Origin of the sequence: Bradyrhizobium sp. Ec3.3, assembly GCF_000472925.1 — a bacterium.
Classification (GTDB): domain Bacteria; phylum Pseudomonadota; class Alphaproteobacteria; order Rhizobiales; family Xanthobacteraceae; genus Bradyrhizobium.
The window spans coordinates 1-56740 of the sequence record NZ_AXAS01000050.1; the positions used below are offsets into that span (position 1 = coordinate 1).

Genomic DNA, 56740 nt, shown 5'->3' on the forward strand with positions numbered 1-56740 from the left:
TCCTGGCCGTCGATCTTGACCTCGGTGCCCGACCATTTGCCGAACAGCACGCGGTCGCCGACCTGGACGTCGATCGGGATCAGCTTGCCGCTCTCGTCGCGGCCGCCGGGGCCAACGGCGATCACTTCGCCCTGCGAGGGCTTTTCCTTGGCCGTATCGGGAATGATGATGCCGCCAGCGGTCTTCTCTTCTGCGTCGATGCGCTTGACCACGACGCGGTCGTGAAGCGGACGGAATTTCATGCAGTCCTCCTAAGCATTTGCACGAGATGGAGATTTTTGGGTTGTTAGCAGTCGATGCCCGCGAGTGCTACGCAGGCAAAATGGAGATAGGACAGGTTTTTTACGGGAGCAAGGGCTTCTAGCAGAAAAATCAGCACTCAGAAGGCCTGTCTGCCAAAAACATTTACCATCGTTAACCGGGCCTCGCCGGCTATTAGCAGGCGCCGCGATCTGCTGCTAAAGCATTGAATTTCAACAACTTGTTAAACTTTTGGGCTTGAGATGGGGTGGCAGTGTGCGTCACATTTCTCTCATGTGAGCGCATCGTTTCCGGGTGGCTCTTTAGGGCAGTCCGAGTAAGCCACCCCTTGAATATGCGCTCCTGAAAAGGAGGCTGGCATGGGCTTGCGGGTTGGGGGCGTTTCCGACGACCTCCGGAAACAGTTGCTGGGTTACGGGCTGACGACGGCGCAAATTCTTTATCGGATGCCGGATCATCCTTCGCTGCTCCAGACCTACATCTGGCAGAACTACGATCTGTTTCCGAAATTTCCGGCGCTGACGGATTTCCTCGCCTTCTGGGAGGAGAAGCTCGACGGCCCCCTCTATTCGGTGACGGTGGCGCATTCCAAGCTGATCAAGCCGGCCGAACTGCGCGCGGTCGACGGCGTGTTCAGGCTGCATTGACGGCTTGGACGGATCTGTAGGGTGGGCAAAGCGAAGCGTGCCCACCTCTTTGGTCGCCACGGCGCAGAAGTGGTGGGCACGTCGCTTGCGCTTCTTTGCCCACCCTACGGTTTTGAGAATTCGTGCTAGCCTTTGCCTCCAGAACAAGAATGGGAGGAGGCCATGGCCAAGCGGAAGGTGACCTCGCGCAGCGCGGCGCAATCGGCGGTGAAGAAGAAGTGGCACGGCAACAAGGTCGCTACGCGATCTTCAGCCCGCAAGGCGGTGAAGGCAAAAGCTCGCACCACACCTGCGAAAACACGCGCCCGGCCCAAGCAACGCATCGCCGTCAGCCATCACCGTGAGGAGGATTTCAAAGCCGACGGCCTGCGCACCTACGCGCATTATCGCGATCTCGGCATTGCCGCGGCAACGCACGGTCTCGCGCAGGCCCACGTCATCCGCCTGCTGCCGCCCTGCAATCCGGCCGAGGTGTCAAAGCTCCACTATCACGACGTCGAATTCCAGATGGTCTACGTGCTCAAGGGCTGGGTGAAGACCTACATGGACGGCCAGGGCGAAACGCTGATGAAAGCCGGCAGTGCCTGGACGCAGCCGCCGAAGATCAAGCACATGATCCTCGACTATTCCGACGACGTGGAATTGCTGGAGATCATCCTGCCGGCCGAGTTCAAGACGGTGGAGATCACGGCGTAAGCGCGCCAGGAATTCCGCCGTCATTGCGAGCGAAGCGAAGCAATCCAGAAATGTATCCGCGGATGCACTCTGGATTGCTTCGTCGCTTCGCTCCTCGCAATGACGGGCGGAGAGAGCCTAATTCAGCACCCCCACGATCGCGCCCATCAGGCACGTCGTCAGTGTGCCCGACACGATTGACTTCAGCCCAAGCGCGTTGATCTCATCACGGCGCTCCGGAGCCATGACGCCGAGGCCGCCGATCATGATGCCGAGGCTCGCGAAATTGGCGAAGCCGCACATCGCATAGAGCATGATCAGGCGCGAGCGCGCATCGAGCGCGTCGGGGGCGAGTTTTGACAGATCGACATAGGCGATCAGCTCGTTGAGCACCGTCTTGGTGCCCATCAGGCTGCCGGCGGTGACGGCCTGGTCCCATGGCAGCCCCATCAGCCAGCACACCGGCGCCATCACGAGCCCCAGCACCCGCTGCAGCGAGATCGCGGTGCCGCCGACATTGGGCAACAGGCCGAGCACCGCATTGGCAAGATAGACCAGCGCCACCAGCACGATCAGCATGGCGACGATGTTGAGCAGCAGCTCGAGCCCCGCGGAGGTGCCCTTGACGATCGCATCCATCGTACCGGAGGCGTGCATGTCAGGGTCTTCGAGCGAGCCGCCGGTGAGCCGGTCACCGGTCTCCGGCACCATGATCAGGCTGATCAGGATTGCGCCCGGCGCGCCGAGCACGGAGGCGATGACGAAATGCGCGGCCGCATCCGGGATCAGCGGCGCAAGCAGCGTCGCATAGAGCACCAGCACGGTGCCGGCGATGCCGGCCATGCCGCCGGTCATCACCAGGAACAATTCGCTGCGCGTCATCTGCGCCAGATACGGACGCACGAACAGCGGCGCTTCCACCATGCCGAGGAAGATGTTCGCCGCGGTCGACAGCCCGACTGCGCCGCCGACCCCCAGCGTGCGCTCGAGCAGCCACGCCATGCCGCGCACGATCGGGGGCAGCACGCGCCAATAGAACAACAGCGTCGTCAGCACGCTCATGACGAGCACGATCGGCAGCGCCTGGAAGGCGAGGATGAAGTCGGCGCCGGGTGCCTTGAGGTCGAAGGGCAGGGGGCCGCCGCCGACATAGCCGAACACGAACGACGTGCCGGCGCGCGAGGCCGCCGAGATCGCCCCGACCGCGTCGTTGATGGCGCCGAAAGCATGCGCGACGAATGGCAGCTTGAGCAGGACGATCGCGGTGAGGAAGGTCACGACGAGGCCGATTCCCGCCTGGCGCAGCGATACCGCGCGACGGTTCTCCGCCAGCGCGAAGGCGATCAACAGCAATGCGAAAACGCCGAGTGCCGATTGCAGTCGCAGCATGATGTCCCCAATCCCGCAATGATTATGGCAGCCGGGCCGTCGTAAAGGCAATGCCGGGCGCGCCGGAGCCGACCGGTTGTTGACAAGACCTCCGGCCTCAGTCACGCGTCAACGTCAACACCAGCCGCGCGGGGCGCCACGGGCCTCGCTCAAGAGCAGCCAATGTCCGCGAACCCGCCGGTCAGAGCCGGCGAACTCATCAAGCACCCGCCATTCCTCTTCTTCCTGCTCTCGCGCAGTCTGTCGCGTTTTTCCAGCCAGATCGCGGCGGTTGCGATCGGCTGGCAGATCTACGATCTCACGGGTTCGGCCTTTGCGCTGGGCCTGGTCGGGCTGGTGCAGTTCCTCCCCACAGCGCTGTTGGTGTTCGTCGCCGGCCACGCCGCCGACCGCTTCGAGCGCAAGCGCGTCGTCCAGCTCTGCCAGCTCGCGGAAGCCGCCACCGCGCTCTATCTCGCCGCGAGCACATATCTCGGCGCGATCGGCGAGGTGCAGATCTTCGTCGCGACCTTCGCGCTCGGCATCGCCGGCGCGTTCGAAAGCCCGACCACCGCGGCACTGCTGCCGCTGATCGCGCCGCAGGGCTCGCTCCAGCGGGCGACTGCGATTGCCAGCGGCGCGGGGCAGGTCGCGACCATCACCGGACCGGCGCTCGGCGGCTTCGCCTATGCGGTCGCGCCGCACTTCGCCTATGCCGTGATGGTGCTGTTCTGGATTCTGGGCATGATCCTGACCGGTTTCATCCAGCCGGGCCCGCAGGCGACCGCCAGGGGCGCGGCGGACGATGACATCTTTGCCGGCGTGCGTTTCATCCGCTCCAATCCGGCGATCCTCGGCACCATCTCGCTCGATCTGTTCGCGGTGCTGTTTGGCGGCGTCACCGCGCTGTTGCCGATCTATGCCCGCGATATACTCCAGGCCGGCCCTCTCGGTCTGGGCGTCCTGCGCGCCGCGCCTGCGGTCGGCGCCCTGATGATGACCATGGTGCTGGCACGTCACGCCATTGCTCGTCACGTCGGCATCAGGATGTTTCAGGCGGTGATCGTGTTCGGCATCGGTACCGTCGTGTTCGCGCTGTCGCAGTGGATGTGGCTCTCGGTGCTGGCGCTCGCGGTGCTGGGCGCGGCCGATACGATCAGCGTCGTGATCCGTTTTTCACTGGTGCAGCTCGCAACGCCCGACGAGATGCGCGGCCGCGTCGGCGCGGTCAACTTCCTCTTCATCAACGCCTCGAACCAACTCGGCCAGTTCGAGAGCGGGCTCACCGCCGCGCTGTTCGGCGCGATGCCCGCCGCCGTGCTCGGCGGCATCGGCACCATCGCGGTCGCGCTGCTATGGATGAAGCTGTTCCCGAGCCTGCGGAAAGTGGAGCGGCTGGAGTAAAATGATACCGTCGGCGCCGCTGCGCCTACTGTGCATGGGGTTGTTTTCGGTTTTTTGAGAGCAGGGGCGACGCTCTCCCCGCAATGCGGGGAGAGCGAGAGACAGAGTTAGCCGCGTCCCACGAACGGCATCTTGGTCGCCATGACCGTCATGAACAGCACGTTGGCGTCTAACGGCAGGCCGGCCATGTAGGCGACGGCATCGCCGACCGCATTCGCGTCCATGCGCGGCTCGTGCTTCGTCGTGCCATCGGGCTGCAACACGCCGGGACCGTTGACCATGCGGTCGGTCATGGGGGTGGCGGCATTGCCGATGTCGACCTGGCCGACCGCGATGTCATAGGCGCGGCCGTCGAGGTTGGAAGCCCTGGTAAGGCCCGTGATCGCGTGCTTGGTCGAGGTATAGGCGGCCGAGAACGGCCGCGGCGCGTGCGCGGAGATCGAGCCGTTGTTGATGATGCGGCCGCCGCGCGGGTTCTGGTCCTTCATGATGCGGAAGGCGTGCTGGGTGCAGAGGAAGGGGCCGGTGAGGTTGGTGTTCACCACCGCCTGCCACTGCTCGAGGCTGAGATCCTCGAAGTTCACGGGAGGCGCGCCCATGCCGGCATTGTTGAAGAGCACGTCGAGCCGGCCATAGGTGTCCTTGACCTTGGTGAACAGCGCGGCGATCGAGCCGGGGTTGGTCATGTCGGCGGAGACGCAGAGGCTCTTGCCTGCGGGGCCGAGCTTTGCGGTCTCCTCGAGCATCTCGAGCCGGCGTCCGGTCAGCACCACGGTGAAGCCGGCGTTCATCAGCGCCAGTGCGGCTGCGCGTCCGACACCGGTGCCGGCGCCGGTCACCACTGCGATCTTTTTCGCTTCACTCATCGTTTCCTGCCTTTTCTTCTCTGTCAGGTTTTGGGTTCTTTGTCGTTCTTGTAGGGCGGCCGCGGAATGTTCTGATGCGCGGCGCGCAAGGCCGCCGACCAGCGCGAGCGCAGGTCGTGGAAATAGGGCTCGCCGGCCTCGATGCGGTGGTTGAGGTCGGCGTCGCAGGCATCGGTGCGAGCCACCAGCACGTCGATCGGAAGGCCCACGCCGAGATTGGAGCGCATGGTCGAATCCATCGAGATCAGGCCGGTCTTCAGCGCCTCATAGAGCTCGATATCGTAATGCATCGCGCGGTCGAGCACCGGCTTGCCGTATTTATGCTCGCCGATCTGAAGGTACGGCGTGTCGGTGGTGCACTCGATGAAGTTGCCAGCCGGATAGACCATGAACAATCGCATCCGCGAGCCCTTGATCTGGCCGCCGAACAGGAACGAGACGTCGAAATTGATGTCCTCGGCCTTGAGCGGCGCAGCCTCGGTGGCGTGCACGGCGCGGATCGCACGGCCGATGCGCTGTGCCGCCTGGAACATGGTCGGCGCGTTCATCAGCGTCTCGATGTCGCCCGTGTCGGGATCCTCCATACCCTCGGTCAGCGTCGACAGCACGGACTGGCTGATCGCGAGATTTCCGGCGCTGGCGACCGCCATGATGCGATCGCCGGGCTTGGAGAAGATGTGCAGCTTGCGGAAGGTCGAGACGTTGTCCAGCCCCGCATTGGTCCGGGTGTCGGCGATCATGACCAGACCTTCCCGAACCAGGATTCCGCAGCAATAGGTCATTTCTGTCCCCGAACGCGAACAAGTTGCGCAAGACTAGTAGCCAATTTCGCGTGGCCCTCCAACCAATTTCCCCGCCCGCGGCCCCGTGAAACCTTTCCTTGGCGCGCGCCGTAGCAACCCGCTAGAAGGCAGGTGAGGGACGAGGGAGCGGGCGATGAGAAAGCTGGTGATCGGCAGCCTGATTGCGGCTGTGCTGGGCATGACGGGCTCTGCGGCCATGGCCGGCCCGTGGGAGGACGGCATGGCCGCCTACAACCGCGGCGATTATGTGCCGGCGATCCACGTGTTCCGCGGCATGGCGAAGGCCGGCAATGCAAAGGCACAAGCGATGCTGGGCGCGATGTATCAGCGCGGGCAGGGTGTGACGAAAAGCTCGGCGCACGCCTTCATGTGGCTGAGCCTGGCTGCTTCCCGCGGTGATGCCACGGCCAAGGCGGAGCTCAGGACCGTCTCCGCGACGATGACGGCGGAAGACACGGCGCGCGCGAAAGAGATGATGCAGGCCTGCGAGACGTCCGACTACAGGAATTGCGAGTACTGATTTCCAGCGCCGTCATTCCGGGGCGATGCGAAGCATCGAACCCGGAATCCCGAGATTGGGGCGCGAGATTCCGGGCTCGCGCCAAGAGGCGCGCGCCGGAATGACGAGCTAGACAACTATCCCTGCCACTGCGATTGCGACTGTCCGGAACGTCCGGCCTGATCCACCTTCACCGCGACCGTCAGCGTCTCCGCGCCGCCGCCATAGCGGGTACCGCGCACCGGGGCGGCGCCGAGATAGTCGAGCCCGATCGCGACGCGGACATGGGCATCGGTCGAGCAGATGCAGTTGGCGGGATCGAAGCCGACCCAACCCAAATCAGGCACGAAGGCTTCCGCCCAGGCATGGCCGGCGTCCTGGTGGACGGTGCCGTCCGAGCGCAGGAAATGGCCGGAGACGAAGCGCGCCGGCACGCCGGCTGTGCGGGCGCAGGCGATGAAGATGTGCGCATAGTCCTGGCAGACGCCGCGCTTGAGCGTGAACGCCTCGACCGCCGAGGTGCCGCTGTTGGTCGGGTCCTCGTCGAACGTCATGTGCTCGCTGACCTCCGACATCAGCGCGTGCAGGAATCCGAGCGTGTCGCTCTCGGCTTCGCTGCGCAATTGGCGCGCGAAGCTCGCCATCGCCGGATTGACCGCGGTGAGCTCGGTCGAGCGCAGGAACAGCCCCGACGGAAAGCGCTCGTCGGCGCCGCGCAGCACGCCGCCGGTGTCGTGGGTCTCGATCAGGCCTTCGGCGCTGATCTTGATGTCGGCGACGGGGCCACAGGACAGCACATGGGTGACGTTGCCGAAGGCGTCCTCGTGCATGTCGAGCTTGGTGTCGGTAGAGACGTCGATCTGCCATTCCGCCACATATTGCCCGTCATGGCTGCCGGGCGTCATGCGCAGGATCTGGATCACGCTCGTTGCCGCCGGCTCGTAGCGATAGGTCGTGGTGTGCTGGATTCGCAGGCGCATGGTGTTTTGATTCCGTCATTCCGGGGCGGTCCGCAGGACCGAGCTATGGTGCGCAATTGCGCCCCAGAGAATCTCGAGATTCCGGGTTCGCGCTGCGCGCGCCCCGGAATGACGAGGGCTGAGGTGGGTCCCTGTTCGGCTAAATCAAATACTGCTTCGTGACGATTTCGCCCAGCCTTGAATTGTCGGCGATGAATTCCTGAATGAATTCATGCACGCCGTGCTGGAAAATGTCGTTCATGTTGGAGTGTTCCAGCCGGTTGCGGATGCCGCGGGCGTGGCGCTGGGCCGGGCCCTGGCGGCCATAGGCGACGCCGATCTGGTCGAGATTGCGCACGAGATTGCCGTAGCAGCTCGCCAGCGACCGCGGCAGCGTGTCGTTGAGGATCAAGAGGTCCGCGATCAGCCAGGGTTTCAACGTTTCGCGATAGACCCAGTGATAGGCGGTGAGCGCCGAGACCGAACGCAGGATCGAGCTCCACTGATAGAAGTCGAGCGGGCCGCCGACGTGTTCCTCCTCCGGCAGCAGCACGTGGTACTTGACGTCGAGAATGCGCGCCGTGTTGTCGGCGCGTTCCAGATGCAGGCCAAGCCGCGAGAACCAGTAGGCATCGTTGCGCAGCATGGTCCGGTAGGCCGAGCCGTCGAACCGCAGCGATGTCTCCTGCACGAAGCGCAGGAATTTTGCCAGGTCCTCGCGCGTCGAGGCGCCCTTGCTCCAGACGGCCTGGAGCTCGATCCAGGCCGAGTTGATGGTGTCCCACATCTCGCTGGTCAGCGCAGTGCGCACCGAGCGCGAGTTCAGCCGCGCCGCTTCGATGCAGTTCCTGATCGAGGACGGGTTGGTCGAAGAGAACGAGAGATAGTCGATGACGTTGTGCTCGTTGGCTTCCTCATAGTTCTGATAGAAGCTTGCGGCGACGCCGGCGGTGAGCAGCGCCGAGTCCCATTCGTTAGTCTTGCCGACATAGGTTGCCGGCAGAGCGGTGACACGCAGCGTCGCATCGATGGTGCGCGCGAGATATTCGGCGCGCTCGACATAACGGGCGAGCCAGTAGAGGTTTTCGGCGGTACGCGACAGCATTCTCTCTACTCGTCCAGTATCCAGGTGTCCTTGGTGCCGCCGCCCTGGCTCGAATTCACGACCAGGGAGCCTTCCTTCAGCGCCACGCGGGTGAGCCCGCCCGGCACGATGGTGGTGCGCTTGCTGCCCGTCAGCACGAAGGGCCGCAAATCCACATGGCGCGGCGCGAGGCCGCTTGCGGTGCAGGTCGGGCAGGTCGACAGCGCCAGTGTCGGCTGCGCGATGAAACCTTCGGGCTCGCGCTTGAGCTTCTCGCGGAAGGCTTCGATGGTCGCTTTCGTCGCGGCGGGGCCGATCAGCATGCCGTAGCCGCCGGAGCCGTGCACCTCCTTGACGACGAGCTCGCTTAAGTTGTCGAGCACATAGGCGAGGTCCTTCGGCTCGCGGCAGCGCCAGGTCGGCACGTTCTTCAGGATCGGCTCCTCGCCGAGGTAGAATTTCACGATGTCCGGCATGTAGGAGTAGATCGCCTTGTCGTCGGCAATCCCGGTGCCGACGGCGTTGGCGAGCGTGATGTTGCCGGCCGCATAGGCCGACATCAGCCCAGGCACGCCGAGCACGGAGTCGGGGCGGAAGGTGAGTGGATCGAGGAAGTCGTCGTCGACGCGGCGATAGATCACGTCGACCCGCTTCAACCCCTCCGTCGTGCGCATGAACACTTCGTTGTTCTTGACGATGAGATCTCTGCCCTCGACGAGCTCGATGCCGAGCTTGTCGGCGAGGAAAGAGTGCTCGTAATAGGCGGAGTTGTAGACGCCGGGCGTGAGCAGAGCGACCGTCGGCTCGGCCGAGGCACTGAGCGGCGCGACGGAGCGCAAGGCGGCCAGCAGCTCATCCGGATAGCGCTCGACCGGCGCCACCCTGTGGCGGGCGAACAGGTCTGGAAACAGCCGCATCATGATCTCGCGGTTTTCCAGCATGTAGGACACGCCGGACGGCGTGCGCGCATTGTCCTCCAGCACGATGAAATCGTTGGCGTCGACCCGGACGATGTCGATGCCGGCGATGTGCACGTAGACGTCGTGCGGCACCTGCTGGCCGTTCATCTCGGGCCGGAACACCGGGTTGTGGAAGATCAGGTCGTCGGGCACGACCTCGGCGCGCAGGATATCGCGACCATGATAGATGTCGCGCAGGAACATGTTCAGCGCGCGCACGCGCTGCTTGAGGCCCTTCTCCAGGAGCGCCCATTCCTTGCCCGACATGATCCTGGGAATCACGTCGAACGGGATCAGCCGCTCCGTGGACTCGGAATCCCCATAGACCGCGAAGGTGATGCCGATCCGGCGGAACAGGAGCTCCGCTTCCTGGCGGCGATATTCGAGCGCCTCGGGAGGCGTCTCCTCGAGCCAGCGTGCCAGCTCCTGATAGGCGGGGCGCAGGTCCCCGCCGGGAATGTTCATTTCGTCAAACGCGACTGCCATAGATCCCGACTGTTCTCCCCAGGCGTTGCGCCACTGGTCAGGTCGTCTAGGTCTTGGTGAAGACCGCAACGTCCTGTGGCCATGCTTGCGAGAGTGCATGACTTACCCCGGTAGTAGCAAGGGCCGGGCCAGCGCGATAAGCATGGACTGTGGGCATTTGCCTGACATGGCCGGCAAGGTGCCTGAAAAAATGGCTGAGGACTGCTTATTTCGGCGGCAAAACCGCGTGACTTCAACGCGTTACCTCGGCAAAGTCGGCGTTACAGGTGAGGGACAAGTTTATGAGCGATATCGTCACGGCGGGCATTCTGGTCATTGGGGATGAGATCCTGTCCGGCCGGACCAAGGACAAGAATATCGGCTTCATCGCCGAATACCTGACCAATATCGGCATCGACCTGAAGGAGGTCCGGGTCGTCTCCGATGACGAGCCCGACATCATCGCGGCTTTGGATGCGCTGCGGCATCGCTACACCTATGTCTTCACCACCGGCGGCATCGGGCCGACCCATGACGACATCACCGCCGACAGCGTCGCAAAGGCCTTCGGCGTCGGTATCGATCATCACCCCGAGGTGGTCGCACGCTTCCGCGAGCGCTGGAGCGAGCAGGATTTGAACGAAGCCCGCCTGCGCATGGCCCGCATCCCCGACGGCGCCGAGCTGATCCAGAGCGCGACCATTCTTGCCCCCGGTTTCAAGATCGGCAATGTCATCGTGATGGCCGGCGTGCCGTCGATCATGCAGGCGATGATGGATATCGTCTCGCCCAAGCTGAAATCCGGCGTGCGCATGCTTTCCGAATCGGTCCGCGCCAATGCGCGGGAAGGCGACATCGGCGGGCCCTTGCGGGCAATCGCGGGCGCCCATCCCGACACCATCATCGGCAGCTATCCCTTCATGGACGAGGAGCAGAAGCCGAACACCAATCTGGTGGTACGCTCGCGCGATCCGGAAAAGCTGGCGGCAGCAATGGCGGCGGTGAAGGAAATGCTGGCGGGATTGAGCATCACCCGCTAGCAGAAGACGATTGCGAGGAATGGAGACGACGATGGGTGAGGCACCGGAACTGAGTGCGCAGGAGCGGGCCGGCAAGGCCTTTCCGGTCTCGTGGGACCAGTTTCACCGGGACTGTCGGGCACTGACCTGGCGCCTCAACGAGGTCGGCCCGTTCCACGCGGTCATCGCGATCACCCGCGGCGGCCTGGTGCCGGCCGCGATCGTGGCGCGCGAGCTCGGGGTGCGCGTCATCGACACGGTCTGCATCGCCAGCTACGACCACGACAAGCAGGGTGATTTGCAGGTTCTCAAGGGCATTTCCGACGCGGCCATGAAGCTCGGCGGCGGCACCGGCAAGGGGCTTCTGATCGTCGACGACCTCGTCGACACCGGCAAGACCGGCAAGCTGGTCCGCGAAATGTTGCCGGAGGCGCATTTCGCCACCGTCTACGCCAAGCCCAAGGGCCGCCCGCTGGTCGACACCTTTATTACGGAAGTCTCGCAGGACACCTGGATCTTCTTCCCCTGGGACACCGCGCTGTCCTATCACCCGCCGCTCCGCGACGGTGCGGCGTAAGCCACGGGAGCCGATCACGATGGCCGGACGCGCGCGGTTGGCATGGTTCGGCGTCGTCGTCGCGTTCGCAGGGACACTGCTTGCGGCTGAGGCCCGATGCCAGGATCGCCAGGCCTCGGCTCTCGACCCTGCCGTGATCGAGGACATCGTGGTCGGCAGCCGCGTTCTCGCCGACCTCGGCGTGCTCGACGGCTTTGGCCATGTCAGCGCCCGTGATCCCAAAAATCCTGATCACTTCCTGATGTCGCGCTCGCTGGCGCCGGCGCTCGTCAGCGCCGACGACATCATGGAGTTCGATCTCGACGGCAATGCCGTGGATGCCAAGGGGCGTAGCGTCTTCCTGGAGCGCTTCATTCACAGCGAGATCTACAAGGCCCGTCCCGATGTGATGGCGGTCGTGCACACGCACTCGCCTGGCGTGATCCCGTTCACGATCAGCCAAGTTGCGCTGCGCCCGGTCTTCCACAACGCGGCGTTCCTCGCCGCGGGTGCGCCGGTCTGGGACATCCGCAAAGACTTCGGCGAGACCAACATGCTGGTCAGCAATTCGGCTATCGGCAAGGGACTGGCGCTCGCGCTCGCCGACAAGTCGGTGGTGCTGATGCGCGGCCATGGTGATGCCACCGTCGGCCCGTCCGTGAGAGTCGCGGTCTTCCGCGCCTACTACACCGACGTCGATGCGCGGCTGCAGTCGCAGGCGATCGCGCTTGGCGGCGAGGTGAACTATCTGACGACAGCGGAGGGCGCCAAGGCCGATGCGATCAATCTGCAGGTTCTCGACCGTGTCTGGAACCTGTGGAAAATGCGCGTCACCGCGGCGCCACCAAAATAGTGCCGCTGCAAAACCGCGTCATGCCGACGGGCGAGATCATCGCCACCCCACATCGCGGCATGTTCGCGGGCAACCGCGGCATCATCCATGATCCCGCGACGAAGACGCTGCTCAAAAAGCGCTGGTCGACGCCGGCCTGGTTGACCTGCACGTGCGAATTCCGCGGCCGTCGCCGCGAGGTGATGGCGACGCAGAGCTGGACCGAGCTGTTCTTCCTGGACGAGGCCACCGCGCTTGCTGCCGGACATCGTCCCTGTTTCTATTGCCGCCGCGACGATGCCAATCGCTTCCGGGCCGCATGGGAGAAAGGCAATCGCGTGCATGATGTGCGCATGCACGACATCGACACGGTGCTGCACCACGAGCGACTCGATCACGGTCAGAAACGACTGCATGCGCTGCTGATGCCGCTCGACCAGCTTCCGGTCGGCGCAATGGTGAGCCAAGGCGAGGAAAGCTTTCTGGTCACGCAGGGCAGGGTGCTGTTGTGGTCGCCGGCGGGCTATGTGGAAGCGAAGCGTGAGCTCGACGAAGCAATGCTGCTGACACCGCCGTCGACGCTGCGCGCACTGCACGCCGGTTACGAGGCTACACTGCATCCCAGCGCAAGGACCGTTCCCTCCCCCCTTGCGGGGGAGGGCTAGGGAGGGGGTAGCCCCGGGCGAGGTCAGCGCTTGTGGCACCCCTTCCCCAACCCTTCCCCGCAAGGGGGAAGGGAACGCAGTGTGCTTGTGACTCTAGCGCAGCGGCCGTCCCTGTTCGTCCACTGTCATCCGCGCATCGCGCAGGGCCCATTCGCGGATCACCTGGCGGCAGCGGGCGAACTCCGCATCGCTTGCCGTGCCGGTATCCTTCGCGGCGCGCTCCACCATCGCCTTGCAATTGACGAGCACGGAACGATCCTCGGCGTGCGCCGGCAGCGCAAGCGCTGCCAGCAATCCGATGCTGCACGCAAGCCGCATCAACTCAGCCTCTCGCGCGCGAGCGCAGCGCCGGCGCCGAGCGCCATCAGCTTGGCTTCCGCGATCTCTCGCCGCATCGGCGCCATGCCGCAATTGGTCGTCGCGATGATGTTGCTCTTGGGCACGAATTTCGACACCGCGTCGATCACCTGAACGACGTCGTCCGCCGTCTCCACCGTGTCGCTGGCGACATCAATGACGCCGGCCTGAACGATCTTGCCCTTCAACAGCGCGAGCAGATCGAGCGGCACCTTGGAATTGCGGCATTCGATCGCAACCTGCTGGATCGAGCTCGCGTCGATCGCGGGGAAGATCTGCTCATACTGCCGCCATTGGCTCCCGAGCGTTTCCTTCCAGTCGGTATTGGCCTTGATGCCGTAGCCGTAGCAGATGTGCACGGCGGTCGTGCAGGTGAGGCCCTCGGCAGCGCGCTCCAGCGCCTTGATGCCCCAGTCGTTGACCTCGTCCATGTAGACGTTGAAGGCGGGCTCATCGAACTGGATGAGATCGACGCCGTCGGCCTGCAGTGCCTTGGCCTCCGCGTTCAGGAGGTCGGCGAACGCAAAGGCCATCTTGACCCGATCGCCGTAGTAGCGATCGGCAATCGTGTCGATGATGGTCATCGGGCCGGGCAGGGTGAATTTCAGCTTCTTCTTGGTGTGCGTCCGCGCCACGCGCGCCTCGAAGGCGTGGACGCGATCTTTGAGCTGCAACGGCGCGACCACCTGCGGCACCATCGCCTTGTAGCGATCCTTGCGGATTCCCATCTCGACCTTGTGCGCGAAGTCGATGCCCTCGATCTTCTCGAGAAAACCGTGCACGAAATGCTGCCGCGCCTGCTCGCCCTCGGTGACGATGTCGATGCCGGCGTCTTCCTGGATCTTCAGCCAGATCAGCGTCGCGTCGCGCTTGGCGCGCAGGAGCTCGTCCCCCTTCGACTTCCAGGGCGCCCAGAGCATGTTCGGCTCGGCGAGCCATTCCGGTTTCGGCAAGGAGCCGGCGATGGTGGTCGGAAACAGCATGGCGCCCTCCGTATCTGATATCATTGCGCACCTTCCTGCCATGTCTTAACGTCGAGGTACAGAACAACGATAGTCGGCTCATATTCCGGCGGTCTCGACAGGGAACAAATGGAGACAAAGGAAACCCCATGATCGAGTTCTTCTTCGACTGCTCCAGCCCCTGGACGTATCTCGCCTTCCACAACATCCAGCCGCTGGCAAAGGAGCTCGGCGTCGAGATTTCCTGGCGGCCGATCCTGGTCGGCGGCATCTTCAACAGCGTCAATCCGAGCGTCTATGCGCAGCGTGAAATGCCGGTGCCGTTGAAGGCGCGCTACATGCTGAAGGACCTCGGCGACTGGGCGCGCTCGGCGGGCCTGTCGATCAAGATGCCGCCGACGGTTTTCCCGGTGAACAGCGTGAAGGCGATGCGCGGCTGCATCTGGCTCGGCAAAGACATGCTGCCGTTCGCGACCGCGGTGTTCGAGGCCTATTGGGGCGCGGACAAGGATATCTCGCAGGACGCGGTGCTCGCAGACATCTGCAGGACGGTCGGCGTCGACGCGCAACAACTCTTCGCCGGCATTTCCGAGCAGGCGATCAAGGATCAGCTCAAGGCCAACACGGAAGAGGTCGTCGCGCGCGGTGGCTTCGGCTCGCCGACGATCTTTCTCGACAAGACCGACATGTATTTCGGCAATGACCGGCTGCCTTTGATCCGCGAAGCGCTGCTTCGCCGCAAGGCGAGTGCGGCCTGATGGTGCGGGCTGTCGTTTGCCGCGAGCTCGGACCGCCCGAAAGCTTGCGGCTCGAAACCTTCCCGTCGCGGCCGCTTGGGGAGGGCGAGGTGCGGGTTGCGATCCGCGCCGCCGGGCTCAATTTTCCGGATATTCTGATGGCGGCCGGCGAATATCAGCTCAAGCCCGAGCTGCCGTTCACGCCGGGTGTGGAAGCCGCAGGCGATGTGACCGAGGTCGATGCTGCGGCGCGCGGCATCGCCGTCGGCGACAAGGTCATCGTGAAGATGCGCTACGGCGCGTATGCCGACGAGGCCGCCGTGGCGAGCTCGCAATTGGTACCGATGCCGTCGACATTCGACTACGCGGAAGGCGCGACCTTCCTCGCCGGCCACGGCACCGCCTATCACGCGCTGATCGATCGCGGCGGACTCCAAGCTGGTGAGGTGTTGCTGGTGCACGGCGCCGGTGGCGGTGTTGGGCTTGCAGCGGTTGAAATGGGCAAGCTGCTGTGCGCCACCGTGATTGCCTGTGCCTCCTCGGAGGAAAAGCTTGAAATCGCGAAAGCAAAAGGTGCCGATCACCTGGTGCTCTATTCGCGTGAACCGTTTCGCGACGCCGTAAAACGCATCACGGACGGCAGAGGCGCAGACGTGGTTTTCGATCCTGTCGGCGGCGAAGTCTTCGAAAACAGCCTACGCTGCATCGCCTGGGGCGCGCGCGTGCTCGTGATCGGCTTCACTGGGGGTATTGGACTTGCGCGCACCAATCTTCTGTTGATCAAGGGCGCGAGCGTGCTGGGTGTGCGTGCCGGCGAAGCGGTGCGCAAAAATCCGGCGCTCGGACAGGTCCGTTTGGCGGCGTTGTTGCAATGGGCCGAGGATGGGCTGCGCCCTAACGTCTCGCATCGCCTGCCGTTGGAGGACTATGCGAAGGCGATGCGATTGCTGATCGATCGCAAGGCGATCGGGCGCGTGGCGCTGGTAATGGATTGATGCTGCGTAGCGTGGGTTTAGCGAAGCTAAATATTTTTTGAGATACGCGGTGTGACGGCCTGATACGGTGTGGGACACGTAAACCCTTACGGTTACAGACTTTCTGGCGTATCTCGCCTCTATCTTGCCGTCTCTCAGCGTACCCTACTGTATCGCCGTTTTTGTTAGCGCAAGCTGACACGCAACCCTGAGAGACTGCATCATGAAAGCGAAGCTCACCGACACGGGCATACGCTGCTGCTCGTCGCCGAACGTGACGGCGAAAATCCAGAGTTTGCGTTCGCGCCTGAAGGTGCGCCGCCAAGGCTGCGCTTTGGGGAGACCTACTTAATCCCGGATGCAGAAGGAAAGGAAATCCCGGCTCGACAAATCTACCCCCCGTGAAAAGTTGCTTGAGTGGATGAAAGACGCCGATGACATCGAGTATCTCAAGACACTTTCACAAGCAGACCTTGCAATCCTGTATTGCGAGCGCCTTGGTTGGGGAGGGGCAAACAAAGCGTAGCATATCGAGAGAATTTCATTCTAGGATTAAATTCCGTAACTTACGGGGACTAAGGTGCGACCGCCGCCGCGCTCGGAACCCTCCGGGGGTTCTACTTTTCAGACCCCGCCCCGGCCCCTTTTAACGATGTCCGCTATGCCCTCAACAGCAGCAAAGCGGACGTCGCACGAGGTCGCAGATGGGCCAACACGTGACATTCGCCGAATTAAAGAGGCCGCCGCCTTACTTTCGGACTATGCGGCTTTGTTCGCGCAGGACCGCGTTGTATCGGTCGATCTGGCCCGCAAGTCTTGACCAGCTTTGAGCAATATTCCTCAGAATCATAGCCTCTTCGTCGCACTTCGACTTTTTGGTCATGCGAAGGCATTCCGCCGCCTTATCTTGGCAGTGCTTCGCGCTGTCCATTGCCATTTCTCGCGCCGGATTCGGCCTTTGGTTTAGTACCCGTGAGTTGCCAGCCATTTCCAGCAAATGTTGTACGGAGGCGGGGATATTCTCCCCTTCGTCTCTGCGCTGCTTCAACTCGGCAGCGATTTCGGTCGTGATATTGCGCGACCATCCGTCGGCGGTGTTGAAGGCGACGATGCGCACCGGATGACTGTACGCGCCGTCCAAGAGGTCGCGGATTAGCATCTCGCGATACGTACCCTCATCATCGTCGGTCTCGCCCCAGGCGCGGCCTACCCATGTCCCAAAGGCGTCCAGTAGTACAAGATACATGTCATGGTCCGCATCCTGCGGCATGATCGATGATGGTGAGCTCTGCGGCGACGCAGCTTCGAAGCGGGCTTTCTCCGCGTTCGGATTCTCTTCAAATGTATGGGGCTGTGAGCGTCGTCGCATGGCGCACTCTTTCCAAGGCTAGAGTGAGGCGGGAGCGCCTGACGGGCGATCTCATCACCAATACTGACAGGGGTCCGCGCGGTGATGGCACCTAACGCCTGTCCGGATTGCAGGTTGCTATTCGATCGAGAGCATTGATCAAGCCGCCTAGGTAGTCCCGAGAACGCTAAGCCATCGTGTGTTCTCGGTTAATTGAAAGTAATGTCCGTTGAGGGGCATAGGCCGTAATACCAAGGTCGAGCACAAGATTTCCGCTCCACCCTCGAAAGCGGACATGCCGTCAGTTCACTGCTCGCATCGACGGCACGTCGATCACCTCGTCGCGTGTGCGTCGTGGCGCGATCTCGTCGAGCTTCTTCTCTTGTGGACGTTCATCTGGTCTCTCCTTGGAACACTGAAGCTTCGCAACCTCAGCTTCCTCGGTTCAGACCAGATGGACAACCTCCTGAGAGACCAAAGCTTGTCTAACCCAGCCTACGATCACGAATCCGTCGGGAAACATCCGTTCTGCAGGAAGGCGATGGTCGCGGCGATCGCCTCGTCATTTCGCATCAGCCACGGATGCGACGCGTGTACAACGATATGGTCGGCCATGCCGTCGACCGTGGTGTTCGAGACCGAGACCCGCCCGTCATGGGGGCGCGGCAGCAAGGCGCCCGCCACCGGATAGATCGAGCGGTCGCCGGCGATAATGCCGAGGGGATAGCTGATTGGCGGCAGCAGCGCCGTGGTTGCGGCGTCGCGATAGGTGCCGAGTTGCTGTCCGGCCGGGCCGAAGAAGGCACGGTAGGGGAAAGAGCCCATCAGTCGGTCGGCGATCTCGCTGCCGCCGTTGGGCGTCCCCAGCATCACGACGCGCCCGAGGTTTTGCGTCCGGTGCCGCGCGAGATAGACGCGTGCCAGGAGGCCGCCCATGGAGTGGCAGACGAAATGCACGGAGCCGTTTACTGAGCCGGCAAATGATTCGATCGCGGGATGAATGTCATCCGCGAGCTCTTGAAGCGCCTTGCGACGGCTGGCGTAGTCGAGGTTGAGCGTTGCGTAGCCGGCGCGCTCGATCGCAATCTCCATCTTGCGAAACGAGCGCGCCGTCCTGCTGATTCCGTGCAGGAGGACGACGCCGTCTTGCGGCTTCGTCGGCTCCAGGCTCACTTGTACTCCCGCTCCGTCCACCACGGAAAATAGTCCGGCATGTCGCTCGACACCTTGTTCTTGAACTGCGCGGGGCGCTTCTCCAGGAACGACGTCACGCCTTCCTTGACATCGTCCGAGCGGCCGCGGGCATAGATGCCGCGGCTGTCGACTTTGTGCGCTTCCATCGGATCGTCGGCGCCCATCATGCGCCACATCATCTGGCGGATCAGCGCGATCGACACCGGCGCGGTCTTGGCTGCAATCTCCTTGGCGAGCGCGCGCGCGGTCGGCAGGAGGTCATCCGGCGGCAGCACCTTGCTCACCAGCCGCCCGGCGAGGGCTTCCTGCGCCGGGAAAACGCGGCCGGTGTAGCACCATTCCAGCGCCTGCGAGATGCCGACGAGGCGCGGCAGGAACCAGCTCGACGCTGCCTCCGGCACGATGCCGCGCTGGGAGAACACGAAGCCGAAGCGCGCCGCCTCCGAGGCAATGCGGATGTCCATCGCAAGCTGCATGGTGACGCCGATGCCGACCGCAGGCCCGTTCACCGCGGCGATCACGGGTTTCAGGCTCTTGAAGATGCGCAGCGTGACCTGGCCGCCGCCATCGCGCACCTGCGGATCGCTGTAATCGACCTGGCCGCTCGCAAGCCGCTTCACCGGTCCCCGCCGCGCGTCGCGGTCAAAGGTGTCGGCGCCGGAGGAGAGATCGGCGCCGGCACAGAAGGCGCGGCCTTCGCCGGTGACGATGATGGCGCGGATGTTGTCGTCCTTGTCGGCGGCGTCGAACGCCTCGATCAGCTCCGCCTGCATCTTGGCGTTGAAGGCGTTGAGCTTGTCCGGACGGTTCAGCGTGATGGTGAGGATCTCGTCGGCGACCTCGTATTTGATCGTCTCATACGCCATGGTGGTTTCCTTCCCTCGTTTCTTGTCTTGATACCTAGCACGTCATTCCGGGGCGATGCGAAGCATCGAACCCGGAATCTGGAGATGTGGCGCGAGATTCCGGGTTCGCGCTGGCGCGCGCCCCGGAATGACGGAAGGGTTATTTCTTCGGCGGCTTCGGCCAGGGCCGCTGCGCACCGCGCAGTCCCTCGAACGCCTTGGCCATGCCGAGCACGCCGATGTCGTCGAAGCGGCGGCCGACGATCTGCACGCCGATCGGAAAGCCCTTGGCGTCGAAGCCGCCATTGACTGAGATCGCCGGGTTCTCCGACATATTCCACGGCACGGTATAGCAGATGTGCTCGAACGGCTTCATCGGATCGTTGGTAGGCGAGGCGAGCTCCGCCGGGAAGTTGACGTTCGGCGCCGTCGGCGAGATCACGTAGTCGAGCTCGCAGAACAGCTTTGCCGCGGCGGCGCGGATCGCCATGGTCTGGTTGAAGCCGCGGATCACATCGACGCCGGAGAGCTTTGCGCCGGACTCGCCCCATTTGAAAATGTAGGGCAGCACTTTGGCCTGGTCTTCGGTCGAGAGTTTCGCGAGATCGTCCCACATCCGCGCGCGCCAGAAATTGTCGAGGCCATCGAGCATCTCGCGCGTCAAGATGCCGTCGACCTCGGTGACGACAGTGCCGGCGGACTCGAACGCCTTCGCGGCTTTCACCGCGACGTCACGCACCGGCTTCTCCAGCGGGAGGCCAACGCCGAGATCGAGCATCAGGCCGATGCGCAACTTGCGCGGCGACTTCTCCAGCGTCTTCCAGTTGATGGTGTCGGCCGGCAGGCTCATGCCGTCGCGCCGGTCGGGCTTTGCGATCACGCTCATCATCAGCGCGCAATCGTCGACCGTGCGGGTCATGGGACCTGCGACACGGCCGACATAGGTCGGATCGATCGGCACGCGGCCAAAGCTCGGTTTCAAGCCGACGAGGCCACACCAGCCGGCCGGCAGCCGCACCGAGCCGCCGATATCGGTGCCGAGATGCAGGGGCCCGTAACCGGCGGCCGCTGCGGCGCCGGCACCCGCGCTCGAGCCGCCGGGATTTTTCGAGAGGTCCCAAGGGTTGCGCGCCAGCGCATGGAAGCTGGAAAGACCCGACGACAGCATGCCGTAATCGGGCATGGTGGTCTTGGCGAAGATGATCGCGCCGGCTTCGCGTAGGCGCGCGGCCGGCGGCGCGTCCTTCGCCGCCGGCACGAGCTTCACGCTCGCCGCGCCCAGCGGCACGGACACGCCCTTGGTCGCGATGTTGTCCTTCACCGTGACCGGCACGCCATCGAGCGGACCGGACGGCTCGCCGCCGGACCAGCGCGCGGTCGAGGCCTTTGCGGCCTCGCGCGCGCCGTCGGGATTGTAGGCGTAGAGCGCCTTGAGATGCGGCTCCCACGCCGCGACATGCGCGATCACGTCCTCCAGCACCTCGCTCGGCGAGAACTGCCTGGCCTTGTAGCCCGCGATCAGATCGACCGCGGACAGATCGTGCAGCGAGGTGACGTTCTCGTCGGCGCGCGGTTTATGCATGGCCACCGACCGGCATGCGGGATTCGACGATGCGGGCGAACATGCTGGCGCCGATCGGCAAAATCTTGTCGTCGAGCACGTAGCCGGGATTGTGCACGGGCACCGAGCCGTCATGCCCGACCCAGAAATAGGCGCCGGGAATGGTTTGCAGCATGTCGGCAAAATCCTCGCTGCCCATCTTCGGCTGGGTGCGGGTGATGACCTTGGCGGGATCGACGACGGTGCGCGCGACCTCTTCGACCACCTTGGACTGCTCGACCTGGTTCACCAGCACGCCAAAGGCGTCGCGGATGTCGGCCTCGATCTCGACCTGGAAGGCGCTGGCGACGCCGGCGCAGATCGTGCGCATGCGCTCGCGGATCAGGGCGCGCACTTCATCGGAGAAGGCGCGGACGGTGCCGCAGAGATGGGCTTCGCCGGGGATGACGTTGTAGGCGGAGCCGGCATGGATCTGGGTGATCGAGACGACGGCGGCCTGGAGCGGCTCGACGTTGCGGCTGACGATGGTCTGAATGGCCTGCGCCAGCGTGGTTGCGATCACCACGGCGTCCTTCGAGCGCTCCGGCATCGCGCCATGCGCGCCATAGCCGTTGATGCGGAGGTCGAAGAAGTCGGCGCCGGCCATTGCGGGTCCCGGCAGGATCCCGACCTCGCCGAGATTGAGGTCGGGCGCGTTGTGCAGGCCGTAGAGTTCGTCACAGGGAAACTTTTCGAACAGCCCGTCCTTGATCATGGCGCGCGCGCCGCCGAGGCCTTCCTCGGCCGGCTGGAAGATCAGATGCACCGTGCCGTCGAAATTCTTCGTCTCGGCGAGATAGCGCGCGGTGCCGAGCAGCATGGTGGTGTGGCCGTCATGGCCGCAGCCGTGGAAGCGGCCAGGAATGGTGGAGCGCCATTTCAGATTGGTGTTCTCCTCCATCGGCAGCGCGTCCATGTCGGCGCGCAGGCCGATGCGCTTTCCGCCCGAGCCCTTGCCCTTGATGACGCCGATCACGCCGGTGCCCCCCAAGCCGCGATGCACCTCGATGCCCCAGCTCTTCAGCTTGTCGGCGACGATGCCGGAGGTGCGGACTTCCTCGAAGCCGATCTCGGGATGGGCGTGCAGGTCGCGGCGGATGGCGGTGAGTTCGTCGGCATAGCCGTCGATGCGGTCGATGGTGGGCATCTTGTCCTTGATCCCTTAGCGTGATGGAGGAATGAAAACGGGGCCGTTCGGCTTGATGCGGATTCCCGGGCGCAGGCGTGTCCAGGGCAGCGAGGCGGTATCCGCCGGCATCGCGCCGGGCGCGGCGCAGATCAGCAGCTTTGCGGCGATCGGCTCGAAGTCGGCGCGGAAATGCACCGAGCTCTTGTTGACGAGGATCTGTTGCTCGGTCGGCTCGATGCCGACATAGCGGTACATCGCCTGATCCGCGAGCTGCGCCTTGTGCGAGCTCACGACCACGCGGACTTCGCCGATGCGAAGGCAGGCGGAGGGACCCATCTCCATCTCGCGGCCGCCGTAATAGGGGCCCGGCGCGATGAAGCGTCCGTCGGACAGCTTTTCGACGACGAACGTCTCCTGATAGGGCTCATCGCCGGGAATGCCGGACTTGCCGCCGAGCGACAGTGCCACGGTCGCGCCGACGCCGGCCGCATGCGCGGCCGTGGCGGAGACCGGATCATAGATCACGCCGGTCGCCGCGCTCGCTTTGTTGCGCACCAGTGCGCGCAGCATGCCCGTGGTGTCCGAATCGCCGCCGGCGCCGGGATTGTCCTGGGTGTCGGCGATGATGATCGGCTTGCTCGCGCACTTCGCAAGCTCCATCGCATAGCGCACGCCTTCGTCCGGCAAAAAGATCTTGCCGTCGAAATCGTCCTCATGGCTTTCGATCAGTTTGACGATTGCCTCCGCTGCGCGGTCGGCATCTCCTTGCGTCTTGCCGTAGGCGAACACGCTCGGCCCGCAGTCGCGGAAATCCGCGGCGGGGAAGCCGGGCGCAAAGGACAGCGTCGGCACCGCTTCGCTCTCGAGCGCGGCGAGCTTTTCGTAGATGCTCTTGGTGGGCTGGTCGTTGGTGCACTGCCAGCTGATCGGGATCAGGAACGGCAGCTGGCGGAACGCCTTGGCGAGGCATTGCTTGGTCTTCAGGAGCAGCGCGAGGTGTCTGGCGCAGGCGCGGCCCGTGTCGGCCATGTCGACATGCGGATAGGTGCGGTAGGCGATCAGCGCATCAGCGTGCGCGACCATCTCCGGCGTGACATTGGCGTGCAGGTCGAGGCTGGTGACGAGAGGAACATGCGGACCGATGACGCGGCGCACGCGTGCGAGAATCTCGCCTTCGCCGTCGTCGAGATGCTCGGTGACCATCGCGCCGTGCAGGTCGAGATAGACCGCATCGAGCGGGCCGGCCGCTTTGATGCCGTCGACCATCACCTTCACGATCCGCTCGAAGGCATCCCTGGTGACATGCGCCGAGGGGCTCGCGCCGCAGGCGATGATGGGAACGAGTTCCCAGCCAGTGGTCTCGGCCGCCTCGACGAAACCGGCGAGACCCACATTGATGCGGCGCATCACCTTGAGCACATCGGCGCCTTGCGTCATCGCCGGCCAGCCGCCGCCGTGCTGGAAGTCCGCGAACGTCGCCTTCGTCGGAGCGAAGGTGTTGGTCTCGTGCAGGAAGCCGCCGACGGCGATACGGGTCATTCAATTCTGGTCCAACGCAAATGATGCGCGACGTTACCCGCCTTTGCGGCAAGAGCAAGCAAGGCAGACAATCGCGCCGCGCATGGCCTCAAGCCGTTTTGGGAATGGTGCGGATGTCGCCGTGTTTGGAGAGCGCAGCCGAATGCCTCCGTCGTCATTCCGGGGCGCGCCCCCTTGGGCGCGGAATCCATACTCACGATGGTGGTTACGGATTCCGGGCTCATCGCTTCGCGATGCCCCGGAATGACGAAAGGAGTGTGCGGCCTACGCGCTCGCCGCCGCGCCTTCCACCGGCCGGAAATTGGCAAAATCCCAGCCGCGGCCCGGTGCCGCATCGAGCAGGGACTTGGTGTAGGCTTCCTTCGGGTGCGTCAGCACCTCCGCCGCCGGGCCCTGTTCGACGACGCGGCCGTGCTGCATCACGACGACCTCGTCGCAGATCTGCGCGGCGACGCGTAAGTCGTGGGTGATGAACAGGATGGCGATGCCGAGCCGCTTCTGGATCTCATCCAGAAGTTCCAGCACCTGTGCCTGCACGGAGACGTCGAGTGCGGAGACCGCTTCATCTGCAACCAGCACGTCGGGATCGAGCGCGAGCGCGCGCGCAATCGCGATGCGCTGGCGCTGGCCGCCCGAAAACTGGTGCGGATAGCGCGACACCGCATCGCCCGGCAGGCCGACTAGTTCCAGAAGCTCGCGTGCGCGCTTCAGCGCATCGGCGCGCGAGACGCCGTAGTTGATCGGGCCTTCCGCGATGCTTTCGCCGACGCTGACGCGCGGATTGAGGGAGCGGTAGGGATCCTGGAACACGATCTGGATCTTCTGGCGATGCGGCTGGAGCAGGCGCCGCGACAGGTCGGAGATTTCGCGGCCGGCGAGGCGCACGCCGCCGGAGGTCGGGTCGATCAGGCGGACGATGCAGCGCGCCACCGTCGACTTGCCCGAGCCGCTTTCGCCGACGATGCCGAGCGTGCGACCCTTGTGCAAGGTGAGGGTGACCTTGTCGGCGGCGACCACCTCGCGGCCTTTGCCGAAGAAGGTGCGCTCGCGATAGACTTTTCCGAGGTCGTTGGCCTCCAGCACCACCGGTTCCTTGGTCTCAGGCCGTGCCGCGCGCGGCACCAGGCTCGGCACCGAGGCGAGCAGGTTGCGGGTGTATTCCATGGTTGGATTGCGCAGCACGGCATCAAGCGTGCCGGTCTCGACCAGGCGGCCCTGCCGCATCACTGCGACGCGGTCGGCGATCTCGGCCACCACGCCCATGTCGTGGGTGATGAAAAGCACGGCGGTGCCGTGATCGCGCTGGAGGTCGCGGATCAAGGTGAGGATCTGTTTCTGCGTGGTGACGTCGAGCGCGGTGGTCGGCTCGTCTGCGATCAGCAGTTTCGGCTCCAGCACCAGCGCCATCGCGATCATGATGCGCTGGCGCTGGCCTCCGGAGAGGCGGTGCGGGTAGGAGGCGAAGATGCGCTCGACCTGCGGCAGCCGCACCTGCTCCATCATCTCGAGGATGCGCTTGCGCCGCGCCTTGGCGTCGAGATTGGTGTGGGCGCGCAGGACCTCGTCGATCTGGCGGCCGACATGAACGACCGGGTTGAGCGCGGTCATCGGCTCCTGGAAGATCATCGCCATTTGCGTCGCGCGCAACTGCCGCAGGCGGCGGTCGGTCGCGGTGAGGAGTTCCTCGCCGACGAGCTTGACGCTGCCGCCGGTCGGCGTCAGCGCGCCCTTCTGCAACAGCCCCATCACGGTGAGCGAGGTCACCGATTTGCCCGAGCCGCTCTCGCCGACGAGGCACAACGTCTCGCGCTCGCGGACCCGGATGGAGATGCCGTCGATGATCTTCGGGCCATTCGGCGTCTTGCCGATGGAGACGGTGAGGTTGTTGATGTCGAGGACGGTATTGGTCATCAAATTACTCCGTCGTCATTGCGAGGAGCGAAGCGACGAAGCAATCCAGAATCTTCCCGCGGATGCAGTCTGGATTGCTTCGCTTCGCTTGCAATGACGGAACAAGGGACGTGGCCGGCGGGACAATCACTTGCCCTCCCGCTGCTTCATGCGGGGGTCGAGCGCGTCGCGGGCGGCGTCGCCGATCAGGTTGATGCTGAGGATCGCGAGCGAGAGCAAGAGGCCCGGCCAGAAGATCAGCGAGGGCTTGATCTGGAAGAACTGGCGCCCCTCGGCCATGATGTTGCCCCAGGTCGGCGTCTCCGGCGAGATGCCGGCGCCGAGGAAGGAGAGGATGGCTTCGGTGAGGATCGCGGACGCGCAGACATAGGTGCCTTGCACGATCAGCGGCGCGATCGTATTCGGCATCAGGTGGCGCCACATGATCTTCGGCAGTGACGAGCCGACCGAGATTGCCGCCTCCACATAAGGCTCCTCGCGCGCCGACAGGACGACGGAACGCACCAGGCGTGCCACGCGCGGAATCTCGGGAATGGTGATCGCGACCAGCACGGTCCAGATGCTGGCGCCCGACAGCGAGACGACGGCGATCGCGAGCAGGATGCTCGGCATCGCCATCAAGCCGTCCATGACGCGCATCATGATCGAATCGACTAGCTTGAAGAAGCCGGCGACGAGGCCGATCGCCAGCCCAATGGCGATCGAGAGGATCGCCGAGCCGATCCCGATCAGCAGCGAGACGCGGCCGCCATAGATCACACGCGACAACAGATCGCGGCCGAAGGCGTCGGTGCCGAGCAGGAACTGCGCGGAGGAGGGCTTCAGCCGCTGCGAGGGCGCGAGCAGAACCGGATCATGCGGCGCGATCAGCGGCGCGAGGATCGAGATCAGCGCGATCAGCGCGAGGCAGATCGTCGCGGCCGCAATGATCGGCGTCGACGTGAGGAATCCGAACTTTGGCCGCAGCGGCGAGGTGATCGGGATGGATGATTGGGGAAGAGTATCGACCGACATGCTTGATCCTCAGTACCTGATCCGCGGATCAAGGAGCGTGTAGGCGACGTCGATCAGAAGATTGACGACGACGTAGATCAGTGACGTGAGCAGGATCATCGCCTGGATCACCGGATAGTCGCGCGCCAGCACCGCATCCACCGTGAGGCGGCCGATGCCGGGAATGTTGAACACGCTTTCGGTGACGACGACGCCTGAGATCAGAAGCGCAAAGCCGGTGCCGATCACGGTGATCACGGGAACGGCGGCATTGCGCAGCGCATGCCGCATCATGACCGCGACCTCGCTGATGCCCTTGGCGCGCGCGGTGCGCACATAGTCTTCGCCGAGTACGTCGAGCATTGCCGCCCGCGTCATGCGCGCGATCAGCGCGATATAGATGAAGGAGAGCGCGCAGGTCGGAAGGATGATGCGCTCGAAGAACGGTCCGAAACCGGCCGTGATGCTCTTGAAGCCCTGCACCGGCACCCAGCGCAGGTCGATCGCGAAGATCTCGATCAGGACGTAGCCGACCACGAACACCGGCACGGAGAAGCCGAGCACCGACAGGCCCATCACGAAGCGGTCGATCCAGGTGCCGTGCTTCCACGCCGCGATCACGCCGAGCGGCACCGCGACGACGACGGCGAGGATGATGGTGGAGAGTGCGATCGAGATCGACGGCTCGACGCGCTGGCCGATCATCTTCAGCACCGGCAGGTTCGAAATCAGCGACGTCCCGAGATCGCCGTGCAGGAGCTTGTTGATCCAGGTGATGAATTGCACGATCAACGGCTCGTTGAGGCCGAGCGAGGCGCGGATGCGCTCGAGCCGCTCTGGCGTCGCGTTGTCGCCGGCGAGAATCGCGGCGGGATCGCCCGGGGTAAGCCGGAGCAGGAGGAAGACGAAGAGCGCGACCACGCCCATCACGGGAACGGCGGCGAGGATGCGGCGAACGAGATATCCGAGCAAGTTGGATCCGTCAGATTAGAGTCAACCGGCAGCACGCACCATCATGGCATGGTTCTGCCGTAAGCCCAAGAATTCAGCAATTCCCGTGCCATCCGGACCGCGCTTTTTGCGATGCAGCCAACGCGTTTTGCGAGACGCTTACACTGTCATTCCGGGGCGATGCGAAGCATCGAGCCCGGAATCTCGAGATTCCGGGTTCGCGTCCTCGACGCGCCCCGGAATGACACTGTTCAATTCATTCCAGCGTGGCCAATAGCCCCGCCATCAACCGCCCGCGCTCGGCGAGGCTATCGACCTCGATGTGCTCGTTGAGCGTGTGGGCATTGGCGCCGCGCACGCCCAGGCCGTCAAGGGTCGGAATCCCCATCGCTCCGGTGAAGTTGCCATCGGAGCCGCCACCGGCGCTGGCATGCGGCAGCTCCGCGCCGAGCTCGCGGGCAATCCCGCGCGCCTTCTCGTACAGCGCCATGGTCCCGGTATCGGGTTCCCAGACCGGCCGCGTGACGCCGCGCGTCACCTTGAAGCCGACATCATTGGTTGTGCCGGACAGCGCCAGCATCTTCTCGACGCCGCGGTCGAGGTCGGCCTGGCGCTTGGCCATGGATAGCGCCTCTCCGGTGCAGGTGGTGGCGACGCAATTGACCCATTGTCCGCCATGCACGATGCCGACCGAGAAGGTGCAATCCTCCGTGGTCATCGCGTCGATCGCAAGGATCTGCCGCGCCATTTCCCGTATCGCGGAACGGCCCGAGGAGAGCGTGGCGCCGGCATGGCTTGGCCGCCCCGTCGCTTCGAGGTTGAAGCGCGCGATCGCGTAGCGCCCGGTGACGACGCCGTTGTCGGGCCGGCCGGGCTCGGGCACCAGCACATATTTGTTGCGCGCCGCCTCAGCCTCGATGATGTCGCGGGTCGACGGCGTGCCGACTTCTTCATCCGGCGTGAACAGCACCGTGATCGGCAGCGGCGTCACGAACGAGGCGCGGGCCAGCTGCCTGATAGCCTCGAGCGAGAGGTAGTTGCCGCCCTTCATGTCGAAGATGCCGGGGCCGTAGCATTTGTTGCCCTCGCGCCGCCATCTCAGCTTCTCGATGGTGCCGACGGGATGCACGGTGTCCATGTGCCCGGCGATCAGGATGCCGGGCTCGCCTTGCTTTGGATGCGGAAAGCGCGCGCGCACGACGCCGCCAAAACCCTGCCGTCCAGCGATGCGCTCGATCGTCGCGCCCATGATCGCCATGTCGCGCGCGGCGAGGTCGAGCATGCGGTTTACGGCAACCGCGTCCCAGGTCGGGCTCTCGCATTCAACCCATGCGCGCAGGCCCTGCAGCATGGCCTCGGAATCAAAGGGGAGATTGGCTGGATTCATGGGCGGTCTCTTCAGGCTTCGCAACGCGTGAGGCGCGCATCGCTGCGCGTCGGGAAACGATCGGCGTGAGGCGTTGTAGAACCAAACGCGCAAGGGCGGAGCCCGTGCGCGCGCCGGCATGGGCATGCAGCGAAAGCGGATTGACGCTTTCGATGCTCTCTGCAAGTCTCGAAAAGATAAAGGCATTGCATGAGGTTGGTTCGCCTAAGGAACGATCCGAATGCTCAACCAATAACCTGCCTTTGACCAGTTTCACGTCAGGAGAAACTTCGATGTTCCACTTTATGCGCCGGGGACGCCGCGCAATCGTCTCCAAACTTGCGCTGTCGGCCGTCGCGCTCACGGCACTGGCCTCGCCGGTGCTTGCCGCCGGCAAGACCATCACGGCGGTGATGCACTCCGACCTCAGGATCATCGATCCGATCTTCACCACCGCCTACATCACGCGCGACCATGGCTACATGGTTTACGACACGTTGATCGCGACCGATTCGAATTTCAAGATCCAGCCGCAGATGGCGGACTGGAAGATCTCCGACGACAAGCTCACCTATACCTTCACGCTGCGCGACGGCTTGAAGTGGCATGACGGCGCGCCCGTGACCGCCGAAGACTGCGTCGCCTCGCTGCAACGCTGGGCCAAGGTTGACGGCATGGGCCAGAAGCTGATGGACTTTACCGCCAGCCTGGAGGCGACCGACGCCAAGACCATCACGCTGAAGCTCAAGGAACCGTACGGCCTCGTGCTCGACTCCATCGGCAAGCCGTCTTCGCGCGTTGCCTTCATGATGCCAAAGCGCCTCGCCGAGACACCGGCCGACAAGCAGATCCCCGAGCAGATCGGCTCGGGCCCCTTCAAATTCGTGCAGGCTGAATTTCAGCCGGGTGTGAAGGCGGTCTACGAGAAGAACAAGGACTATGTGCCGCGCAAGGAGCCGTCGAGCTGGACGGCCGGCGGCAAGGTGGTGAAGGTCGACCGCGTCGAGTGGGTCACGATGCCGGACTCGCAGACTGCGGTGAACGCGCTGCAATCGGGCGACATCGACTTCATGGAAAACATTCCGTGGGACATGCTGCCGGTGCTCGAGGCCAACAGCGATTTGAAGATCGAGGTGCTGAACAAGTTCGGCTACCAGACGCTCGGCCGCATGAACTTTCTCTATCCGCCCTTCGACAATCCGAAGGTGCGGCGCGCAGCGCTGCTGGCGATGAGCCAGAAGGACGTGCTGGACGCGCTGGTCGGCAATCCCAAATACTACAAGGTGTGCGGCGCCTTCTTCATCTGCGACACGCCGTTCGCAACCGACGTCGGCTCCGAGACGCTGGTCAAGGGCGGTGGCCTGGCGGAAGCCAAGAAGGCGCTCGCCGAATCCGGCTATGACGGCACGCCTGTCGTGATCATGGCGCCCGGCGACGTGATCACGCTGAAGGCGCAGCCGATCGTGGCGGCGCAGCAGCTCCGCGAGGCCGGCTTCAAGGTCGACCTCCAGGCGACCGACTGGCAGACCGTGGTGAGCCGCCGCGCCAGCCAGAAGCCGCCGAAGGAGGGCGGCTGGAACATGTTCTTCACCAACTGGGTGTCTGCCGACGTCTCCAACCCGATCGCCAATCTCTCGATCGGCGGCCTGGGCAAGAAGGGCTGGTTCGGCTGGGCGGAAGACGCCAAGATCGAGCAACTCAAGGACGCTTTCGTGCGCGCACCCTCGCTCGACGAGCAGAAGAAGATCGCCACTGAGATCCAGAAGGAAGCCTACGATCAGGTGATCTACGTCCCGCTCGGGCAGTATCTGGCGCCGAGCTCCTGGCGCAAGTCGCTCACCGGCGTGCTCGATGGCCCGGCGACGCCAGTGTGGTGGAACGTGGACAAGTCCGAATAGGCGGCAGGCCGCCTGACGATTTGACGATGATGGCCGGGTACTTTGTACCCGGCCATTTTCGTCGTGATCCGCGTATTGGGCCAGGCAACCGCCTTTAACTTTTCCAGTCTTCGATTGTTGCCATTTGTTTCGAGGGCTGAAATAGATGGCGCCGCTCTTCCGCCTCTTTTCCCCTCCGTCGATTTGAATGACGTGCCGATAGATTTTGCATTCCAGGCGATGGCCGAACGCTCGGACCACGCGCCTGCGCGCTGGCGCCGTCCCTTCCTGCGCTGGCTCGATGGTGTGGAGACCGGCTGGGCCGTGCCGCTGCTGCTCACCGCCTTCACCGCAGTCTGGACGCTCTATCTCGTGATCGCCTATCTCGGCGCCGGCCTGCATCCAGACACGCTCGAGGCCTGGACGCTGGGTCGGCATTTTGCCTGGGGTTATCCAAAACATCCGCCGCTGATGGGGTGGGTGGCGGCCGCCTGGACCGCGATCTTCGCGTTGAGCGACTGGTCGATGCAGTTGATGGCGATGGCCAACGCCGCGCTGGCGCTGTGGTTCGTCGACCTGATTTCGCGCCGCTTCGTGAGCCGGCACAAGCGGCTTCTGGTGCTGCTGTTATTGATGCTGACGCCGGCCTACCAATTTCACGCCCAGCGCTTCAACGCCAATAGCGTGCTGCTGGCGACCTGGCCGCTCGCGACCTTCTGCTTCCTGCGCGCCTTCGAGACGCGTGCGGTGCGGTGGGCCATTGCAGCGGGTCTTGCGACGGCGCTGGCGATGGTCGGGAAATACTATTCGGTCTTCCTGGTCGCGAGCTTCGTGCTCGCCGCGGCGATGCATCCGGCGTGCCGCGCTTATTTCATGTCGGCCTCGCCCTGGATCTCTTCCGTCACGGGGCTTCTGGCTCTGTCGCCGCATCTCCACTGGCTCGCGACTACGGGGGCCCCGACCTTCTCCTACGCCCTGACGCATGCCAATGCCGACCTCGTCACGGCAATCGGCGAGGTGAAGTCATTTGCGCTCGGCCTCGTTGCGGCGATGAGCGCGGCAGCAGTCACCTGGGTAATGATTGCAGGTCACCGGCTGAAACGCCTGCCGGCGGACTTTGTCGCGATGGATTCAGGATTGAAGCTGCTGTTCTACGTCGCGCTCGGCACGTTGCTCTTGCCGATGTTGACCTCGCTCGCCGTGGGCACGGACCTGCCGTCGCTATGGGCGTTGCAGGGCCTATTCCTGTTCGTCGTGCTGATCGTGTGCGGCACGCGCTATCCGATCGAGCGCTTCTATGCCGTCAATGCCACGGTGCTGGTTGCCGGCGTCAGCCTCGTCGCGCTCGTGGTCGTGGCGCCCATCCATGCCGCCTACCGCAACGCGCACGGCTACGAAGAGGGCAGGGAGTTTTATCACGAGGCGGCCGCCGAGCTCACGCGGCAGTGGCGCGATCTCACTGGCGTGCCACTCTCGGCCGTCAGCGGCGACGATGCGCTGGCCTTTGCCACCGCCTTCTACAGCCCCGATCATCCGCATTATTCGCGGCCGTTCGCCTACCAATATACGTGGGGCTTGCCGCGCAAGAGCACGCTCGAGCGCGGCTGGGCGGCGCTGTGCTTCCACGACCAGCCCGATTGCCTCGGCTGGATGGAGCAGACCTCGGCACGTGCCGGCGATTTCGTCAGGCGTGAATTCAGTCTTCAGGCGGCGCTGCTCGGCCGGGGCGGCGTCTCGCGCAAGCTCGTCGTGCTACTCGTGCCGCCGCATGATGACGGGCACAATCCGCCCGCCAGCAACGCGGATGATTTCAGCGCGAGCAGGCGCGCGCCGCGAGAGTAAGCTCCATCAACAGTGGGTGTCGCGCACCTGCTCGAGGCCTTCGCTCGCGAAGGGCAGGGTGGGCTCCTCTCGTTCCGAGACGTCCTGCTCGACCTCGTCAACGTCGTGCGCGCGCTGATCCTTGCGCTCTGGTTCCATGTCGTAACTCCATTGCTGCAGGACAACATGGAGGGGAGAGGGAAGTTCCTGCGCGCGACTTAAGCGCCCGCGCGATGGTGCGGCTGGAACAGCCGGCCCTTCTCCACCACGGCGACGACCGCGAGCGCGGCCAGCGTGCACAGGAAGAAGCCGGTCGAGAACGGCAGCAACGTTCCGTCAAAACTCTGGCCGATCGTCATGCCGACGACGATGCCGAACAGCGTCGTGATCGAGCCGTAGAGCGAGGACGCTGTGCCGGCGATGTGGCCCTGCGGCTCCATCGCGAGCGCGGTGAAGTTGGCGATCATCATGCCGAACGAGAACATCATCAGCGCCGAAAGCACCATGAACAGCCACAGCGGCAGCACGTGCAGGATCGCGGTGAGCAGCATGAGGCCGGCAACGAGGGCATAGCCGACCAGCGCGCCATGCGAGATCAAGCGCATGCCGAGGCGGCCGACCAGCCGCGCATTGGCAAAGCCCGCAATGGCGGTGCCGGCCGCGATCGCCGCGAAGGCGAGCGGAAAATAATGGCCGAGATGGTAGATGCCGGTGAACACCTGCTGCGCGCAGAACACGAAGGCGAACAGCGAGCCGATGACGAAGCCCGCGGCAACCGCGTAGCCGAGCGTCTGCCGGTTGGTCAGGGTCTGGCGGAAGGCGTCGAGCACGTCGCGCGGCGCCAAGGACTTGCGCTCGCTCTCGGGCAAGGTCTCCGGCAGCCGCAGCACGGTCCAGCCGAGCGCCAGGAGGCCGTAGGCCATCAGCACGATGAAGATGCCGCGCCAATGCGTCACCAGCAGCACCGCTTGTCCAAATGACGGCGCGATCACGGGCACGGCGATGAATACCATCATTGCCAGCGACATCACGCTCGCCATGCGCCGGCCGACATAGCAATCGCGCACGATCGAGGTCGCGATCACCCGCGTTGCCGAGGTGCCGAGCCCTTGCAGCGCGCGCGCCAGCAGCAGCGTCTCGAACGAGGGCGCCGCGACCGCGAGCACGCTGGCGATCGCATAGACCGTCATGCCGCCGAGCAGCACCGGCCGCCGGCCGAACCGGTCCGACAACGGCCCCATCACGAACTGCCCCGCGCCGAACCCGATCAGGAAGGTCGACAGCACGAGCTGGAGATGATTGGCGACGGGAATGTGGAAAGCCGCCCCGATGTTCGGCAGCGCGGGCAGCATCATGTCCATCGCGAGCGGATTCAGCGCCATGATGGCGGCGATCACGATCACGAATTCCGGAAACCCCATCGGGCGGTGTCCCGAGGACACCCAACTGTCGGCATTGACGTCGGACAAGGAAGCTACCTCTACATTTGCAGAGGCTGTCTTAGTAGGCATGCTGCGTTGCACAACCCACATTTGGGGATGGCAGGTAGGCGGGCAGGAATCCGGCAAGAATTGGCGCCGCTTGGAGATGGTGAATTGGGCCGGGCGACCTAGGCTGCCAAATGGTGCCGCGCTATGGGCGCTAACGCCTTATCAGGAAGAGACCCACAGTTTTCGGTCTGTCCGAAATCGCCGAGCTCGGAGCTTCCGTGCGAGCTGCAGCTTCATTCGAGTTGGCCGGCCGCACCCATTCGGGCTCCACATAGCCCTTCCAGCTGCGCGCCTGTTCGCGTCGTTCGCGAGAAAGATGATCGCATGTGACGCACTTCACACCTGAGCCATCACGGTCTCGTCACGCGAGTGGCGTGTGGCAGTTGTGAAGTAGTAAATATACAATCTAGCCACAGTTCCATTTGCTCAATCCTTCATCGGCAAACACCGCAAAGGTCGCGCGCGCGATCACGTGTTGCATCAAATCGACGCGTCACGTGCGCCGCGTTGAACCGGACGGATGGCTAAAAGACCAATTTGCAACTGGAGGGCGATCTGCCGCCAGCCGCTGCGCAATGGATTTATGGGGGCGTGGCGCGACGATAACGCGAATTGATTCAAAACAGCCATTTTGAAGGAGCGTTGAAATGTCGAACATGAAAATGAAAAGCGACCAGTTGCAGGGCGGACATGGCGGGCAGGGTTCCGATGAAGCGAGCTTCATGCGCCTGTTGAAGCGCGACACGTATCAATCGTTGCAGCTCTCCGATCCCGACACGATCGTGAGCATCATCGCCAAGGCGATCGACCAGGGCCTCGACGATGCCTCCGATACGCCGGACGACGAGGAAAATCCCTTCGTGCCCGCGGCCTACACCTATCTCGGCCAGTTCATCGACCATGACCTGACCTTCGACACGCGCTCGACGCTCGCAACGCTCCCGCCAGGCCTGTCGAGCTTCCCCAACGACGTGCGCACGCCGCGGCTCGACATGGATTGCCTCTACGGCCTCGGGCCGTCCGCATCGCCCTTCATGTATGACGAGGACGGGCGGCTCGCGACCAACATGGATCGGCCTTACGACCTGCCGCGTTCGACGATCTACTATAAGCCTGATGATGCCGGCAGCCATCGCGCCATCATCGGCGATCCCCGCAATGACGAGAACTCCATCGTCTGCCAGCTTCAGCTCGCCTTCATCCACTTCCACAATGCGATGATCGCGTTCTTCAAGTCGCAGGGCCTGACCGGACAAACGCTGTTCCAGACGGCGCAGCAGGAGGTCCGCTTCACCTACCAGACGATCATCGTCACCGACCTCCTCAAGCGCATCGTGCAGAAGCCGGTCTATGACAGCTTCGTCCAGGACCGGGCAGCCAACGGCGATGAGGCCTACAAGCTCTACAAGAAGGGCGATCGCACCGCGCTGCCGCTGGAATTCACGGGGGCTGCCTATCGCTACGGCCATTCGGCCATCCGCAACGCCTACCGGCTCAACGAGAATTTCCAGCGCCGCATCTTCGATGGCGCCGACAACGCCGCCGAAAGCCTGGTCGGCTTCGGCGACCTGCCGGAGAGTCACCGCATCGACTGGTCGCTGTTCGTCACTGATCAGCTCGCGCCGGGTACCAAGGGCGACAACCCCTCACAGGTCGGCGGCGTGGACGTCGGGCCCGACAAACACCGCCTGCAATACAGCTACAAGATCGACACCAGCCTCGTGAATCCGCTCCTGGTGTTGCCGCCGCGGATCGGTGGACAGGACATGCTGTTCCGCTCGCTCGCGGCGCGCAACCTCAAGCGCGGCTATAATTTCTCGCTGCCCTCGGGCCAGGATGTCGCCGCAGTGCTCGGCGTGAGCAGCCAGCCGCCTCTGGTATTCGGCGAGCGCCTCTTGTCGTTCAAGGACATGCCAGAAATGCCAAGTGCGGACGCAAGCAAGCTAGAAGACAGCACACCGCTCTGGCTCTACGTGCTGGCCGAAGCCCAGGCCTGCCTCGCCAAGGCCGACGGCACGTTCGACATGAAGATCGAGGACGGCGTCAAGGTCGCCGACAAGGATTCCAACGCCGGCACCCAGCTCGGCCCGGTCGGCGGCCGCATCGTGCTCGAAGTCTTCTTCGGCATCCTCGACGACGACCAGAGCTCTGTCGCCAATGCCAGCGGCTGGACCTCGGTCATCAAGCCCAACGCGCCCACCATCACGCTGTGGGACATGCTGCGGTATATCGGCGAGGTCTGAGGACGGCGCGCCTGACGAGAACGCGAGAGACAAGGGCCTGGTGCGCCGCGCCGGGCCTTTGGCATCGGAAGTGCGCCTGTGATGGTGCGGGCAGCCGGGGTCGAACCGGCACAGCGCTTGCGCACCGAGGGATTTTAAGTCCCTTGCGTCTACCAATTCCGCCATGCCCGCTTGATCCAACGGGATCAAACACTTAAAGCCCTTGCTGGCCGCCTGGCTTGGGACCCGGACGGGGCGAGGGGTGCCCTTCCTTAAGCGAGCCGGCCGCACAAGGCAAAGCCTCAATCCGCTCAAGCCTCAATCCGGGATATGAGGCCAAGCCTCAATCCGGACATCTCTGGCTGCTTTAGGCAATGTCAATCTACGGGGACTACCAATCCGGCATGTCTGTTTCGATTCTGAACCGCCGCCGTCGCGCGTTTGCGCTGGTCGCGCTGCTGTCGCTGGGCGCTGTGCTCTCCGGCTGTGCCGGCGTGAGCGACGCCATCAGCCCGGCCTTCGTCGATCCCGGCAAATACGAGCTCTGGGACTGCAAGCAGCTCGGCCCCGAGCGCAAGAGCCTCGCCAAGCGCGTCGAGGACCTGGAGAAGCTGATGGCGAAGGCGGAGACGGGCACCGGCGGCGCGGTGGTCTCGGAGTTGGCCTACCGCAACGACTATATCTCCCTGCGCGGGCAGCAGAAGCTTGTGGAAGAGAACTGGCGCCGCAACAAGTGCCGCGACAGCGACATGGAGCCGACGCCCCCGCCAGCGCCGCCCGTGCCTCCGACCGCCGCCAAGCCTGGGGCAAAGCCGGCGCCTGGCGCGAAGTCCGGCAGCGCCGTTCACTGAAGTCAGCGTCGCGTTTCACGCGCGCCAGCGATAGATCCAGTCCTGCCGCGCCAGCATGCGCTCCGGCCCGAGCGTGCGGATCGCAAGATCGCGCGCCAGCGCGAGAGGGCCTGCGAGGTGGTAGATGCGGCCCTGCTGCCGCGCGGTCCGCTGCACGCGCTTCACGCGGTTCTCGCGCGCCCGGCCATAACGCGCCAGCGCGGCGGCGATACTGGCTGCGCTCTCGGTGGCGTTGCCGCTCAGGTGCTCGGCGAGCACGGCCGCGTCCTCGATCGCCATTCCTGCTCCCTGCGCGGCGAAGGGCAGCATCGCATGCACGGCGTCGCCGACCAGCGCAATCGCGCCTTTGCTCCACGCGACGCCCTCGGGCAGCGTGAACAGCGCCCATTTGCGCCAGCTGTCGACCGCGGTGAGCATCATCCGCGCCGGGCCTGGCCAGCGTGGCGCCGCGAAGGCGTCCATCACCTCGCGGTGATCGCCGGGCGTGCTCCAGCCCGGCCTGTTCCAGGTGCCGGGCACGATCGCCACGACGTTGATCTGGCGTCCGCCTGCGATCGGATAGGCGACGAGATGGGCGTTCGGCCCCATCCAGAGCTGCACGCGGCGCGAGGTATACTCCTTCGGCAGCTGCGTCGCCTCGAACGTGCCGCGCCAGGCGATCAGGCCGGAGAAGCGCGGTGCGACGTCCGGAAACAGATGCTGGCGTACTGTAGACCAGACGCCGTCGGCGCCGATCAGCGCGCTTGCCACTTCGCTCCGGCGCAACGTGCCGCTGCGATAGACGACGGAGAGTCCCTTGGCGTGCGCGGCGACGTCCTCGAAAGTCCCACCCAGCCGCAAATCGATATCAGGATGGTCAGCGACCGCGGCGGCGAGTGCTGCCTGCAGATCGGCCCGGTGCACCACCCAATAGGGAGCGCCGGCGCGCTCGGCGGCCGCCGCACCCAGCGGCAGGCGCATCAGCTCGCCGCCGGCGCGCGTGCTCATGATGCTGACCGCCTCCGGCGTCACCGCGCGCGAGCCGAGCCGGTCCTGCAGCCCGAGGTCGACCAGGATGCGGCTCGCATTGGGCGACAATTGCAGGCCGGCGCCGACTTCCTCCAGCCGCTCGGTCTTCTCCAGCACGACGACGCGAAAGCCCTTGGCGGCAAGCGCGAGCGCGGCCGTCAATCCTCCGATTCCGGCACCGGCAATGATGATCGTTCGGGAGACAGCCACCCCTTAGCGGATGCCGCCGGTCAGGCCACCTTGTCCTTCAGCACGCATTCGGGCGGGCGCGCCTCGCCGGCCTTCAGGTCGGTCGCGAGTCGGTACAGCGTGGAGCAATAGGGGCAGATGATCTCGTTGTCGTTGCCGAGATCAAGGAAGACGTGCGGATGGTCGAACGGAGGGTTGGCGCCGACGCACATGAACTCCTGCGAGCCAATTTCGATGACGGGGACACCGGCATCGTTGTGGAAGTGCGGGACGACATGGTCGGACATCGGAACTCATCCTGGAGTGGCAATGGCGGCAGACACAATCAAAACTGACGCGGCATCTTTGAACGCCGCGGACCATACTGGTGGGTGCAGATGATTGCTAGCCCAGTGGAACCAAAAGGTTGCAACTGCCCCATGCTCATTTGCTCATGCAAATTCGACACAATCTTGTCGCTTCAGAGAAGCCCTTCTTTCGTCGGGGCCGTTGTGTCGCAAATCTGGCATACTATGTCTGTGGACGAACGAAAATCCGGGCGGCAGGCGAATTCCCAAACGAATTTCCAGGCAGGCATCCAGGCTTGAGCATGAAGTGGCTGCGAATCAGCACCGCGTTGACCACCCTCGTGGCATGCAGCGTTGTACTCGTGCAGGTCGTGCCACGTGCGCGCGAGGCGGGTGCTGTTCTGGCGGCGAAAGACGATCCGGCCGTGCTGTCGGAGCTGAAGCTTGATTCCCTTCTGGGCAAGAATACACCGGGCGAGAACGCCGCGCTTGTTCAGGACAATATCGAAGCGGCGCTCGCAGCCCGCGACGCCGATCTTGCGAACAGCTTCGTCGAGCTCGCGCGCGATCGCAGCATCGCGCTGCCTGACGACCTCTTGAGCCGGGTCAACGACGCCGTGCGGGAGGAAAACTCCACCTCGCATTTCGCCAAACGTTTTGCCACCGGTCTCGTCACCGGCAATGCCGACGACGTCGCGAGCCTTTCCGGGACGGTGGCCGGCGATCTCTTCGTGATCGGTGATGTCAGGGACATCGTGCGCGAGGGCAAGCATCTGGCCATGGGCGAGGAGACCGACCGCCTCGTACTCGGGCTCGCCGCGGCAGGACTTGCGGTGACGGCGGCGACCTATGTCTCGGTCGGCGGTGCGGCGCCGGTGCGCGCCGGCCTGTCGCTGGTGAAGGACGCCCGCAAGGTCGGGCGGCTCGGCGAGGGGCTCGCGGCATGGGCCGGCCGCTCCGCGCGCGAGGTGGTGGACACGCCGATGCTCCAGAACGCGGTCGCCACCGGTTCGGTGCTGCGGCCGGGCGAAACCGCGAGCGCGATCAAGGCCGCTTTCCGGGCCGAAAAGGCTGGCGCACTGGTCAGGCTCGGCAAGGACGTTGCCCGCGTTACCGAAAAGGCGGGCACCCGCGGCGCGCTCGATACGCTGCGCGTCGCCGAGGGGCCGAAGGACGTTGCGCGTGCGGCGCGGCTCGCCGAGGCCCAAGGCGGCAAGACCCGCGCGATCATGAAGCTGCTCGGCCGCGGTGCGCTGCTACTTGCGACCGGTGCGTTCGATCTTGCACTGTGGCTGTTCGGCGCGCTGGTGACACTGTTCGGCGTCCTGTCCTCGATCAAGGCCACCACCGAGCGGCTGACGCAGGCCTGGTGTGACCGCAGGCGGGCGCGGCGGCTGCGCCGGGCGCAACTTGCGCTGGCGGGCGGCGAAGCCGCGGCCTAATATCACCCTCTCCCCAACAGACGCGGACTTATGTTGATGCCGAGCTTTCACAACGGCGCAGTCGAAATTGCCTATCTCGACGAAGGCGAGGGTGACCCGATCATCCTGGTGCACGGCTTTGCCTCGAGCAAGAACGTGAACTGGGTCTATCCGACCTGGGTCTCGGAATTGCGCAAGAACGGCCGCCGCGTGCTTGCGCTGGACAATCGTGGCCATGGCGAGAGCGCAAAACTCTACGATCCCGCGCAATATTCCATTCCGGTCATGGCCGGCGACGTACTTGCGCTGATGGACCATCTCGGCATCCCGCAGGCCGACATGATGGGCTATTCGATGGGCGGGCGGATGACAGCCTGGCTCGGGCTCAACGAGCCGCAGCGCCTGCGCTCGGCGATCCTCGGCGGCATCGGCATCGGCGGCCTGATCGAGGGCACCGGGCCCGGCGAGAACGTGGCCGAGGCGCTGGAAGCACCCTCGCTCGACGACGTCACCGATCCCGTCGGACGCACCTTTCGCGCGTTCGCCGATCAAACCCGCTCAGATCGCCAGGCGCTCGCCGCGTGCCTGCGCGGCACCCGCGATCTGATGAAGAGGGAGGAAGCCGCACGCATCGACGTGCCGGTCCTGATCGCCGTCGGCACCACCGACGATGTCGCGGGCTCAGCCTCAGAGTTGGGAAAGATCATTCCCGGTTCGGAAGTGCTTGATATCCCGAACCGCGATCACATGCGCGCGGTCGGTGACAAGGTCTACAAGACCGGCGTGATCGACTTCCTGTCACGCCGCGGCTGAGGCGTCGTCTGCCGGCTCGTCGCTGCCGAAGGCGCGCGCCAGCGCCGTCAGCACGACGAAGGTCGCAAGCCACACCATCCGTGCGCCGTAGCGGTCGTGGGGGCCGGAGATGACGGCGCAGATCAAGGCGTTGCCGAGCAGTGCCAGCGTCACGGTCGTTGCGAGCAGCGTCAGATCATCGAGCCGTCGGCTTGCCAGCGCATGGCCGAGCAGGGCGAGGAGTGCCAGCATCGAGGCGAGCGCGACCGGCACGTGCAGCCAGTTGACGTAATCGAAATCAAGATTCCAGTTCTGCTGCCGCGCCGCGCGCATCGGGACGATCTGCGAGGGGATGTAGCGCTCGATGATGCCGTAGGTGTGGGGGATCCAGCCATTGGTGCCTTCGCCGGTCGCGACATGCAGCAATTGCTGGCCCATCGCACGGAGCGCTGCGCCCGCCTGCCAGGCCGGATAGTCGGCGAGCGAATGCACGACGATGTAGCTCATCTCGTCGTTCATCCCCTCGAAGCGGCCCAGCGTGTTGAACATGCTTTTGCCCCACAGAAACTCGTCCGCGGTCGCCGGCAATTCGTTGCGGTAGGGGCAGAGCTTGAAACTCTCGCGCGGGCAGTGATCGCCCAGAAACCTCGCCACGATGCCGTCCTGCATCATGCGGCCGAAAGCGACGCCATAGCCGCCCGGCGTCCAGGCCCATTGGCCCGACAGCGCGTGGTTCGCCATGATCAGCATGGCCCCGCCGGCGACGATCGTCAGGCTGCCTTGCGCAAGCCCTGCAAGGGGAAGGCGCTTGCCGAGCAGCGGCCGCACCAACCAGCCGGCGGCGCAAAGCCCGAACAGGACGCCGAGCGTCGCGCTGTGGGTCGCTGCGGCAAAGGCGGTGAAGGCGAACAGCGAGATTTTTTCGATGCCGGAGATCCGGTTGCCCGCGACCACCAGGATGAACAGCGACAGCACCGAAAGCCCGGCGAAGATGTCGGTGAGCAGCATGCTGGCAAGCCACGGCAGCGCGGTCGACAGGATCAGGACCAGGCTGATCGCGACGAAGCGGGAGGTCTGCATCAGGCCGAGCACGCGGAGCGTCAGTTGCAGCAGCCACAGCGTTGCCAGCGACTGGACGGCGAGGTTGAGCCAGAAGCTCGAGCTCTCGCCCAAATGCAGATAAAGCCCGAACACCGTCGAGCGGCTCGGGACCAGATAGCCCTCATACCAGCGCGCCAGATAGCCGCCAGTGTCCCACTGAAGCAGGGGGTATCCGTTCCAGAACGCCGGCGCGATCAGGAGGAGGGGCAGGGCGACGGCGACGAGCCGCAGCCACAAGGACCCTGCGGCGCGGGCGCGCAGAATGTCGGTCGTAATGCTCAAATCGTCTCCGTCGTCTCTCGACCATGCCCGCAATAACCGTTGAGACGGAATTCACCAATAGTTTGACGCTGCCCGGCTTGAATTTGGCAGAACTCTGACCACTTTGAGCCGACCTCGTCGTGTGGGACGTCAGAAGAAATCCTTTTGATTCAAGGCTTTGAGGGGGTGTCGTGGGTAACTCCGTGTTCGCTCTCAGGCAAGCCTGCAAGGACAGGGCACGCTAGACTGTGCTATAGGTCAAACGAAACGAGCGAATTTCGAGAGCACGCCATGGCAATGCATCAGGTCAATCCGGCAGGAAAGCTCGCAGCGCTCGATCCGATCTGGGATCGGATCCGGGGCGAGGCCGAAGACATCGTCCAGCGCGAGCCCGAGCTTGCGACCTTCATCTATTCGACTGTGCTGCATCACAGTCGGTTGGAAGATTCGGTCGTGCACCGGTTGGCCGATCGGCTCGATCATGCCTCGCTGTCGGGCGATCTCGTGCGCCAGACCTATAACGAGGCGCTACGCGACGAGCCCGATCTCGGCAACGCCTTCCGCGCCGATCTCGTCGCGGTCTACGACCGCGATCCCGCGACCTCCCGCTTCATCGACCCCTTGCTCTACTTCAAGGGCTTTCACGCGATCCAGACCCATCGTCTCGCGCACTGGCTCTATCTGAAGGGCCGCAAGGACTTTGCGTATTATCTCCAGAGCCGCGCCTCCGCCGTCTTCCAGACCGACATCAATCCCGCCGCGCGCATCGGCCGCGGCATCTTCCTCGACCACGCCACCGGCTTCGTCTGCGGCGAGACCGCGCTCATCGAGGACGACGTCTCGATCCTGCATGGCGTCACGCTCGGCGGCACCGGCAAGGAGAACGAGGACCGCCATCCGAAAATCCGTCACGGCGTCATGATCGGTGCCGGCGCAAAGATCCTCGGCAATATCGAGGTGGGCCATTGCGCGCGCATCGCGGCCGGCTCGGTCGTGGTCAAGCCCGTGCCGCACAACGTCACCGTTGCCGGCGTTCCCGCCAAGATCGTCGGCGAGGCCGGTTGCGCCGAGCCGTCGCGCACCATGGACCAGATGATCAACGCCATGGGACTTTGATCCTGGTTCGATTTGAATCGGGGCCTTGCCTTCCGGCCCCGATCGTCCCCAGAATTCTTTGGGAATTCATGCTGGCGGTTCGTCGCGTCTCGTCCTAAAACCCCGCCACGTTAGATTTCGATTGGAGACTTGCCGTGGACGTCAAAGAAGTGAGGAAGCTCGACGCGTATCTGAAGCGCGTGTTCGGCAATCCCAAGATTCGTGTCGTGCCGCGGCCGAAGAAGGACGATTCCGCCGAAGTCTATATCGGCGAGGAGTTCATCGGCGTGCTGTTCGTCGATGACGAGGACGATGATCGCTCGTTCCAGTTCCAGATGGCGATCCTCGAGGACGATCTCGTCGATCAGGAGTAGGCGCCGCCCCGCTCTGGGGCCTGCGGCCCGTTCGGGGTCACGCATCCATCGCGGCAAGCATGTCCGGGATCGTGACGAATTTCTCCCGGGGCTTGCCGAGCAGGGCTCCCCTGCGTTTCTCGGCCGCGTCGACCGTGGTCCAATCCGGATAGCTCACGATGCGCGCGACGCGGCTGGAGAGCCGCGCAAGCAGCGCATCGGGACTATCCGAGCGCGGCCGTCGATGGGCTAGATCCGCAAGAACGGCCTCAGCCGTCGCAATCCCGCAGCCGCGATTGGTGCCGATCGTGCCACTCGGTCCGCGCTTGCTCCATCCGCAGGCATAGAGACCCTCGAGCAGGGAATCACCGATCGCGACGCGTCCGTCGATATTCGCATGGACTCCGCGATGCGCGTCATAGGGAACACCGGCGACAGGCGCCGTCCTGCGGCCGACGCTGCTGAACGAGAGGCCGCACGCGATGTTCTCCACAGTGCCCGACCGGTCCCTGAACGAGATCGTCTCCAGGCGACCGCGTCCGTTGATTGCGACGGGCGACAGGCCAAATCGAAAAACACAGCGCCGCGGCTTCGTGGTTGCCGCCTGCGAGAACGTGCGCAGCAGTGACAGCTTTTCGGCCAGCTCTGGATCATCGGGACGTCGCGGCTCGAATTCATCTGCTGCAACGTCGCGCCCCTCGACCGACGGGTCGCATGCACTCAATTCGAGAAAGTCGCGCAATTCCTTCGCAGTGAATTTGGCCTGCGCCGGCCCGCCGCGGCCGACGACGTAGACGGTGCGAATCCGGCTTTCCGCCAAAGCCTCGAGCGCATGGCGCGTGATGTCGGTCTGGCGCAGCTCGTCAGCGGTCTTGGCAAGAATGCGCGCAACGTCGAGCGCGACGTTGCCATGGCCGATCACGATCGCCGCCTCATGGTCAAAATCGAGCTGGCGATCGCGGAAATCGGGATGCCCGTTGTACCACGCGACGAAATCGCCGGCACTGTGGCTGCCCGGCAGTGCCTCGCCGGGGATGTCGAGCGCCCGGCTCAGTTCGGCGCCCGTCGCGAGCACGACAGCGTCATAGGCCTCGCGCAGCTCGTCGACCGTGACGTCGTCTCCGACCGCAACGCCGCCGATGAAGCGAAAGCCTGGCATGGCGGCGATGCGGTCGAAGGCCGTCGTGACCTGCTTGAGCTTGGGATGGTCGGGCGCAACGCCGAACCGCACCAGCCCATACGGCACCGGAAGCCGTTCGAACATATCGACGGCGACCGCTGTGCCCGAGCGCAACAACGCCTCAGTTGTATAGAAGCCGCTCGGTCCGCTGCCGACGATGGCGACGCGGCGTGCGCTTTCAGCCGGGGCCGTCATCGGCCCAGCGCCTGCCTGCGTTCATCGGCGCCTGGCAAAGGGGGCAGGCGCGCGCTGAGGACAGGGGTTTCGGCGGCGCGTTTGCGGTTGACGTCGATCCAGAACTTCTTGTCCGCAGGCAAGCGATAGTCGGGCTCGATCGCGCCGACCGGGCAGGCCGGCGCGCAGCCGCCGCAGTCGATGCAATTCTCCGGGTCGATATAGGTCATGGCGTCGTCGACATGGAAACACTCCACGGGGCAGACGGTGACGCATTCCGTGTACCGGCATCCGCGGCAATTGTCGGTGACCACATACGTCATCGTCAGGCTCCGCTGACCTGAACGAGGATGTCGGAGAAGGTCGGGGCCCGGCCGAGATCGGCGAACGCGGGCGGCGTCAGCGCGTGCACCGTCGCGCCCTTGCGATTGGAGCGCTGCCAGTAGCCGGACGGAGCCACCACGACGCCCGGCATGATGTCGGATGAAACGGTCGCAAAAGCCTCGAACGCGCCGCGATCGTTGAACACGCGAATCGGCGCACCCGCGACGATCCCGCGTTGTGCCGCATCGTCCGGATTGAGAAGCACCGCTTGTTCCTCGCCGGCCTGGGCCGTCTGGGCCGGCAGGTTGCCGTAGTTCGAATTCAGGAAGGCGTGGCTCTTCGGCGAGATCAGGCTGAGCGGGTAGCGCGTTGCGAGCGCGGGTGCCGTGCGCGCGTTCTCGTTCGGCGGGATGTAGTGGGGCAGGGGATCAACCAGCGCGCCGTCCTGGTCGCCATTGTAGCCTTGGCGGAACAGCGGCACCACGAAGTTGCCGCCGCCGGCGATCGTCGACTTGAATTCGCACTTGCCCGACGCGGTCGGAAAATTGCCATCGCGATGCGGCGCCCAGTCCGCAGGTGCCGGCATGTTGAGGCGCGCATAGCCTTTGGCCTTGACGTCATCGAGCGTGATGCCCTCGAGGACCGGACTGCTCCAGTCCAGCGAGCCTTCGATGATCTCGTCGTCGGTCCGGAAGAAGGCCGGGTCGGTGATGCCCATCGCGCGCGCGAGCCGGCGGAACAGCTCGGTGTTGGGAACGGCTTCGCCGAGCGGCTTGATCGCCTGATTGTTGTAGGACAAATAGAGATGTCCCCAGGAGAACATGATGTCCTTCTGCTCGAGCTGGGTGGTCGCGGGCAGAACGATGTCGGCATATTTTGCGGTGTCGGTCAGGAAGTGTTCGCTAACGATGGTGAAGAGATCCTCGCGTTCCAACCCCTTTTCGAGCTTGCCCTGTTCGGTCACCATCGCCATCGGATTGGCGTTGTAGACGAGCAGCGACTTGATCGGCGGGTCGAAGCCGAGTTCGCCGGTCAACGCCGCTCCGAGGCGCCAGGAATTGAGCACGCGCATCTTCTCGGGCTGCAGATCGGGGCGCATCAGCACGTCCCATCTGACCGGGAATGCCCAGATCGGAAGCTGGAGCAGGCCGCCACCGACATGCTTCCACGCGCCGATCAATCCCGGAAGGCAGGCGATCGCGCGCACGGTCTGGCCGCCGCCGGCATGCCGCTCGACTGCGACGCCGATGCGCACGACGGCCGGCGGCGTGGTCGCAAATTCCCTGGCCAGCTTGACGATGTCGTCAACGGGAATGCCGGTTTCCTGCGACGCGAATTCGGGGGTGTAGCTCGACACCCGCTCCGCCAGCTCATCATATCCGACGGTGTGCTTGTCGACGTAATCGCGATCGACGAGATTCTCCTTGATGATGACGTGGATCATCGCGAGTGCGAGCGCAGCGTCGGTGCCGGGCCGGATCGGGATATGCCAGTCGGCGAGGCGCGCCGTGCGGGTCCGCACGGGATCGATCACCACGAGCTTGGCGCCGGCCTTCTTCGCCTGCTCGATGAACGGCCAGTGATGCGAGTTCGTGCTCAGTGTGTTGCAGGCCCACAGGATGATGTATTTCGAGTGCACGAAGCTCTCGGGATCGACGCCCGGCGTGTGCCCGATCGTCATCATGTACGCCGTGCATGACGCGGAATCGCAGAACGTGCGTTCCAGAACCGTCGCCCCTAACTTGTTGAAGAGCGGATCGCCGACGTTCAGCCCGTTGATGATGCCCTGCGTGCCCAGATAGCTGTAGGGCAGGATCGCCTGCGCGCCGTGCTCGGCAATGATCGACTTCCAGCGCGATGCGATGGTCTCGATCGCCTCGTCCCAGGAGATCCGTTGAAACTGCCTGGAGCCTTTCGGGCCGACCCGTTTCAGGGGATGGAGGACGCGCTTGTCGCTGTAGACACGTTCCTCATAGTTGTTGACCTTCACGCAAAGCCGTCCGCGCGTGAACGGATGATCGGGATTGCCGCGGACGGCGATGGCCTTACCATCCTCGACCGTGGTCAGGATGGAGCAGGTGTCCGGGCAATCGTGGGGGCACGCGCCTATTACCGTGGTCCGGGCCATGGGTCTCTCCGTTTCCCGATTCAAGACGGTGAAGGATGCGGCGGCCGGGCGCGGCCTGGCTTTTCAAAACGTGCGGTGTTGTTGTCCCGGACTGCTCTGGGTTGATGGACGGCCTGCCGGATCTCTGGCATGGTAATTGCTGGACCCAGCAATACCTTTTTACCCACATCGCGTTATCTGGCGGAGATTCCCGATGGGTGTGCTTGGCAATTCTGTCGATAAATATGTTACCGGCAGAATGCTTCAGACGTCCAACGACCGGCGATGGGGGCATCTCCTCGCCGAGCGATGGAGTCATGAGCCGGGCGATCTGCCGCCGCAACTGCCGCGCGACACCGAGATCGCAATCCTGCTGCGTGGCAACTCGGTCGTCGATCGCGAAGGCGCGGGCATGCGGCAGCGGACCTTCGGCAGAAAGGGCACCGTGTGGCTCTGTCCGGCCGGCATTCGCGAAGATTTCATCCGCGTCGAGAACCAGATGCAGGAATGCCTGCATCTCTTTCTTCCCGGCCAGCCGTTCGACGACACCATGCTCCGGGATCTCGACATTGACCCCTCGGGAATCTCGATCCGCTACGAGAGCATCGATCAGGACATGTTCATCGAGCACGTCGCGGATCGGATTTTGAAGGAGCTCGAACAGGAGACCTCCACCGGCCGGCTCCTGATCGAAAGCCTCGGGCGTGCGTTGTCCGCCCATCTTGTGCATGCCTACTCGGCCACGGCGGTCAGGCTGCGGCGATTGAATGCCGGTCAAAGGTCGCTCGACGCCAAGCGGCTGTCGCGCGTGACGGAGTTCATCGACGCATCCGTCGAGCGCGATTTCACGGTCAAGGATCTGGCGTCGGTGGCCTGCATGAGCCCCGCGCATTTCTCCCGCAGCTTCAAGGCGGCGACCGGTGCGGCGCCGCATGAATATGTCAGCCGTCAGCGTCTCGATCTAGCCAAGCGGCTGCTGGCCACCAGCGATCGCCCGCTGGTCGATATCGCCTATGCCACGGGATTTTCGTCGCAGGCCAATTTCAACCGCGCTTTCCGCAAGGCCGTCGGCACGACGCCGAGCCTCTATCGCGCGCAGAAGGTTCGCGACTGACGCGGCGGACTGCCCTCGGCCCCGCGCGACTCATAGGATGGGAGGAGCGCAAGGTTGGCGCTTGGTAGTCTTGAGAGGGCGACCGGTCAGTCGCCAAGCGGCTGCTGTCCGGATTAGCGCGCTGACCATGGCCATGCCAATAATGGTTGCGGTTTCTTGGCTTGCGACCGCTCCGCGGTTTGCGCCGGCTTTTGCGTCTGGGCGACACTGGCCGCCTGCCGCGGACGCGGCAGTGGTATTGCGGGCATTACCTTTGGCTCTTCGGGGCTCACCTTTGGTGGCGTGTCGGGCGTCGCCTTTGGCTCGGAAGTGTTGGCGACGACCTGGGCGAGTTGTTCCTGGCTCGCGTTGAACCGTTCGGCGAGCATCTGGCTTTCGTGCACCATCTCGGTCTGGTCCGCCTTGATCTGGTCGATGATACTCTTGTTGCGCGCGCTTTCATCCCGGCTCGCCTTGAGCTGGGTCGCGAGATTTTCATTGTCGCTGACCAATTGGTCTTGCCTCGCTTTGAGCTGTTCGACCATTTGGCTCAAGGCAGCGACGTCGCGTGCGATCGGTTGGAGCTGCTGCGCCAACTCGGAATGCAGGTCCACGACAGTTGGCGCGACGTCTTTCGGCGCGGCGATGTCTGGCGTGGCGTGTGTCAGACGTGCGGTGTCTGCGGGGGGCATTATCGCGGTATCAACGGAGGATGACGACCACGAGGCAGCGATACCAATGGAAGCCGCCAACAGAGAACCGGCGAGAGCCGCATAGCGCCAATCTGCCAATCGATGAATCGCTGCCAGGGGGGCGCGAGACGTCTTCGTGTTAGCCAGCGGGATGCTGGTCGGCGGGTCCGTGGCACTGACCCCCGCTTCGCGCGCCAAATTCGAAAGCTGTTCCTCCAGGCTCGCGATCTGTCCTTCCGCGAGATTGTCGTCCAGCGTGGAATTCATTGGCTGCTCCGTATCAAATGCATTGGCATCCGCCTGAGAGCGGTCCACGCATCTGCGCTGCGGCGAAGCTATGTTCAACGGAACGCAGATGGTTCTTGAGTCTGCGACGCTTTCCAGGGCTCGGTTTAACGCAGCCGAGAAGGCGGAACTATGTTCACGGCCGGAGAACTACGGAAGGAACCCTGACCCGTCGAGAGAAAAAAATTCGTCGCCCGTTTCATGGCTCTCTGCTCTGATGCACGGGAGACGACTCCAACGCGGCTTGTAGGACGCGTATCGCTGCGCTCCATCATCCTACGGGCTAGCGTGCCAGGCGCCTCTCATACGCAAGAAGGCGATCGGTCAGTCCTTTCGGATTCGACAAGGCGACGAGATGGCCACCGGGAATTTCCTCTAGTTCCTTTCCAAGCCTTTCACGCGCGACACGCCGTTGAAACTCGACCGGGAAGAAACGATCGTCCTTTGCCGCAAGAACATGAATGGGGATGTCGGGCCAGCGCTCGAAGCGACAGGGCTCGCCGAAAACGGCATCGGCTTCCTCGCGTGGGTGTTCCGGGCCGGTGCGCAGCACGTCCTGCGGCACGTCGTGCAGAAAATAGGTTGCGACATCGAATTCCGTCGCATAGCCGCGGCGCGTCGCAGCTTTTTCCCGCGCTTCGACCGCTCCCGTGGCGCCCCACCATGCGCCGGCGGTCTCCCCGGGTTCGGGGATCATCGCGTTGACGAGCACGGCCATCCGCACAGGCGCACGCTTGCAAACGAGGGGAGCCGTGAAGCCCGCGAGCGACTGGGCGACAAGCATCACGTCGCTTCGTTTCGCGATCGCGCGGATGACGATGTCAGCATACGTCGCGAGACCGGAGTTTCTGTCGTCGCCAGGCAGATCGACCGCGATGGCTTCGTGCCCCGCCGCGCGAATGAGCGGGGCCACGCGGTGCCAATACCAAGCCATGCCGCCTGCCCCGGGGACAAGGACGAATGTTCCCATGTGAGTTCTCCTCCGTTGCTGCCGGAATAGTTGCTCAACGAGCTTGCCCCGCTTGATCGGGATTGATCTCACTATGATGTGAGGCCGGGCTGGTTGGGGTCACGAGCTGCACAGAGGATGTCGATTCACCCCCGACAAGGGAGTGGCAGCGACCTTGTCTCTTTCTCCGTCCCTGAACAGGTTGATGTTCGAAATCAAAGGAGGTCGCTATTGAGACGATCCGCTATGCTCTTCCGGCGGCGAGGGCTGGATTTCGACCTCGACCAATAGAGCGCGGAGGCGTCATGAGGTATTTGACCGCGAGCGTCGTCGCGATTGGGCTGGTGAATTGTCCTGCCATCGCGATCGCGCAGAGGGACTGCAGCACGATACCTCGCGGACCGGCGCGCACCGATTGCTACCTCGCCCTAAGCCAGTTCTATCAGGGACAATCGGAGCTCGCCGCTGCCAGAGCACAGGCGCAATCAGACGCCGCGTGGTATCGGGCAATTACGGGGACGGACCCTCCGAAATACAAGCCGCATCGTCGCAAATAGAGGTTACGCACGCCGCGCCGACCTTGCGACGCTCTGGCCTGCCACCATTCGCTTTTCACCTGGCGCTCGACAAGATCATCTGGCAGTTCGAAGCGCATAAGGCGTAGGCGGTCGATCGCCGGCATTCATAATGCTGGCTTCTCGCTCACCCGTTATTTCATGGCCTGTTTGCTCGGGTCGTCGGCCGGATTGACGTAGTTGATAGCGAACGGCCCGGGTCCGGCGATCTGAACCACGGTCTCTTCCGTGGTCCAGGCATAGTGGTTCATGCCTGCTGGCATTTCGCCAAAAGCTCCGGCTTTCAGGGACTGCCCCTTGTCCATATCGAGCTTGTCGCCGAGACCGACACGGAAGTCACCGGAGATCACTGTCACGAATTCGTCGGTGGGATGGTTATGGGCCGGAACTTTGTAGTTGGCCGGCATCTTCAACCGCATTGTGAACAGCCCCTCCTTGCTGGGGTCACCAGCTACGACGGCGAGCTGCGCGCCGGGCGGGATGGTCGGTGGAGCGGGACCCCACTTAATGTCTTCCACATTGACTGGAGGCTTCATTTGCATCTCGGCGGCCTGCGGTGCCGCCTTCGGCAGGATGATCTGTGCTGCTGCTATGACAGCAAGGCCAGAAGCAACGGCAAGTGATACGGTTGGTCGCTTCATTTCCTTTCCTCCTTGGCTTACTTCTCACTTCACTCACCACAAGCTAGAGGGTTGGGCATCCCCCCTCGTAGCGCTCAGATACGGTGGCTTGTTTCTGTTCGACGCCAATGATCCGGAAATCGGCATACTTGCCTTTCGGACTTGCAACCATCTTACTATGCCCGTCCTTCACGGTCACGCTGTAACCGTAGGGCCGCTGCAAGCTGGCGATAAGCTCACGGTGGCGAATGATACACCTGCGAAGAGAAGCAGTTCTGGTCGCTGACGACGTGTACGACCCAGCGCGGCCTGTCACTTTTCGACCGCTTTAGAGCTCTCGCTCCATCGCCGGATGCTGCCGGTTCTTCACCTTGACCCGATGCTTCTGCCGCTGGCCTCGGTAAGGTCGATCGCGGTGCTTGGAGAAAAGGCCCTCGCGCCCATGCTGCGCGCCGCGCGGAAACGCTCGGGACCGACCGAGCCACCTAGGACGAACCGTTGCGCGCTGCCTCGCCCCTTAGCGGGGGCGTTTTGAGCGGCGGGCAGCTCCAAGGTGTTTCTGCTCTGTGGGGATGGCCATTTGCAACAAATATTGCAGAAAGGCTGGGATATTTTCCCCTTCGGCCGAACGCCGCTGCAGCTCAGCGGCGATGTCTGTCGTTACAACGCGCGACCAGCCCTCGGTGGTGTTAAAACAGACGATGCGCAGGGGAGGGGTATAGCGGCCCTCCAATAAGTCGCAGATCAGTCTTTCATGGTTATCCTCACCGTACCACCAGGTGCGCCCTACCCAAGTTCCGGAGGCGTCCAGCACGATGTAGGTGTCGTCGTTTAAATCTTTCGGCACGATGGGTGGCGAGCGAGACATAACAAACACTCCCGCCCCGGAAGTGGAAGGCTGTGACGATGAACACCGCCCAAGCGGGCTTATGCCACGGGCGGCTTGCAAATCCGGATTACCTCAATCGGGTATGCGGTAAGATTTTGAACGTCAGCCCACCGCTTTCGCCAATGTCGCTTACCGAACTGACAATTCGAAACGCATCAGCCATACTGACAGGATCCGGGATTTTGCAGCACCCTTCCCGGGGCTGGACAGCGCCGCCTGCATTTATTTCGAGCGGGCGGCGTTGTGTTTCACTCAGGGAAAAGGCAGTCGCGCAACGGGCGCGGGGCTTCGGTCCCGCCTTTCCCTGATCAGGACAATGTCATGGTTGTCGTTCATCGGGCAGACACCTAATCGCTGCGCGCCCATGTCGCATGCTTCCGCGCCGTCCAATCTAGCTGTTCCCGCCACGCCTCAAAGTCGGCTTCGGTCCGCTTGAACAAGAGCATCGCCCACGCCGCCGAGAAAGCTGCGCGTGCGCTCTCGACGCTCACGGCGGTGCCGGAGGTGCATTCGTTGGGACGTGATCCGGGATAGAAGCCGCAGCGCCATTGCCACTTGGTCGGGTTATCCGAGGGAGGCCGATGCCGCCGGACTACTGAGCGTCGTGGGTGTGGATAGGTCTGCTGTTAACAGTACACCGGACGCTGATCCATGCTCGCATGCACCGCTGCTTTTGACCGGGAGCGGACCTCGGCTGCTCACTGCAACTAAATCTGCCGAAAGCGCATAGTTTCCCATACTAACTTTGGTTCATGGTCAGAGAGATGGCGCGAACCGTCGTGTGTTTTGGGGCGCTCAGTTGTGTACGCGCGTGAGTGCGGTGCGCTGAAAAGTATGAACGTAAAGGAGGATCCTATGAGTGATCTCGTCGTAATCGCATTTCCGACTGAGACGAAGGCAGAAGAAGTCCGTCAGAAACTGTTGGCCATGCAAAAGGAATATTTGCTCGAATTGGGCGATGCCGTGGTCGCGGTGAAGGACGACAAGGGCAATATCAAGCTGAATCAGATGATCAACACGACTGCAGCTGGCGCTGTCGGTGGTGCATTCTGGGGTACACTGATCGGCTTGATATTTTTGATGCCGCTTGCAGGTGCCGCCTTGGGCGCCGCCGGCGGTGCCGTCGGCGGCGCTTTAACGGATGTTGGTATCAACGACAAGTTCATGAAGGACACGGCGGCTGCGATCAAGCCGGGGACAGCGGCGCTGTTCGTCCTCGTGCGGAAGCTAACCGCAGACAAGGTGCTGGAAGGTCTCAAGGGGGAAGGCGGCACAGTGCTGAAAACCTCGCTCGATCACACGAAGGAAGCAGCGCTTCAGGCGGCTTTAGCCGGCGTCAAGGCGGCCATGCCCGCTGCGGCCGCCTGACTGGCCTTCGCGAACTCGACGGCGAGGCTGGAAGCGAGCGTCGCCGTCCGGCGGTAACGGACATTGAGAGGCCATGCCATGTCATTCGGACCAAGCCGACTTCGCGTCGGAGAAGTTGCACGATCGCGTTCGCTGATCGTGATTTTAGAGCACGGCTTTCGACGTGTCACCTCGGTGTTTGTGCTCTTGATGCTTCTCTGCTGGGGTGCGCAAAACAGCTATGGCGCCGAAAATCTGGAATGTCCGGAAATCAGCGCTGCGTCCGTTTCTGATCTCATGGGCGACGCTTCCGGCGGCGGGCTGTTCGTCAGTGAAAACCGCGTCGATCTCGCTAACGAAATCAACGAGGCGATCAATCGGCTGCAACTCGCCAATCCGAATGTCTCGTGGAGCGACGTGCAGAATGTGCTGATTGCAGCGTATTGTCGTGTCGTCGCCCGCAAAGCGGGGTTCACCGCCGCCGAGCGATGGAGCCGCATGCGCCGGTTCAGCAGCGTTGTGGAACAGCAGATCGCGGCGAACTTGATGGCGCCAGGGGAGCTGATCGTCGCCAACGTTCCGCTTCTTCCCGGCGTCTTTCGGGAGCTCAGGAGCCAAGCCGCAGCCTCGGGTCAGACAACGAGCCAATTGATGGCCGCCATCCTGACGCGCGCCGCAGGGCGATAACGAGGTGGGCAAGCATGGCTGGGAGAGGCTAACGGACGGGGGCATCGACTAGAGGAAGGAGCTGCTCATGGCGCGCGCAGAGGCCGACCGAACACTGAGTCATCTGGATCACGAGATTGTCGCGGCGCTGACCGACTTCCGCGATCCGAACCAAGAGTGGCGCCGTCTCTTCTCCGAGCTGCTCGGAACGTTCGGGACGCCAAGCGATCAAGGCCGGACCATGAGGTCTGGGTTCTGAGATGCGATAACGCGACCTACAGGATCGCCCGCTATCCCGACATGGCGGCCAAGGTAGAGCAATTGCGATAGCGCCATCTGCGTTGGGGCGCAGGTGGTGCAACAAGGGAGATGGTGATGAAAATATCCGTACTGTTACTCTCCGTCGCTGCGTTGAGCGTGCTCTCCTCTGTGCAGGCGCCGGGACAACAGACGACCGGCACGCCGGGCTCACCCGGTGCCACGACGACGATTGATGGAAAATATCTTCCGCCGCCGCCGCCAAGGTTTGGCGGGGAAATTGGCCTGCAAGCCAGCCAGTCAAAGCCGTATTGGCCCGCCCGTGTGGTGCCACCGCAGGGTGCACCCAACATTCTCCTGATCATGACCGACGACCAAGGCTATGGCGTCTCGGGCACGTTCGGCGGTGTTGTTCCGACACCAGCAATGGATCGCATCGCGCAGATGGGACTGCGCTACACGCAGTTCCATTCCACCGCGCTCTGCTCGCCGACCCGGGCAGCGCTCATCACCGGCCGCAACCACCACTCGGTGGGGTTCGGCACTATCTCCGAACAGTCCACCGGCTATCCCGGATACGACAGCATCATCGGACCGGAAAGCGCCACCATCGGCACGATCCTGAAGCAAAATGGCTACGCCACGTCGTGGTTCGGCAAGAACCACAACACGCCAAGCTATCAGTACGGCGCGGCGGGACCGTTCGATCAGTGGCCAACCGGGATGGGCTTTGACTACTTCTATGGCTTTATGGGCGGCGAAACAGACCAGTGGACGCCCTACCTGTTCCAGAACACCACGCAGATTTCCCCGTGGGTCGGAAAGCAGAACTACAACCTGACGACTGATATGGCGGATGAGGCTATCGCCCATATGCGACGGCTCAATGCTGCCGCGCCCGACCAGCCGTTCTTCGTCTACTACGTGCCCGGCGGCACCCATTCGCCGCACCAGCCGACCAAGGAGTGGGTCGACAAGATCCACGACATGCACCTATTTGACGACGGCTGGAACGCCCTGCGCGAGAAAATCTTCGCCAATCAGAAGCGGCTCGGCGTGATCCCCGCGAACACCCAACTTACCCCTTGGCCAGACGACCTGCAAAAATGGGATGCGCTAACGGCTGATGAGAAGAAGCTGTTCGCGCGCCAAGCGGAAGTGTTCGGCGCTTATGCCGCTTACACCGACCACGAAATCGGCCGTGTAATCCAAGAGGTTCAGGACGAAGGCAAGCTCGACAACACCCTGATCATCTATATCTGCGGCGATAACGGCACCAGCCCGGAAGGCACCACGCGCGGCACGCCGAACCAATACACTGCTTATAACGGCATTCTGGATTTGCCCATCGCTGAACAGTTGAAGGCCTACGATGTTTGGGGGTCAGCCGCGACCTATCCGCATATGGCGGTGGCGTGGTCGTGGGCGTTTGACACTCCGTTCAAGTGGACGAAGGAGGTGGCGTCGCACTTCGGTGGCACTCGGCAGGGCATGGCAATCGCTTGGCCCAACCGTATCAAGGATGCCGGTGGTATTCGCACCCAGTTCCACCACATGATCGACATTGTGCCGACCATCCTTGAAGCAATCGGCATTCCGGCGCCGGTGATGGTCAACGGGATCGCGCAGAAACCGATTGAAGGCGTCAGCATGGCGTACACTTTCGACAAGGCGAACGCCAACGCGCCGTCCACGCGCACCGCGCAGTATTTTGAGATGTGGGGCAACCGCGCAATCTATCACGACGGCTGGTTGGCTGCGACAACGCCACCTGCGCCGCCGTGGCTTCTTGGTACAGCCAAGCTGCCTACGGACCTTGTGAATGGGTACAAGTGGGAGCTCTAC

Annotated in this window: 55 protein-coding genes and 1 tRNA gene (1 of these 56 cut by a window edge); 23 read left to right on the forward strand and 33 right to left on the reverse strand. The window is 63.7% G+C overall.

Annotated elements, in window-relative coordinates; translation table 11 throughout:
- The coding region (locus tag YUU_RS0134215) for a co-chaperone GroES (RefSeq protein ID WP_027526398.1) at positions 1–242 on the reverse strand (242 nt) is incomplete at its 3' end.
- 378 nt (positions 243–620) lie between these two features.
- Here YUU_RS0134215 and YUU_RS0134225 point away from each other — a divergent pair.
- Complete coding sequence (locus YUU_RS0134225) at positions 621–908, forward strand: usg protein (RefSeq protein WP_027526399.1); 288 nt, start codon at positions 621–623, stop codon at positions 906–908.
- A 162-nt stretch (positions 909–1070) separates the two neighbouring features.
- Positions 1071–1604: a cupin domain-containing protein gene (locus tag YUU_RS0134230; protein WP_027526400.1), complete on the forward strand. Its 534-nt coding sequence runs from the start codon at positions 1071–1073 to the stop codon at positions 1602–1604.
- 117 nt (positions 1605–1721) lie between these two features.
- Here YUU_RS0134230 and YUU_RS0134235 read toward each other — a convergent pair whose 3' ends face one another.
- The gene (locus YUU_RS0134235) at positions 1722–2972 is read right to left on the reverse strand and encodes a NupC/NupG family nucleoside CNT transporter (RefSeq protein WP_027526401.1); all 1251 of its coding nucleotides are present in this window, start codon (positions 2970–2972) and stop codon (positions 1722–1724) included.
- Between the two features lie 162 nt (positions 2973–3134).
- On the opposite strand from YUU_RS0134235, the gene YUU_RS0134240 reads away from it, so the two are divergent.
- Positions 3135–4355 carry an MFS transporter gene (locus tag YUU_RS0134240; protein WP_027526402.1) on the forward strand — a complete coding sequence of 407 codons (1221 nt, stop codon included), beginning with the start codon at positions 3135–3137 and terminating at the stop codon, positions 4353–4355.
- Between the two features lie 107 nt (positions 4356–4462).
- Here YUU_RS0134240 and YUU_RS0134245 read toward each other — a convergent pair whose 3' ends face one another.
- Entirely contained in the window at positions 4463–5221 is a 759-nt protein-coding gene (locus YUU_RS0134245) for an SDR family oxidoreductase (protein ID WP_027526403.1), read from the reverse strand.
- A gap of 23 nt (positions 5222–5244) precedes the next feature.
- A complete protein-coding gene (locus YUU_RS0134250) occupies positions 5245–6003 on the reverse strand; it encodes a peptidase (protein WP_027526404.1) in 759 nt (252 codons plus the stop codon).
- A 154-nt stretch (positions 6004–6157) separates the two neighbouring features.
- Here YUU_RS0134250 and YUU_RS0134255 point away from each other — a divergent pair, with 154 nt between their 5' ends.
- Positions 6158–6544 (forward strand): sel1 repeat family protein, encoded by a 387-nt coding sequence (locus tag YUU_RS0134255; RefSeq protein WP_027526405.1) that lies wholly within the window; start codon positions 6158–6160, stop codon positions 6542–6544.
- Positions 6545–6660: 116 nt separating this feature from the next.
- Here the strand turns inward: YUU_RS0134255 and YUU_RS0134260 are convergent, their stop codons facing one another.
- From YUU_RS0134260 to YUU_RS0134270, 3 genes are all read right to left on the reverse strand, one after another.
- Entirely contained in the window at positions 6661–7503 is an 843-nt protein-coding gene (locus YUU_RS0134260; RefSeq protein ID WP_027526406.1) for a transglutaminase family protein, read from the reverse strand.
- A gap of 139 nt (positions 7504–7642) precedes the next feature.
- Positions 7643–8587 (reverse strand): alpha-E domain-containing protein, encoded by a 945-nt coding sequence (locus YUU_RS0134265; RefSeq protein ID WP_027526407.1) that lies wholly within the window; start codon positions 8585–8587, stop codon positions 7643–7645.
- Between the two features lie 5 nt (positions 8588–8592).
- Positions 8593–10011 (reverse strand): circularly permuted type 2 ATP-grasp protein, encoded by a 1419-nt coding sequence (locus tag YUU_RS0134270; RefSeq protein ID WP_027526408.1) that lies wholly within the window; start codon positions 10009–10011, stop codon positions 8593–8595.
- 281 nt (positions 10012–10292) lie between these two features.
- Between YUU_RS0134270 and YUU_RS0134275 the strand changes: the two genes are divergently transcribed.
- From YUU_RS0134275 to YUU_RS0134290, 4 genes are read left to right on the forward strand one after another with little or no spacing between them, the layout of a single operon-like run.
- Entirely contained in the window at positions 10293–11030 is a 738-nt protein-coding gene (locus YUU_RS0134275; protein ID WP_027526409.1) for a molybdopterin-binding protein, read from the forward strand.
- A gap of 31 nt (positions 11031–11061) precedes the next feature.
- Positions 11062–11586, forward strand: coding sequence for a xanthine phosphoribosyltransferase (gene gpt, locus YUU_RS0134280; RefSeq protein ID WP_027526410.1), 525 nt, complete (start codon positions 11062–11064; stop codon positions 11584–11586).
- A gap of 19 nt (positions 11587–11605) precedes the next feature.
- Positions 11606–12418, forward strand: a complete 813-nt coding sequence (locus tag YUU_RS0134285) for a class II aldolase/adducin family protein (RefSeq protein WP_084801672.1) — start codon at positions 11606–11608, stop codon at positions 12416–12418.
- Positions 12418–13062: a hypothetical protein gene (locus YUU_RS0134290; RefSeq protein WP_027526412.1), complete on the forward strand. Its 645-nt coding sequence runs from the start codon at positions 12418–12420 to the stop codon at positions 13060–13062. Before YUU_RS0134285 ends, YUU_RS0134290 begins: the two co-directional genes overlap by 1 nt.
- 93 nt (positions 13063–13155) lie before the next feature.
- Here the strand turns inward: YUU_RS0134290 and YUU_RS0134295 are convergent, their stop codons facing one another.
- Complete coding sequence (locus tag YUU_RS0134295) at positions 13156–13356, reverse strand: hypothetical protein (RefSeq protein WP_245288176.1); 201 nt, start codon at positions 13354–13356, stop codon at positions 13156–13158.
- Positions 13357–13379: 23 nt separating this feature from the next.
- Positions 13380–14402, reverse strand: a complete 1023-nt coding sequence (locus YUU_RS0134300) for a methionine synthase (RefSeq protein WP_035664158.1) — start codon at positions 14400–14402, stop codon at positions 13380–13382.
- 128 nt (positions 14403–14530) lie between these two features.
- Here YUU_RS0134300 and YUU_RS0134305 point away from each other — a divergent pair, with 128 nt between their 5' ends.
- Together YUU_RS0134305 and YUU_RS0134310 are read left to right on the forward strand one after the other, a co-directional pair.
- Complete coding sequence (locus tag YUU_RS0134305; RefSeq protein WP_027526415.1) at positions 14531–15139, forward strand: 2-hydroxychromene-2-carboxylate isomerase; 609 nt, start codon at positions 14531–14533, stop codon at positions 15137–15139.
- Positions 15139–16113: an NADPH:quinone oxidoreductase family protein gene (locus YUU_RS0134310; RefSeq protein ID WP_027526416.1), complete on the forward strand. Its 975-nt coding sequence runs from the start codon at positions 15139–15141 to the stop codon at positions 16111–16113. Before YUU_RS0134305 ends, YUU_RS0134310 begins: the two co-directional genes overlap by 1 nt.
- Positions 16114–16840: 727 nt before the next feature.
- Here YUU_RS0134310 and YUU_RS60465 read toward each other — a convergent pair.
- The 11 genes from YUU_RS60465 to YUU_RS59165 all read right to left on the reverse strand — a co-directional run bounded on the left by YUU_RS60465 (position 16841) and on the right by YUU_RS59165 (position 29245).
- Complete coding sequence (locus tag YUU_RS60465; RefSeq protein WP_198031877.1) at positions 16841–17461, reverse strand: hypothetical protein; 621 nt, start codon at positions 17459–17461, stop codon at positions 16841–16843.
- Positions 17462–17941: 480 nt separating this feature from the next.
- Positions 17942–18613 carry an alpha/beta fold hydrolase gene (locus YUU_RS0134330; protein WP_027526417.1) on the reverse strand — a complete coding sequence of 224 codons (672 nt, stop codon included), beginning with the start codon at positions 18611–18613 and terminating at the stop codon, positions 17942–17944.
- Positions 18610–19500, reverse strand: coding sequence for a crotonase/enoyl-CoA hydratase family protein (locus YUU_RS0134335; protein WP_027526418.1), 891 nt, complete (start codon positions 19498–19500; stop codon positions 18610–18612). The genes YUU_RS0134330 and YUU_RS0134335 overlap by 4 nt, the downstream gene beginning before the upstream one ends.
- A 139-nt stretch (positions 19501–19639) precedes the next feature.
- Entirely contained in the window at positions 19640–21061 is a 1422-nt protein-coding gene (locus YUU_RS0134340; protein ID WP_027526419.1) for an amidase, read from the reverse strand.
- The gene (locus YUU_RS0134345) at positions 21054–22226 is read right to left on the reverse strand and encodes a M20 aminoacylase family protein (RefSeq protein ID WP_027526420.1); all 1173 of its coding nucleotides are present in this window, start codon (positions 22224–22226) and stop codon (positions 21054–21056) included. The genes YUU_RS0134340 and YUU_RS0134345 overlap by 8 nt, the downstream gene beginning before the upstream one ends.
- A gap of 15 nt (positions 22227–22241) precedes the next feature.
- Positions 22242–23747 (reverse strand): M81 family metallopeptidase, encoded by a 1506-nt coding sequence (locus YUU_RS0134350; protein ID WP_027526421.1) that lies wholly within the window; start codon positions 23745–23747, stop codon positions 22242–22244.
- Positions 23748–24011: 264 nt separating this feature from the next.
- Positions 24012–25658: an ABC transporter ATP-binding protein gene (locus YUU_RS0134355; RefSeq protein ID WP_027526422.1), complete on the reverse strand. Its 1647-nt coding sequence runs from the start codon at positions 25656–25658 to the stop codon at positions 24012–24014.
- A 126-nt stretch (positions 25659–25784) separates the two neighbouring features.
- Entirely contained in the window at positions 25785–26672 is an 888-nt protein-coding gene (locus YUU_RS0134360) for an ABC transporter permease (RefSeq protein ID WP_027526423.1), read from the reverse strand.
- 9 nt (positions 26673–26681) lie between these two features.
- Entirely contained in the window at positions 26682–27623 is a 942-nt protein-coding gene (locus YUU_RS0134365) for an ABC transporter permease (RefSeq protein WP_027526424.1), read from the reverse strand.
- A gap of 235 nt (positions 27624–27858) precedes the next feature.
- A complete protein-coding gene (locus tag YUU_RS0134370) occupies positions 27859–28989 on the reverse strand; it encodes a M20/M25/M40 family metallo-hydrolase (RefSeq protein WP_027526425.1) in 1131 nt (376 codons plus the stop codon).
- Positions 28964–29245, reverse strand: coding sequence for a hypothetical protein (locus tag YUU_RS59165; RefSeq protein ID WP_156944658.1), 282 nt, complete (start codon positions 29243–29245; stop codon positions 28964–28966). Before YUU_RS59165 ends, YUU_RS0134370 begins: the two co-directional genes overlap by 26 nt.
- A gap of 16 nt (positions 29246–29261) precedes the next feature.
- Here YUU_RS59165 and YUU_RS0134375 point away from each other — a divergent pair, with 16 nt between their 5' ends.
- Together YUU_RS0134375 and YUU_RS0134380 are read left to right on the forward strand one after the other, a co-directional pair.
- Positions 29262–30866 carry an ABC transporter substrate-binding protein gene (locus YUU_RS0134375; protein ID WP_027526426.1) on the forward strand — a complete coding sequence of 535 codons (1605 nt, stop codon included), beginning with the start codon at positions 29262–29264 and terminating at the stop codon, positions 30864–30866.
- A gap of 219 nt (positions 30867–31085) precedes the next feature.
- Positions 31086–32687 (forward strand): glycosyltransferase family 39 protein, encoded by a 1602-nt coding sequence (locus tag YUU_RS0134380; RefSeq protein ID WP_051390029.1) that lies wholly within the window; start codon positions 31086–31088, stop codon positions 32685–32687.
- A 6-nt stretch (positions 32688–32693) separates the two neighbouring features.
- Here the strand turns inward: YUU_RS0134380 and YUU_RS62445 are convergent, their stop codons facing one another.
- On the reverse strand, positions 32694–32825 hold the full coding sequence (locus YUU_RS62445) for a hypothetical protein (protein ID WP_256375318.1): 132 nt from the start codon (positions 32823–32825) through the stop codon (positions 32694–32696).
- 59 nt (positions 32826–32884) lie between these two features.
- Positions 32885–34135 carry a multidrug effflux MFS transporter gene (locus YUU_RS0134390; protein WP_027526429.1) on the reverse strand — a complete coding sequence of 417 codons (1251 nt, stop codon included), beginning with the start codon at positions 34133–34135 and terminating at the stop codon, positions 32885–32887.
- Between the two features lie 668 nt (positions 34136–34803).
- On the opposite strand from YUU_RS0134390, the gene YUU_RS0134395 reads away from it, so the two are divergent.
- A complete protein-coding gene (locus YUU_RS0134395) occupies positions 34804–36399 on the forward strand; it encodes a peroxidase family protein (RefSeq protein ID WP_027526430.1) in 1596 nt (531 codons plus the stop codon).
- Positions 36400–36481: 82 nt separating this feature from the next.
- Here the strand turns inward: YUU_RS0134395 and YUU_RS0134400 are convergent.
- Positions 36482–36570, reverse strand: a tRNA-Leu gene (locus YUU_RS0134400).
- Positions 36571–36782: 212 nt separating this feature from the next.
- On the opposite strand from YUU_RS0134400, the gene YUU_RS0134405 reads away from it, so the two are divergent.
- Entirely contained in the window at positions 36783–37229 is a 447-nt protein-coding gene (locus tag YUU_RS0134405; RefSeq protein WP_027526431.1) for a hypothetical protein, read from the forward strand.
- A gap of 15 nt (positions 37230–37244) precedes the next feature.
- Here YUU_RS0134405 and YUU_RS0134410 read toward each other — a convergent pair whose 3' ends face one another.
- Positions 37245–38447 (reverse strand): FAD-dependent monooxygenase, encoded by a 1203-nt coding sequence (locus YUU_RS0134410; RefSeq protein ID WP_027526432.1) that lies wholly within the window; start codon positions 38445–38447, stop codon positions 37245–37247.
- Positions 38448–38467: 20 nt separating this feature from the next.
- Positions 38468–38713 carry a zinc-finger domain-containing protein gene (locus YUU_RS0134415; RefSeq protein WP_027526433.1) on the reverse strand — a complete coding sequence of 82 codons (246 nt, stop codon included), beginning with the start codon at positions 38711–38713 and terminating at the stop codon, positions 38468–38470.
- A gap of 302 nt (positions 38714–39015) precedes the next feature.
- On the opposite strand from YUU_RS0134415, the gene YUU_RS0134420 reads away from it, so the two are divergent.
- Positions 39016–40155, forward strand: a complete 1140-nt coding sequence (locus tag YUU_RS0134420; RefSeq protein WP_027526434.1) for a hypothetical protein — start codon at positions 39016–39018, stop codon at positions 40153–40155.
- Positions 40156–40191: 36 nt separating this feature from the next.
- Complete coding sequence (locus YUU_RS0134425; protein WP_027526435.1) at positions 40192–40947, forward strand: alpha/beta fold hydrolase; 756 nt, start codon at positions 40192–40194, stop codon at positions 40945–40947.
- Here YUU_RS0134425 and YUU_RS0134430 read toward each other — a convergent pair.
- Positions 40933–42309, reverse strand: a complete 1377-nt coding sequence (locus YUU_RS0134430) for a hypothetical protein (RefSeq protein ID WP_027526436.1) — start codon at positions 42307–42309, stop codon at positions 40933–40935. The two genes, YUU_RS0134425 and YUU_RS0134430, sit on opposite strands and share 15 nt — an antisense overlap.
- Before the next feature lie 270 nt (positions 42310–42579).
- Between YUU_RS0134430 and cysE the strand changes: the two genes are divergently transcribed.
- Positions 42580–43404 carry a serine O-acetyltransferase gene (gene cysE / locus YUU_RS0134435; protein ID WP_027526437.1) on the forward strand — a complete coding sequence of 275 codons (825 nt, stop codon included), beginning with the start codon at positions 42580–42582 and terminating at the stop codon, positions 43402–43404.
- A gap of 134 nt (positions 43405–43538) precedes the next feature.
- Positions 43539–43757 carry a DUF3126 family protein gene (locus YUU_RS0134440; protein WP_007602550.1) on the forward strand — a complete coding sequence of 73 codons (219 nt, stop codon included), beginning with the start codon at positions 43539–43541 and terminating at the stop codon, positions 43755–43757.
- Positions 43758–43794: 37 nt separating this feature from the next.
- On the opposite strand, the gene YUU_RS0134445 is transcribed toward YUU_RS0134440, so the two are convergent.
- The 3 genes from YUU_RS0134445 to YUU_RS0134455 are packed head-to-tail and all read right to left on the reverse strand — an operon-like array spanning position 43795 to position 47542.
- Complete coding sequence (locus YUU_RS0134445; protein ID WP_027526438.1) at positions 43795–45111, reverse strand: FAD-dependent oxidoreductase; 1317 nt, start codon at positions 45109–45111, stop codon at positions 43795–43797.
- On the reverse strand, positions 45108–45413 hold the full coding sequence (locus tag YUU_RS0134450; RefSeq protein WP_027526439.1) for a ferredoxin family protein: 306 nt from the start codon (positions 45411–45413) through the stop codon (positions 45108–45110). Before YUU_RS0134450 ends, YUU_RS0134445 begins: the two co-directional genes overlap by 4 nt.
- 2 nt (positions 45414–45415) lie before the next feature.
- Positions 45416–47542 (reverse strand): molybdopterin-dependent oxidoreductase, encoded by a 2127-nt coding sequence (locus YUU_RS0134455; protein ID WP_027526440.1) that lies wholly within the window; start codon positions 47540–47542, stop codon positions 45416–45418.
- Positions 47543–47735: 193 nt separating this feature from the next.
- Here YUU_RS0134455 and YUU_RS0134460 point away from each other — a divergent pair, with 193 nt between their 5' ends.
- Positions 47736–48635, forward strand: coding sequence for a helix-turn-helix domain-containing protein (locus YUU_RS0134460; protein WP_027526441.1), 900 nt, complete (start codon positions 47736–47738; stop codon positions 48633–48635).
- Between the two features lie 113 nt (positions 48636–48748).
- Here the strand turns inward: YUU_RS0134460 and YUU_RS0134465 are convergent, their stop codons facing one another.
- The 4 genes from YUU_RS0134465 to YUU_RS52620 all read right to left on the reverse strand — a co-directional run bounded on the left by YUU_RS0134465 (position 48749) and on the right by YUU_RS52620 (position 52603).
- Positions 48749–49573, reverse strand: a complete 825-nt coding sequence (locus tag YUU_RS0134465) for a hypothetical protein (protein ID WP_027526442.1) — start codon at positions 49571–49573, stop codon at positions 48749–48751.
- 301 nt (positions 49574–49874) lie between these two features.
- Positions 49875–50561: an alpha/beta fold hydrolase gene (locus tag YUU_RS0134470; protein ID WP_027526443.1), complete on the reverse strand. Its 687-nt coding sequence runs from the start codon at positions 50559–50561 to the stop codon at positions 49875–49877.
- Positions 50562–51249: 688 nt separating this feature from the next.
- Entirely contained in the window at positions 51250–51756 is a 507-nt protein-coding gene (locus tag YUU_RS0134480; protein WP_027526445.1) for a cupin domain-containing protein, read from the reverse strand.
- 496 nt (positions 51757–52252) lie between these two features.
- Positions 52253–52603 carry a hypothetical protein gene (locus YUU_RS52620; RefSeq protein WP_051390030.1) on the reverse strand — a complete coding sequence of 117 codons (351 nt, stop codon included), beginning with the start codon at positions 52601–52603 and terminating at the stop codon, positions 52253–52255.
- A gap of 876 nt (positions 52604–53479) precedes the next feature.
- Here YUU_RS52620 and YUU_RS0134495 point away from each other — a divergent pair.
- The 4 genes from YUU_RS0134495 to YUU_RS0134510 all read left to right on the forward strand — a co-directional run.
- Positions 53480–53992, forward strand: coding sequence for a DUF1269 domain-containing protein (locus YUU_RS0134495; RefSeq protein WP_027526446.1), 513 nt, complete (start codon positions 53480–53482; stop codon positions 53990–53992).
- A gap of 276 nt (positions 53993–54268) precedes the next feature.
- Positions 54269–54658 carry a hypothetical protein gene (locus YUU_RS0134500; RefSeq protein WP_156944659.1) on the forward strand — a complete coding sequence of 130 codons (390 nt, stop codon included), beginning with the start codon at positions 54269–54271 and terminating at the stop codon, positions 54656–54658.
- A gap of 67 nt (positions 54659–54725) precedes the next feature.
- A complete protein-coding gene (locus YUU_RS59170; protein WP_156944660.1) occupies positions 54726–54896 on the forward strand; it encodes a hypothetical protein in 171 nt (56 codons plus the stop codon).
- Between the two features lie 116 nt (positions 54897–55012).
- On the forward strand, positions 55013–56740 hold the 5' portion of the coding sequence (locus YUU_RS0134510; RefSeq protein ID WP_035664174.1) for an arylsulfatase. Its footprint extends 771 nt past the window's final position; 1728 of the gene's 2499 nt are visible here — the first part of the coding sequence; it begins with the start codon at positions 55013–55015; the stop codon falls past the right edge of the window.

Excerpts from the sequence above, each read along its gene's own strand:
- YUU_RS0134285 (WP_084801672.1), top strand. The coding sequence starts at position 11,606 with ATGGCCGGACGCGCGCGGTTGGCATGGTTCGGCGTCGTCGTCGCGTTC.
- YUU_RS0134480 (WP_027526445.1), bottom strand. The coding sequence starts at position 51,756 with ATGAAGCGACCAACCGTATCACTTGCCGTTGCTTCTGGCCTTGCTGTC.
- YUU_RS0134335 (WP_027526418.1), bottom strand. The coding sequence starts at position 19,500 with ATGGCGTATGAGACGATCAAATACGAGGTCGCCGACGAGATCCTCACC.
- YUU_RS0134495 (WP_027526446.1), top strand. The coding sequence starts at position 53,480 with ATGAGTGATCTCGTCGTAATCGCATTTCCGACTGAGACGAAGGCAGAA.
- YUU_RS0134405 (WP_027526431.1), top strand. The coding sequence starts at position 36,783 with ATGTCTGTTTCGATTCTGAACCGCCGCCGTCGCGCGTTTGCGCTGGTC.
- YUU_RS0134270 (WP_027526408.1), bottom strand. The coding sequence starts at position 10,011 with ATGGCAGTCGCGTTTGACGAAATGAACATTCCCGGCGGGGACCTGCGC.
- YUU_RS0134300 (WP_035664158.1), bottom strand. The coding sequence starts at position 14,402 with ATGCTGTTTCCGACCACCATCGCCGGCTCCTTGCCGAAACCGGAATGG.
- YUU_RS0134255 (WP_027526405.1), top strand. The coding sequence starts at position 6,158 with ATGAGAAAGCTGGTGATCGGCAGCCTGATTGCGGCTGTGCTGGGCATG.
- YUU_RS0134340 (WP_027526419.1), bottom strand. The coding sequence starts at position 21,061 with ATGCATAAACCGCGCGCCGACGAGAACGTCACCTCGCTGCACGATCTG.
- YUU_RS0134465 (WP_027526442.1), bottom strand. The coding sequence starts at position 49,573 with ATGAATTCCACGCTGGACGACAATCTCGCGGAAGGACAGATCGCGAGC.
- YUU_RS0134415 (WP_027526433.1), bottom strand. The coding sequence starts at position 38,713 with ATGTCCGACCATGTCGTCCCGCACTTCCACAACGATGCCGGTGTCCCC.
- YUU_RS0134345 (WP_027526420.1), bottom strand. The coding sequence starts at position 22,226 with ATGCCCACCATCGACCGCATCGACGGCTATGCCGACGAACTCACCGCC.
- YUU_RS0134455 (WP_027526440.1), bottom strand. The coding sequence starts at position 47,542 with ATGGCCCGGACCACGGTAATAGGCGCGTGCCCCCACGATTGCCCGGAC.
- YUU_RS0134225 (WP_027526399.1), top strand. The coding sequence starts at position 621 with ATGGGCTTGCGGGTTGGGGGCGTTTCCGACGACCTCCGGAAACAGTTG.
- YUU_RS0134360 (WP_027526423.1), bottom strand. The coding sequence starts at position 26,672 with ATGTCGGTCGATACTCTTCCCCAATCATCCATCCCGATCACCTCGCCG.
- YUU_RS52620 (WP_051390030.1), bottom strand. The coding sequence starts at position 52,603 with ATGTCTCGCTCGCCACCCATCGTGCCGAAAGATTTAAACGACGACACC.
- YUU_RS0134265 (WP_027526407.1), bottom strand. The coding sequence starts at position 8,587 with ATGCTGTCGCGTACCGCCGAAAACCTCTACTGGCTCGCCCGTTATGTC.
- YUU_RS0134310 (WP_027526416.1), top strand. The coding sequence starts at position 15,139 with ATGGTGCGGGCTGTCGTTTGCCGCGAGCTCGGACCGCCCGAAAGCTTG.
- YUU_RS0134305 (WP_027526415.1), top strand. The coding sequence starts at position 14,531 with ATGATCGAGTTCTTCTTCGACTGCTCCAGCCCCTGGACGTATCTCGCC.
- YUU_RS0134250 (WP_027526404.1), bottom strand. The coding sequence starts at position 6,003 with ATGACCTATTGCTGCGGAATCCTGGTTCGGGAAGGTCTGGTCATGATC.
- YUU_RS0134235 (WP_027526401.1), bottom strand. The coding sequence starts at position 2,972 with ATGCTGCGACTGCAATCGGCACTCGGCGTTTTCGCATTGCTGTTGATC.
- YUU_RS0134275 (WP_027526409.1), top strand. The coding sequence starts at position 10,293 with ATGAGCGATATCGTCACGGCGGGCATTCTGGTCATTGGGGATGAGATC.
- YUU_RS0134375 (WP_027526426.1), top strand. The coding sequence starts at position 29,262 with ATGTTCCACTTTATGCGCCGGGGACGCCGCGCAATCGTCTCCAAACTT.
- YUU_RS0134380 (WP_051390029.1), top strand. The coding sequence starts at position 31,086 with ATGGCCGAACGCTCGGACCACGCGCCTGCGCGCTGGCGCCGTCCCTTC.
- YUU_RS0134450 (WP_027526439.1), bottom strand. The coding sequence starts at position 45,413 with ATGACGTATGTGGTCACCGACAATTGCCGCGGATGCCGGTACACGGAA.
- YUU_RS0134245 (WP_027526403.1), bottom strand. The coding sequence starts at position 5,221 with ATGAGTGAAGCGAAAAAGATCGCAGTGGTGACCGGCGCCGGCACCGGT.
- YUU_RS0134240 (WP_027526402.1), top strand. The coding sequence starts at position 3,135 with ATGTCCGCGAACCCGCCGGTCAGAGCCGGCGAACTCATCAAGCACCCG.
- YUU_RS59170 (WP_156944660.1), top strand. The coding sequence starts at position 54,726 with ATGGCGCGCGCAGAGGCCGACCGAACACTGAGTCATCTGGATCACGAG.
- YUU_RS60465 (WP_198031877.1), bottom strand. The coding sequence starts at position 17,461 with ATGCGACGACGCTCACAGCCCCATACATTTGAAGAGAATCCGAACGCG.
- YUU_RS0134425 (WP_027526435.1), top strand. The coding sequence starts at position 40,192 with ATGCCGAGCTTTCACAACGGCGCAGTCGAAATTGCCTATCTCGACGAA.
- YUU_RS0134355 (WP_027526422.1), bottom strand. The coding sequence starts at position 25,658 with ATGACCAATACCGTCCTCGACATCAACAACCTCACCGTCTCCATCGGC.
- cysE (WP_027526437.1), top strand. The coding sequence starts at position 42,580 with ATGGCAATGCATCAGGTCAATCCGGCAGGAAAGCTCGCAGCGCTCGAT.
- YUU_RS0134350 (WP_027526421.1), bottom strand. The coding sequence starts at position 23,747 with ATGACCCGTATCGCCGTCGGCGGCTTCCTGCACGAGACCAACACCTTC.
- YUU_RS0134370 (WP_027526425.1), bottom strand. The coding sequence starts at position 28,989 with ATGAATCCAGCCAATCTCCCCTTTGATTCCGAGGCCATGCTGCAGGGC.
- YUU_RS0134395 (WP_027526430.1), top strand. The coding sequence starts at position 34,804 with ATGTCGAACATGAAAATGAAAAGCGACCAGTTGCAGGGCGGACATGGC.
- YUU_RS62445 (WP_256375318.1), bottom strand. The coding sequence starts at position 32,825 with ATGGAACCAGAGCGCAAGGATCAGCGCGCGCACGACGTTGACGAGGTC.
- gpt (WP_027526410.1), top strand. The coding sequence starts at position 11,062 with ATGGGTGAGGCACCGGAACTGAGTGCGCAGGAGCGGGCCGGCAAGGCC.
- YUU_RS0134460 (WP_027526441.1), top strand. The coding sequence starts at position 47,736 with ATGGGTGTGCTTGGCAATTCTGTCGATAAATATGTTACCGGCAGAATG.
- YUU_RS0134230 (WP_027526400.1), top strand. The coding sequence starts at position 1,071 with ATGGCCAAGCGGAAGGTGACCTCGCGCAGCGCGGCGCAATCGGCGGTG.
- YUU_RS0134260 (WP_027526406.1), bottom strand. The coding sequence starts at position 7,503 with ATGCGCCTGCGAATCCAGCACACCACGACCTATCGCTACGAGCCGGCG.
- YUU_RS0134500 (WP_156944659.1), top strand. The coding sequence starts at position 54,269 with ATGGGCGACGCTTCCGGCGGCGGGCTGTTCGTCAGTGAAAACCGCGTC.
- YUU_RS0134470 (WP_027526443.1), bottom strand. The coding sequence starts at position 50,561 with ATGGGAACATTCGTCCTTGTCCCCGGGGCAGGCGGCATGGCTTGGTAT.
- YUU_RS0134445 (WP_027526438.1), bottom strand. The coding sequence starts at position 45,111 with ATGACGGCCCCGGCTGAAAGCGCACGCCGCGTCGCCATCGTCGGCAGC.
- YUU_RS0134420 (WP_027526434.1), top strand. The coding sequence starts at position 39,016 with ATGAAGTGGCTGCGAATCAGCACCGCGTTGACCACCCTCGTGGCATGC.